46 protein-coding genes (1 of these 46 running past the window's edge) are annotated in these 57,671 nt (G+C 39.7%); 7 read left to right on the plus strand and 39 right to left on the minus strand.

Features of this window, described 5'->3' with window-relative positions; translation table 11 throughout:
* On the minus strand, positions 1 to 3,181 hold a 3,181-nt coding region (locus tag ESY88_RS13325), incomplete at its 3' end, for a choice-of-anchor L domain-containing protein (RefSeq protein ID WP_147089866.1).
* A gap of 268 nt (positions 3,182 to 3,449) precedes the next feature.
* On the opposite strand from ESY88_RS13325, the gene ESY88_RS13330 reads away from it, so the two are divergent.
* The 3 genes from ESY88_RS13330 (at position 3,450) to ESY88_RS13340 (ending at position 6,075) form a co-directional block, all read left to right on the plus strand.
* Positions 3,450 to 4,358 (plus strand): NifU family protein, encoded by a 909-nt coding sequence (locus tag ESY88_RS13330; protein ID WP_147087330.1) that lies wholly within the window; start codon positions 3,450 to 3,452, stop codon positions 4,356 to 4,358.
* A gap of 86 nt (positions 4,359 to 4,444) precedes the next feature.
* Positions 4,445 to 5,146 carry a hypothetical protein gene (locus ESY88_RS13335; protein WP_147087329.1) on the plus strand — a complete coding sequence of 234 codons (702 nt, stop codon included), beginning with the start codon at positions 4,445 to 4,447 and terminating at the stop codon, positions 5,144 to 5,146.
* A gap of 104 nt (positions 5,147 to 5,250) precedes the next feature.
* A complete protein-coding gene (locus tag ESY88_RS13340) occupies positions 5,251 to 6,075 on the plus strand; it encodes a mechanosensitive ion channel family protein (RefSeq protein ID WP_147087328.1) in 825 nt (274 codons plus the stop codon).
* Here ESY88_RS13340 and tsaB read toward each other — a convergent pair.
* The 10 genes from tsaB to ESY88_RS13390 form a co-directional block, all read right to left on the minus strand.
* The gene (tsaB, locus tag ESY88_RS13345; RefSeq protein ID WP_147087327.1) at positions 6,072 to 6,740 is read right to left on the minus strand and encodes a tRNA (adenosine(37)-N6)-threonylcarbamoyltransferase complex dimerization subunit type 1 TsaB; all 669 of its coding nucleotides are present in this window, start codon (positions 6,738 to 6,740) and stop codon (positions 6,072 to 6,074) included. The two genes, ESY88_RS13340 and tsaB, sit on opposite strands and share 4 nt — an antisense overlap.
* Positions 6,741 to 6,743: 3 nt before the next feature.
* Positions 6,744 to 7,259, minus strand: a complete 516-nt coding sequence (locus tag ESY88_RS13350) for a TlpA family protein disulfide reductase (RefSeq protein ID WP_223270827.1) — start codon at positions 7,257 to 7,259, stop codon at positions 6,744 to 6,746.
* A gap of 1 nt (position 7,260) precedes the next feature.
* The gene (locus tag ESY88_RS13355) at positions 7,261 to 8,538 is read right to left on the minus strand and encodes an efflux RND transporter periplasmic adaptor subunit (protein ID WP_147087326.1); all 1,278 of its coding nucleotides are present in this window, start codon (positions 8,536 to 8,538) and stop codon (positions 7,261 to 7,263) included.
* Between the two features lie 4 nt (positions 8,539 to 8,542).
* Positions 8,543 to 9,985: a TolC family protein gene (locus ESY88_RS13360; RefSeq protein WP_147087325.1), complete on the minus strand. Its 1,443-nt coding sequence runs from the start codon at positions 9,983 to 9,985 to the stop codon at positions 8,543 to 8,545.
* Positions 9,986 to 10,038: 53 nt separating this feature from the next.
* Positions 10,039 to 11,199: an efflux RND transporter periplasmic adaptor subunit gene (locus ESY88_RS13365; protein WP_147087324.1), complete on the minus strand. Its 1,161-nt coding sequence runs from the start codon at positions 11,197 to 11,199 to the stop codon at positions 10,039 to 10,041.
* A gap of 106 nt (positions 11,200 to 11,305) precedes the next feature.
* Entirely contained in the window at positions 11,306 to 12,562 is a 1,257-nt protein-coding gene (locus tag ESY88_RS13370; protein WP_147087323.1) for an ABC transporter permease, read from the minus strand.
* Position 12,563: 1 nt separating this feature from the next.
* Positions 12,564 to 13,808, minus strand: a complete 1,245-nt coding sequence (locus ESY88_RS13375; protein WP_147087322.1) for an ABC transporter permease — start codon at positions 13,806 to 13,808, stop codon at positions 12,564 to 12,566.
* Positions 13,801 to 14,502, minus strand: coding sequence for an ABC transporter ATP-binding protein (locus tag ESY88_RS13380; RefSeq protein ID WP_147087321.1), 702 nt, complete (start codon positions 14,500 to 14,502; stop codon positions 13,801 to 13,803). The genes ESY88_RS13375 and ESY88_RS13380 overlap by 8 nt, the downstream gene beginning before the upstream one ends.
* Positions 14,503 to 14,634: 132 nt before the next feature.
* Complete coding sequence (locus tag ESY88_RS13385; RefSeq protein ID WP_147087320.1) at positions 14,635 to 14,859, minus strand: hypothetical protein; 225 nt, start codon at positions 14,857 to 14,859, stop codon at positions 14,635 to 14,637.
* Positions 14,860 to 15,176: 317 nt separating this feature from the next.
* Complete coding sequence (locus ESY88_RS13390) at positions 15,177 to 15,905, minus strand: alpha/beta fold hydrolase (RefSeq protein ID WP_147087319.1); 729 nt, start codon at positions 15,903 to 15,905, stop codon at positions 15,177 to 15,179.
* A gap of 228 nt (positions 15,906 to 16,133) precedes the next feature.
* On the opposite strand from ESY88_RS13390, the gene ESY88_RS13395 reads away from it, so the two are divergent.
* The 3 genes from ESY88_RS13395 to ESY88_RS13405 all read left to right on the plus strand — a co-directional run bounded on the left by ESY88_RS13395 (position 16,134) and on the right by ESY88_RS13405 (position 19,569).
* On the plus strand, positions 16,134 to 16,952 hold the full coding sequence (locus ESY88_RS13395) for an SDR family oxidoreductase (RefSeq protein ID WP_147087318.1): 819 nt from the start codon (positions 16,134 to 16,136) through the stop codon (positions 16,950 to 16,952).
* A 218-nt stretch (positions 16,953 to 17,170) separates the two neighbouring features.
* Entirely contained in the window at positions 17,171 to 17,986 is an 816-nt protein-coding gene (locus ESY88_RS13400) for an SDR family NAD(P)-dependent oxidoreductase (RefSeq protein WP_147087317.1), read from the plus strand.
* Positions 17,987 to 18,165: 179 nt separating this feature from the next.
* A complete protein-coding gene (locus tag ESY88_RS13405) occupies positions 18,166 to 19,569 on the plus strand; it encodes a DASH family cryptochrome (protein WP_147087316.1) in 1,404 nt (467 codons plus the stop codon).
* A 57-nt stretch (positions 19,570 to 19,626) separates the two neighbouring features.
* On the opposite strand, the gene ESY88_RS13410 is transcribed toward ESY88_RS13405, so the two are convergent.
* The 25 genes from ESY88_RS13410 to ESY88_RS13530 form a co-directional block, all read right to left on the minus strand.
* Positions 19,627 to 21,417, minus strand: coding sequence for an alpha-amylase family glycosyl hydrolase (locus ESY88_RS13410; protein ID WP_147087315.1), 1,791 nt, complete (start codon positions 21,415 to 21,417; stop codon positions 19,627 to 19,629).
* 354 nt (positions 21,418 to 21,771) lie between these two features.
* Complete coding sequence (locus tag ESY88_RS13415; RefSeq protein ID WP_147087314.1) at positions 21,772 to 22,308, minus strand: DUF420 domain-containing protein; 537 nt, start codon at positions 22,306 to 22,308, stop codon at positions 21,772 to 21,774.
* Positions 22,308 to 23,060 (minus strand): SCO family protein, encoded by a 753-nt coding sequence (locus ESY88_RS13420; protein WP_147087313.1) that lies wholly within the window; start codon positions 23,058 to 23,060, stop codon positions 22,308 to 22,310. Before ESY88_RS13420 ends, ESY88_RS13415 begins: the two co-directional genes overlap by 1 nt.
* Before the next feature lie 53 nt (positions 23,061 to 23,113).
* Positions 23,114 to 23,818, minus strand: a complete 705-nt coding sequence (locus ESY88_RS13425) for a hypothetical protein (protein ID WP_223270828.1) — start codon at positions 23,816 to 23,818, stop codon at positions 23,114 to 23,116.
* A gap of 116 nt (positions 23,819 to 23,934) precedes the next feature.
* Positions 23,935 to 24,315: a cytochrome C oxidase subunit IV family protein gene (locus tag ESY88_RS13430; RefSeq protein WP_147087311.1), complete on the minus strand. Its 381-nt coding sequence runs from the start codon at positions 24,313 to 24,315 to the stop codon at positions 23,935 to 23,937.
* A 20-nt stretch (positions 24,316 to 24,335) separates the two neighbouring features.
* Positions 24,336 to 25,334 carry a cytochrome c oxidase subunit 3 gene (locus ESY88_RS13435; RefSeq protein WP_147087310.1) on the minus strand — a complete coding sequence of 333 codons (999 nt, stop codon included), beginning with the start codon at positions 25,332 to 25,334 and terminating at the stop codon, positions 24,336 to 24,338.
* 138 nt (positions 25,335 to 25,472) lie between these two features.
* Complete coding sequence (locus tag ESY88_RS13440; RefSeq protein WP_147087309.1) at positions 25,473 to 26,054, minus strand: cytochrome c oxidase subunit 3; 582 nt, start codon at positions 26,052 to 26,054, stop codon at positions 25,473 to 25,475.
* Complete coding sequence (gene cyoE, locus ESY88_RS13445; RefSeq protein ID WP_147087335.1) at positions 26,055 to 26,921, minus strand: heme o synthase; 867 nt, start codon at positions 26,919 to 26,921, stop codon at positions 26,055 to 26,057.
* A 300-nt stretch (positions 26,922 to 27,221) separates the two neighbouring features.
* Entirely contained in the window at positions 27,222 to 29,339 is a 2,118-nt protein-coding gene (locus tag ESY88_RS13450) for a gliding motility protein RemB (protein ID WP_147087308.1), read from the minus strand.
* Between the two features lie 201 nt (positions 29,340 to 29,540).
* Positions 29,541 to 30,344 carry an energy transducer TonB gene (locus ESY88_RS13455; protein ID WP_147087307.1) on the minus strand — a complete coding sequence of 268 codons (804 nt, stop codon included), beginning with the start codon at positions 30,342 to 30,344 and terminating at the stop codon, positions 29,541 to 29,543.
* 118 nt (positions 30,345 to 30,462) lie between these two features.
* Positions 30,463 to 31,188, minus strand: a complete 726-nt coding sequence (locus tag ESY88_RS13460) for an energy transducer TonB (RefSeq protein WP_147087306.1) — start codon at positions 31,186 to 31,188, stop codon at positions 30,463 to 30,465.
* Positions 31,189 to 31,244: 56 nt separating this feature from the next.
* The gene (locus ESY88_RS13465; RefSeq protein WP_147087305.1) at positions 31,245 to 31,637 is read right to left on the minus strand and encodes a VanZ family protein; all 393 of its coding nucleotides are present in this window, start codon (positions 31,635 to 31,637) and stop codon (positions 31,245 to 31,247) included.
* The gene (gcvH, locus tag ESY88_RS13470) at positions 31,609 to 31,989 is read right to left on the minus strand and encodes a glycine cleavage system protein GcvH (RefSeq protein ID WP_147087304.1); all 381 of its coding nucleotides are present in this window, start codon (positions 31,987 to 31,989) and stop codon (positions 31,609 to 31,611) included. Before gcvH ends, ESY88_RS13465 begins: the two co-directional genes overlap by 29 nt.
* A 71-nt stretch (positions 31,990 to 32,060) precedes the next feature.
* The gene (gene sov / locus ESY88_RS13475; RefSeq protein ID WP_394343961.1) at positions 32,061 to 39,557 is read right to left on the minus strand and encodes a T9SS outer membrane translocon Sov/SprA; all 7,497 of its coding nucleotides are present in this window, start codon (positions 39,555 to 39,557) and stop codon (positions 32,061 to 32,063) included.
* A gap of 4 nt (positions 39,558 to 39,561) precedes the next feature.
* The gene (ruvA, locus tag ESY88_RS13480) at positions 39,562 to 40,143 is read right to left on the minus strand and encodes a Holliday junction branch migration protein RuvA (RefSeq protein WP_147087303.1); all 582 of its coding nucleotides are present in this window, start codon (positions 40,141 to 40,143) and stop codon (positions 39,562 to 39,564) included.
* Positions 40,144 to 40,200: 57 nt separating this feature from the next.
* A complete protein-coding gene (locus ESY88_RS13485) occupies positions 40,201 to 42,504 on the minus strand; it encodes an NADP-dependent malic enzyme (RefSeq protein WP_147087333.1) in 2,304 nt (767 codons plus the stop codon).
* Positions 42,505 to 43,171: 667 nt separating this feature from the next.
* Positions 43,172 to 43,756, minus strand: coding sequence for a DUF4136 domain-containing protein (locus ESY88_RS13490; protein ID WP_147087302.1), 585 nt, complete (start codon positions 43,754 to 43,756; stop codon positions 43,172 to 43,174).
* 450 nt (positions 43,757 to 44,206) lie between these two features.
* Positions 44,207 to 45,571 carry an HlyD family secretion protein gene (locus ESY88_RS13495; protein ID WP_147087301.1) on the minus strand — a complete coding sequence of 455 codons (1,365 nt, stop codon included), beginning with the start codon at positions 45,569 to 45,571 and terminating at the stop codon, positions 44,207 to 44,209.
* A gap of 101 nt (positions 45,572 to 45,672) precedes the next feature.
* Complete coding sequence (locus ESY88_RS13500) at positions 45,673 to 47,865, minus strand: peptidase domain-containing ABC transporter (protein WP_147087300.1); 2,193 nt, start codon at positions 47,863 to 47,865, stop codon at positions 45,673 to 45,675.
* Between the two features lie 22 nt (positions 47,866 to 47,887).
* Positions 47,888 to 49,360, minus strand: a complete 1,473-nt coding sequence (locus ESY88_RS13505; RefSeq protein WP_147087299.1) for a TlpA family protein disulfide reductase — start codon at positions 49,358 to 49,360, stop codon at positions 47,888 to 47,890.
* A 71-nt stretch (positions 49,361 to 49,431) separates the two neighbouring features.
* On the minus strand, positions 49,432 to 49,641 hold the full coding sequence (locus ESY88_RS13510) for a hypothetical protein (protein ID WP_147087298.1): 210 nt from the start codon (positions 49,639 to 49,641) through the stop codon (positions 49,432 to 49,434).
* Between the two features lie 498 nt (positions 49,642 to 50,139).
* The gene (locus ESY88_RS13515) at positions 50,140 to 51,279 is read right to left on the minus strand and encodes a TlpA family protein disulfide reductase (RefSeq protein WP_147087297.1); all 1,140 of its coding nucleotides are present in this window, start codon (positions 51,277 to 51,279) and stop codon (positions 50,140 to 50,142) included.
* Between the two features lie 52 nt (positions 51,280 to 51,331).
* Positions 51,332 to 51,547, minus strand: coding sequence for a hypothetical protein (locus ESY88_RS13520; RefSeq protein ID WP_147129042.1), 216 nt, complete (start codon positions 51,545 to 51,547; stop codon positions 51,332 to 51,334).
* A 670-nt stretch (positions 51,548 to 52,217) separates the two neighbouring features.
* Positions 52,218 to 53,825: a thioredoxin domain-containing protein gene (locus ESY88_RS13525; RefSeq protein ID WP_147087295.1), complete on the minus strand. Its 1,608-nt coding sequence runs from the start codon at positions 53,823 to 53,825 to the stop codon at positions 52,218 to 52,220.
* A gap of 107 nt (positions 53,826 to 53,932) precedes the next feature.
* Positions 53,933 to 54,619: a response regulator gene (locus ESY88_RS13530; RefSeq protein WP_147087294.1), complete on the minus strand. Its 687-nt coding sequence runs from the start codon at positions 54,617 to 54,619 to the stop codon at positions 53,933 to 53,935.
* Positions 54,620 to 54,793: 174 nt separating this feature from the next.
* Between ESY88_RS13530 and ESY88_RS21095 the strand changes: the two genes are divergently transcribed.
* Positions 54,794 to 54,949, plus strand: coding sequence for a hypothetical protein (locus ESY88_RS21095; protein WP_189702605.1), 156 nt, complete (start codon positions 54,794 to 54,796; stop codon positions 54,947 to 54,949).
* Positions 54,950 to 54,954: 5 nt separating this feature from the next.
* Here the strand turns inward: ESY88_RS21095 and queG are convergent, their stop codons facing one another.
* From queG to ruvB, 3 genes are all read right to left on the minus strand, one after another.
* On the minus strand, positions 54,955 to 55,881 hold the full coding sequence (queG, locus tag ESY88_RS13535; RefSeq protein WP_147087293.1) for a tRNA epoxyqueuosine(34) reductase QueG: 927 nt from the start codon (positions 55,879 to 55,881) through the stop codon (positions 54,955 to 54,957).
* Positions 55,878 to 57,212, minus strand: coding sequence for a cytochrome P450 (locus ESY88_RS13540; RefSeq protein WP_147087292.1), 1,335 nt, complete (start codon positions 57,210 to 57,212; stop codon positions 55,878 to 55,880). Before ESY88_RS13540 ends, queG begins: the two co-directional genes overlap by 4 nt.
* 103 nt (positions 57,213 to 57,315) lie before the next feature.
* Positions 57,316 to 57,671, minus strand: the 3' portion of a protein-coding gene (gene ruvB, locus ESY88_RS13545; protein WP_147087291.1) for a Holliday junction branch migration DNA helicase RuvB. 667 nt of this gene lie beyond the right edge of the window; only the last 356 of its 1,023 coding nucleotides appear in the window; its start codon lies off the right edge, out of view; it ends in the stop codon at positions 57,316 to 57,318.

Here is a 57,671-nt window from a genome sequence, read left to right on the forward strand (position 1 = left end):
TGAGGTCGAAGACCCCGAAGCCGTCGCTGTCGGGATCGCAGTACTCAAGAGGGGCAGGGTCGTTCGCGACCGGAGCCTGCTGCACCGTGAGCACCAGGCTCGTGGTCGCATGGCAACTTGTGGTGTTATCCTCTACCCTGACCAAGACGACCTGGCCGTTGGCTTCGTTTGTGTAGGGGATCGGCAATGCGTCTGTATCGCTGTCGGCATCGGCTTGGTCCTTATGGTAACTTACCGTGTAGCCGGGATTGTTGCCCGTGACCTCGCTGTTCTTCATGCTAAGGTCGATCGAGGTGATACCGTCTGGCACGCCGTCGTCGCAGACTTCCAAGGGGGTGGGATCAAAAATGATGGGCAAAGGCTTGACCACTAAATCCAGACTCCCTGTATTGGTACAAAAAGTCGAAGTATTCGTTAAACTATAAAATATGGTTTGTGGCGTTGCAATATTGCTGTAATCATTTGGCAAGGGATTATTGCCAGTTTCAGCATCTTCAAGACTGAGATAATAGTTTACGCTAAGATTGGCTTGACCATTGATCACTTCATCCGTTTTTGAAGACAAGTCAAATGTTTCCGTTTCATCGCCTGATGTGTTATCATCACACAACTCATAATCTGAAATTTGAGCAATCTCAGGGATTTCCTCGACAATTAGAGTCAATTCCGCAATAGCGAAACAACCTGTGGCATCTGTTTCCAACCGCGCATACATTGTTTGGACGCTTGGGTTTATATTCGTGTAAGGACTTGCTTTTGGATTATCGCCGGTATTGGCATCCTCTTGCGACTCGTGATAGGTAAGTGTAAGGTTGGTTTGACCTCCAACAATTTCCGCAGTTTTTAAAGTCAAATCGAAACTTGCAAAACCATCAAAGTCATCATCACACACTTTTAAGGGAGCAGGTGTAGTTGCTATAGGCAGGGGATTAACTACCAATTCCAGAGAGCTAGTATTAAAACAACCCGGATCGCCAACGGATGCAACGCTCACAAAAATGGTTTGATTGTTTGCGTCCACATTAACATAAGGACTTGTCAATGCATTCGTGCCACTATCAGCATCGGCTTGGGATACATGATAAGCAACAGACGCGGTTGTAGGCTCCAAATCGCCGATGACCTCAACATCTTTATCGGTTAAGGTGAACATTGCAAAACCATCTGCATTATCATCACAAACCTCGAAAGGTGTAACCGCATTGTTGATTTCTAAACTGGTGTACCCAATTTCAAAAGGAGTGGTATCAAAACATTCTTGCGAAGTATCTGCAATTCGGGCGTAAATAACTTGAGGATTGGACACATTGGTATAAGGACTGGTTAACTCCGCCACATTATCTATAGCGTCTTGTTCAGTCAAATGATAGCTGGTAATGTAATCGTCGGGATTTTGATCGCCTAAAATGTTTTCATCATTATCAGTGAGATCAAATTCACCAGCAGTTTCATTGATACAGATCGATAAATCTTCGGGCGTATTGGCGACAGGACTTGGTTTAAATTCGACCAAAATAGAAGATGAGAACTGGCAATCTTCAGAAAAATAAACATCCACAGCATAAGTGCCAGGCTCAGTTACTGTTAGTGTTGAATTGGTTTCCCCCGCGATCTCCACACCATCCCTAAACCAAATATGGGCAGCTGTTGGCACGTTGGTATCCAGAAGCACATCTGCACCACCACAACCGGCTGTTCCAGCTGCTATGGTAATATCCTCCCCTAAGTTGCCACCAAGGTTGAAACTACCCGCTTTTAAGAAAACCCCAGAATCGTAGGCAGTATCCCTAGCATCTGAGATGACCAATTTGATGTGATAGGTTTCACCGGGTGTGACCGCTGACTGTGCGGTAAAAACTTCGGTACGTCCATCAAAACTCATTGGTGGTTGGTTTGAGGGCGTATAGCCTCCAAAATATTGCTCATTAATAGCCGCACAATTGCTGTTGGCTTCATGAATATTAGTCACCAAGATCGGGGTGGTTGTACCTGGCAAAACCGCCAGATTGGTTGTTGTGCCGTTAGAGTCTGTTAGCAAGAATGCAAAAGCATCGGAGAAATCACATTCAAATGAACCTCCATTGTACTCTTCTGAAGCCATTAAAAAATCAAAGCTGATGCTATCCGCCAAAGGCACAAAATCAAATTCAATGATAGAGGCATTATTTGAAACAATGCCCACGATTGAAGCCAATTGAGCATCTCCAGGCCAACTACTACCGCCGGCACTCAAGGCATTATTATTAGGACCCCTTACTGCAGTAGCATCTCCGGAAGTTAAAAGCACCCCGTCTGTAAAAGGAAACATAGAACCATCACTCACAAAATACCCAATGCCATTGACGCTGCTGAAATTTGTGCCGGTTGAAGACGTAATGTTACTAACCGCGGCGCATGGGCTATCAATTAACACATCCTGCACCAATTGCTCTATCGTAAATGCAGATGTATTGACCACAATGTTGGCTCCCACCACAAAGACTTGAATGGTAGTGGTTTCTGAGCATCCCAAGGGGTTATTATCGGTAACCGTCAAAATGACGTTATACTGGCCAGCGTTGGCGAAGGTTCTGGTCACTGTTTGACCTGTAATCGCCGGTCCGAAGCCAAAATTCCATTTATAGGTCGCTCCCGTGCCATCCGTCGCAAAATTGGCATTGCCCGTAAAGGTGACACTGTCATTTGCTGCAATTTGCACGACACCTGTTGCATTGGCTTCAGGAATGGTACTTTCAACAAATGGATCGATGTCTTGACAAGGCACAGCACAAATGATATCGGCAGCCCATCCTGTGGTTGTTCCACTTCCATTAGAAACGAATTGCACCGTAAGGCAGCCACTGGTATTCGTCTCTGATGCAATTACCTTGCCTGGGCCCGCCGCGCCTGAATAACTTCCAACAAGCGGTGCTGTAACATCGTCACCATCATAAATGGTAAGGACATCTGTGTTAAGTTGGGTGCTAAACGCTGTAAAATCAAGTATAATGAATGCATCGTCATCTGAGGGGCAAATGGTAATTATAAAGTTTTCGTTGTCGCCGTAAAAACCAGAGGCCCCGCCTGAATCATAGAATTTATCTGGCGCACATCGCGTAAACGCCCCATTTTGCATCACTAGATCCTGAGCCAGCGCATTTAATGAAAATAGAAAAAGAATGACGTAGTAGAGGTATTTCATGTGCAATTACAAATTTAGGGTTTTTTAGGTAACTGGACTTCAGGAGCCTTTAGGCTATTAAAGGCGGAATTTAAGAAATTTTAACTAAAAAGGTCTTTTTAGTGCTTACAAAAGTGATAGTTTAACAATTAATCCGTTCTATTAAATGCTAAACACGTGTAGGGCCAAATCACTATTGTTGATTTTTCAAAAAACCATGCGTGTTATCAAATGCTAAATATAGGCACACAATGGATTATCTTTGTTATTTTTGCAAAAAGACTTAGACATGACCACACATAAAATTTCAATCAAACCGACCACGAACCCGGCTATCTTAAAATTTGAAGCCGAGACGTTTTTGACACAGCAGGAAAGCTTTGAATTCAATAATATTGATGAAGCAAGTGCCTCGCCGTTGGCACAAGAACTATTCTACCTGCCTTTTGTGAAAAAAATCTACATTTCAGGAAATTTTATAGCGATAGAACGATTCAATATTGTGGAGTGGGTAGACGTACAAAATGAAGTCTCCCAACAAATTGAAGACTATCTAAACAAAGGGGGAGCCGCAGTGAATAGCGAAGCTACTAGCAACAAAACCAAAGTGCCGGTAAGTATTTATGCGGAAAGCACTCCAAATCCTTCCGTATTAAAATTTGTTGCCAACAAGAAATTGGTCACAAATTCGCACGAGTTCACATCCATTGACGAGGCCAAATATGCGCCTATGGCCACAGAATTATTTCATTTCCCCTTTGTGAAAAGTGTATTTATTGATGAGAATTACGTGTCGATAACCAAATTTGACATGGCAGAATGGAACGACATTACCATTGAACTGCGCGACTTTATAAGAAACTATATTGCAGACGCCAAAACCATCATCAATGAAGATGCACCTCAAGTGCAGCAGAAAAAAACGGAAGCGCTTGACAAAACCTACGAACAACTGGACGATACCTCCAAAGAGATCATCAATATTCTAGAGGAGTATGTTAAACCAGCGGTCGCCAGTGATGGTGGCAATATTGAATTTCAATCTTACGATCCCGTGAGCAAAACTGTGAAAGTAGTGTTACAAGGTGCTTGTAGTGGTTGCCCATCTTCAACATATACCCTAAAAAGCGGGATTGAGAATATGTTGCGTGAAATGATGAAAGGCCGTGTTGAGACCGTTGAGGCGATTAATGGATAGTTGCATCACTGCGCAGTATAAAATAATTTCCTATCTTTATTTTTATATGACGTAATACTTCTTTTACGTCTTTTTAAATCTGTTCTATGAAAAATCAAGTATTTCAAGCCATTCTATTTATTTTATTTTCATTTGTAGGTTATTCTCAAAACGATGATACTGACTCTTTCCAGCAAATTATGGATGGGAGTCCATATTCGGTTATGACTAAATCTATCAACTCAAAAGAAGTTAAAGGGTCACCTTATTTGTACGATATCTTTTTTCCTGCTAAAATCGCAGGGCTTCAAGAAAAGATTTTCAATGTTAGGTACAATGCCTATTTTGATGAATTTGAAATCAAGGATGCTGAAGACCAAATCAACTTAGTGAATAAAGATCTGCAACAACTAACAATTACCTTCTCCAATGATCAAACTGTTTTCATATCCTCCAGTTACCTAGACCAAAACAACCAAATCACGAGAGGTTATTTTGTTGTGGCTTCTCCAGAAAACCAGAAGAATCAATTATTGATAAAGAAAAGTAAGCGTTATAGCGAAAGCAAGCCGGCCAGATCAAGTTATGAGAAATCTAAGCCCGCAGAATTCGAGGAAAATAAAGACACCTATTATTTGAGATTGAGCGATGGTGTTGCGAAAGAAATCCCTCGCAACAAAAAAGACCTTGCCAACATGTATCCAAAACATTCCAAGGCCATTTTAGACTTCATCAAGAAAAACAGAATCAACACCACTGAGCGAGAAGACCTGGTTAAACTCGTTAAATACCTTAATAGTCTTCAATAATCACCGAAGCGCTTGTATTCAAAACGCCCGAATGTTGCTCTGAAAAATTTAGCATTCGGCGTTTTTTTGATATTTTTGCCAATCATTAAAAAACACATAGTTACATGGAATTAGAACGTTGGATAAACAAAGGTTATGAACTCTTGATTGAATATGGCCCAAAAGTCATCGCAGCGATTCTCATCTGGATCATCGGGTCATGGATTGCCAGGATGTTGATTAAAGGCATCAGAAAAACCATGGAAAGTCGGGACTTTGACATTAGCCTGCGCAAATTTCTTCTCAACTTACTCAGTGCTGCATTCAAGATTGTTTTGATCGTTGTTGTGTTGGGAACCGTCGGTGTAGAAACCACTTCCTTTGTGGCCATCCTTGCCGCTGGTGGTTTAGCCTTAGGTCTTGCCTTGCAAGGCACACTTGCCAATTTTGCGGGAGGCGTGCTCATCATGCTCATCAAACCGTTCCAAATTGGAGATTGGATAAAAGCCCAAGGCATAGAAGGCACCGTTAAAGAAATCTCGATTTTCAATACAAGATTGACCACCTTTGGAAACCAATCGGCGATAATGCCAAACGGTAAATTATCAAATGACAACATCATCAATTATACTAGGGAAGGCATTAGAAAAGAGTCATTGACCTTTGGGATTAGTTATGATAGTGATATCAAATTAACCAAGGATATTCTTTTAAAATTGGTGAATGAACAACCCACTGTAATGCATGAAGAAGGCAAGGAACCAATGATCGTGGTTGCCGAGTTGGCCGATAGTTCTGTAAACCTTTCATTGCGCTATTGGGCAAAAAATGAAGATTTTTGGGCTTTACGCTGGACGGTTCTTGAAGATGGTAAAATGCGTTTGGAAGCTGAAGGAATCGTTATCCCATTCCCACAAACCGATGTGCATTTGTTCAAGGAAGAAAACTAAGCTTTTTTCTTGACCATAAAATCCTTTAAATAAAAAGGCTCAAAATAGGCGACATCCACGATGTCGCTTTTTTTATACTTCACATAAGCCATAGCGCCCATTTGTGCTGCGGAAGGCAACTTATTTTCAATAAAAATAGCGTTTTCATGGCTTATGATGCGTTTCGTTTTCTCAACCCCGCTTCCCACGAAATAGACCTTTGAGCCATTTAATTCTGCTTGAAAAGACGTTTCATCCAGAATCTGAGCTTCAATTTCCCTGAGCAATTCATAATTGGTCTTAAATATGGCTGAGTAAACCTCCATACGTCTGGCATCCAACATTGGGATGATGAGACCATCTTCAGCTTGCACCTGATGCGCCAATGCTTCTAAAGTGGAGATAGCGATCAACGGTAGCTCCAAAGCGTAACACAAGCCTTTCGCAGCAGAAACGCCAATACGAAGCCCTGTGTAAGACCCAGGGCCTTTACTTACCGCAATGGCATCTAATTGGGATTTGGACACCTCGGCTTCCGTTAAAACTGCATCAATGATACTGTGCAGGGATTCGGCATGGGAATAATTGGGATCATTATCCTCCTTTAAAACCAAAGTCTCCCCTTTATTTGAAAGCGCAACCGAGCAATTGGTGGTAGCAGTCTCGATACTCAATATATAGGCCATAGCTTATTGCTTCGTCTTGTAATCTTTAATGATTTTGGAAATAACACCAGCAGTGAGTTTGTGGTTTGCCAAAGTTGGGAAACCCTCCCACCTCACAAAACCCTCTGGATCTATGAGGACTACATGTGGGATTCCTTGAATACCATACACAGTGTTCATGATCTTACTGGTATCCAAAGCGCTGTAATAGTTTATTTTTGGAGTGGTCATGCGCTTTACCTTTTCTTCAGTTTCGGCACTTATGCCTATGACGACCAGGCTCTCCTTGAACTTTTCACTATAGGCATTCATTTGAGGAATCTCCCGTTTGCAAGGCCCGCACCAGGTTGCCCAGAAATCTAGCATAATGAATTTGCCTTCTGTATCTGGTTTTTCGGTAAGCCACTTATCCAATTTCAATGCAGGTGCTTTCTTATTGATGTAGGACCTTGCCCAAAGCTGTTTGTCTTGCGCAAAGCCTTCCGAAGAAAACATGAGCAATAAAAAAAGTGTTGAAATGCAGGCCTGCTTTAAGTTCACGTTAATCCTTTTTATCTGAGATGACCTCAACCTTATCTCCAGCATTCAAGGTCTTTGAAACCACATTGTATGGGCCAGTGATGATTTGGTCACCTTCTGCCAAGCCAGAAACGATCTCGATATTGGTATCATCTTGAATTCCTGTTTTGACTACCTTAAGTTTTGCGGTACCATTGTCATTTATAAAAACGCATTCAAAGCGCTCTTCGTTTTCAGGTTCTACCGTATCGGCAGCCATTTTTTCGAAGCTTTTCTTGACGGAAGAGGTATCGGTCTTGATCACAATCGAGCTAATTGGCACTGCGACTGCATTTTTGCGTTGTGCGGTCATGATATCTACCGTTGCGGTCATCCCAGGACGAAACGGCGAATAATGTTCTGGTTTGCCTTCAGTTAAATCTTTATAAGACTCTTTTAGGATTTTAACCTTCACCCTGAAGTTTGTGACTTGATCGGCAGTCAATGCTTGGCCTGCAGAGTTGGCAATTTGGGTCACAATACCCTTGAATTCCTTTTTTAAATACGCATCAACCTCCACTAGGGTTGTATCGCCAATTTGCACCTTGACGATATCATTTTCATTAACATCAACCTCCACTTCCATATCCTTGAGATTGGCAACCCTCAAAATTTCGGTACCAGCCATTTGTTGGGTACCCACCACACGTTCGCCCAACTCTACGCTAAGCAAAGAAATGGTGCCGCTCATGGGTGCATAAATTGTGGTCCTGCTCAAATTATCTTGGGCTTCATTGACAGTTGCAGCTGCGCTTCTCACACCATAGTAGGCCGAGTTTTTTGCTGCTTCCGCAGTCTCGTATGCTGCAATGGATCTATCCCAATCTGCTTTTGAAATAACTCCTTTTTCAAACAAGATCTTATTGCGATCATAATTGGATTTTGCCTCCTTGAGCGACGCTTCAGCCTGCGCAAGACCTGATTTGACATTTTGGTAAGAGGCTTGCGATCTGTTTACGGCAGATTGTATAAGGTCTGGATTGACCTTAACCAAGAGTTCGTCCTTATTGACCTGCTGACCTTCCTTAAAAGGAAGTTCGATGATTTCACCAGAAACCTCACTGGATATCTTAACCTCAACTTCGGGTTGTATCTTTCCTGTGGCAGAAACGGTTTCGGTAATATCAATAAGCGTGACTTTTTTGACATCTACTTCCTTGAAGTTTCCCTTCTTACCAAACAAGTCCATTTTAGCTGCAATCACCAAGACCAATAGTAAAACAACAATAACTCCAATAATAATCTTAGTTTTTTTGGACATGGTATTAAAATTTCAATTCGTTAGCTGGCACTCCAAAGTAGAGTTCCAAAACCTTCAGTTTAAAAATATAGTCGTATTTGGCGTTATTCATATCTATTTTAGAATTGTCATACCGCAATTTAGATTGACTAAAATCGAAGGCATTGGTCAAGCCCACATCATAGCGCTCCTTAGCATAGTCATAAGCCAATTCTTGAGATTCCACAGCAGATTTTGCTGCTTCGTAAGATTTCAGTGATCCTTTGGCATCAACGTAAGCCTGATAAACGTTAGACTCCAAATCTAACTCTGCCTGTTCCAATTGAAAATTAGAACGTCTTAGATTAATTTCGCTTCGTTTAACATTAGATCGCGTTGAGAAACCATTAAAAATAGGAATATTAAGGCTCAGCCCATAACCAATACCATCATTTTGGTACAATTGATTGAAAAAAGGCTCAGCCCCTGCTTGACGTGTAATCGTATTGGGAAACTGCCCAACTACCGGTTGGCCAGTAGCCTCAACCACTCCAATTTGTTGGGTGACCAAAGGCTCATCTGGATCAAGATCCTGTATAAATGATTGCGCATTGGTAAACCTGGTGTCATACCCAAAAAACGCACTCAATGTTGGCAAATAGTTGCCTTTCGCAAGTTGGACGTCTTTTTTCGCCAGTTCCACATCTTGCTCAGCTATCTTAATTTCTGAACGGTTGTCCCTTGCACCAGACATGATTTCGGAAACACTCTTATCGGCTATTCCGCCATCCACAATATTATAACCGGCATCTTGCACGTCGAAAGTCTCATAATCCTTGATTAGGAGCAATTGGGCAAGACTAATGAGCGAGATTTGAATCTGGTTCTCAGCATTGACGATGTTTTGAAGCTCGCTTGCATTGATGGCCCGTATCTCCAGCAAATCCCCTTGCGGCAAAGAACCGGCGTCAACGAGTTGCTGTGTTCTTTCCATTTGTTCTATGGTCACTTCGTTTTGCGATTGTAAAACTTCAAGATTGGCTTTGTTCAAAATGACCTGTAAAAATGAATTGGCCACCAATAAGGAGATATCGTCCTTCATTTTTAACAAACGGTATTGACTAGCCAATTTTGCAATCTTTGCGCGCTGTACTTCACGAATGTTTCTAAGACCATCAAAAAGCGTGTAGCCAATATTACCTCTACCTGTAAACGAGAGAAAAGTGGTGGTTTGCGCATTGTTGGTAACCGGGTTAAAACTAAGTCCCGTATTTTCTGAAACGCTACTGCTTAAATTTAAGCTTGGCATAAAGTTACCCAAGGCAAGCAACCTATCGATATCGGTCGCCTCGAGATTCAGTTCGCTTTGTTTTACTGAAATATTGTTCTCTAAGGCATGCTCAACACATTCTGTAAGCGTCCACTTTTTGTTTTGGGCGTTTACTCCTAAAGTAATGAGCACTATTATTAAACTGACTATTTTTTTCATAATTACTGTATATGTATCTATTTACGCTTTCGTGTTACACAATTGTCAATGATTTATTGCTGGGCATAAGTAGGAATGCCTTGTACTTGGTTCCACACCTTTATTTTATCGTCTTTGGAAATGCCGCTTTTTACCTCAACAAAAATACCATCTGAAATACCCAATTCCACATCACGTCTTTCAAATTCCTGATCGCCCACTGCAATTTCCACAAAAGGTTTTTTAGTCTCTTGATCATACTGTACCAAGGCTTCTTTGATGGCCAATACATTTTCAGCCTTATCCAAAATAATGGACGCATTGGCACTTAAGCCTGCTCTTATAAAAGTAGAATCGATATTTTTTATACTGCCCTTAATCTCAAATTGAATGGCACCATTCTCGGCAACCCCTTTGGGAGCGATATAATCTAAAACCGCCTCAAATTTTTGATTCTCTATGGCACCCACTGTGATTTCCAAAGGCAATCCCTCTTTGATTTTCCCTACTTCACTCTCGTCTACCTTACCCTCAAAGATCATTTGTTTCACATCTGCCAAGGAGGCTATAGAGGTGCCTTCATTAAAATTGTTGGCCTCAATGACTTGGTTACCTGCTTTCACGGGCACATCTAAAACCATCCCCGAAACGGTTGCTCTAACCTGGGTTTGGGCACTGTTGCCCACACCGCTTGTAGTCCCTGTTTTGATGATGTCGTAATTTTGGGTAGCGCTATTCACGTTTATTTTGGCTTGCTCAACGGCTTGCTTGGTTTGTAAATAGGTGTTTCTTACACCCTCAAAATCATTTGCTGAAATCACGCCTTTATCAAATAAGGCTTTCTGTCTATCATAATTGGCTTGTTGGGTTTGCAAGTTGATTTTAGCAGTTTCCAACGAGGTTCTATTGCTGGCAATATTGTTTTTTGCACTCGTCAAAGAAGACACATTGGGAATAACTTGAATTTGGGCAATCAAGTCTCCAGACTTCACATACTGCCCAGCATCTATAAACACTTTTTCAATCACTCCAGAAATATTCGGCTTTATCAAGATTTCCTCTTTAGGCACTATGTTACCGGTGGCTACTGTTTTTACAGTAATGGTTTCCATGGTTGGTGATTCCGTGGTATAAGTCACAGGGTCTTCCTGGTTTTTTTTCCACAAATAAATTAGTGCTGCTGCAAAAACAACAACAATTGAGATAAGTAAGATGGCGGTTTTAGTTCTTTTCATGTGTTTGTAATATTAACTTATTTTCAGGTCGCATCTCGCTTCAAAAAAGAGATTTGAACTATTATTTTAAAATAATTTGAGGGTTTGATTGTTTGAGTTTTTTGGGTTATTCGATTCTTAAAGCGTCAACGGGTTTCATTTTTGTAGCGCTATTTGCAGGAATCAAGCCAGCCAACACTCCAGAAACCACTAGAATGATTAATGCCGTAAAAACCACATTCATGCTAACGCTTGGATTTGCAAAATTCTCTACCGGACCTACGCGGTCTAAAATAGTGTTCATGACGTAAATTACTATGGCGGCAAATGAGATGCCGGTCATACCAGAAAGAATGGTCAATATTAAACTTTCCTGTAAGACCTGGGATTTGATGCTCCATGGTGATGCCCCCAAAGCGCGTCTCACCCCAATTTCTTTGGTGCGCTCCTTGACGACAATGAGCATGATGTTACTTATTCCAATAATACCAGACATAAGCACCAAAGCGCCAACGAAATAGCCTACAAAGCTCAATATTGAAAAAAGACCGTTGATGCGCCCAAATTGCTCAGACAAATCATAATGCCCAATGGCCCGATCGGTAGGATCGATTTTATGTCGCGATTTCATCAAATCGAAAATCTGCTGCTTCATATCTGTTATTGAAGTTCCGTCGACAGCAGTAATTGCCATCCAACCCACATCTTCGCCTTGATTGAAGGCTTGCCCAAAGGTTGTGAACGGAATGTAAATGGTGTTGGCGTCTTCCTCCTTATCCCCTTGACTGTTGCTCATTTTAAAAGTACCAACCACCATAAAATTCACGCCATTAACCTTGATGTAAGTTCCCAAAGCGTCTTCGTTTTTTTCGTAAAGACTTTTAACAACCCCTGTACCAATAACACAGATCTTGCGTTTCGCTTCAATGTCTGAATAACTCAAAAATCGCCCCTGCAATAGGTCCATGGGCTGTTGGTAGATGTATTCAGGGTAATCGCCATAGATTTGAAATGCTCCTGTTTTAGTGCCTCTGGTTACATTATTCGCACCTTGATAGCCTCCAAGGGAATTTCTAGGTGATACGTATTTTAGATTGGGAATTTCAGATTTTATCGCTGCAACATCATTGATGTCATAGTTAAATCGCCTGCCCTTAGGCAGTCCTTTATAAGGTTTGGAAGTACTTTGGGTCCACATAAACATGGAATTGGTGGCGAAATCCCCAAAGCCTGCGGTCACACCATTGCTCAAGCCATTGGTCATCGCCAATAACAAGACCAAAATGGTAATGCCCCAGAACACTCCAAATGCGGTCAATAAAGTTCTAAATTTATTGGCGTTTAAAGCTTCTAGTATTTCGTCCCAACGGTCTCTACTAAACATATTATTCGTCTCTAAGTGCTACTATAGGTTTAATTTTGGCGGCTCTATACGCGGGAATGAATCCTGCAATTGCGCCTGCCAAAACCAACAAGAACACCGTGGTTAGCGCTATGTTGAAATCTACTTGCGGATATTTTATAAAATCATTTTCTATTTGAGGGCCTACAAGTTCCAAAAGTCCAAGTCCGAAAACAAGTCCGAACAAACCAGAAAACATGGTCACAAAAACCGCCTCCTGTAAAATCATCCCAACAATAGACATGGGCATTGCTCCTAGCGCCTTGCGAATACCAATTTCCTTAGTACGCTCCTTAACAATAATGAGCATAATATTACCAACACCTACCACACCGGCGATAATGGTACCTATGCCCACAAACCAAAATACGGCTTGAATGGTGGCAACGAGTGAGTAGATTTTTTGTGCCTCTTCTAAGGTGTTGTTAACGCGAACTGCACTTACATCATCAGGCGCCACGATATGGATTTCCTTTAATTGGCTCTCAATGCCTTGCGAGATGGCTTCAGATTTCTTTACGGCTTTATCAAAATTGTCTTCCATTTTCATGGTAAAAGACATATTTCTAATGTCTTGGCCAGCATTGAACACTCTTTGAGCCGTGGTGATTGGAATGTACAGCTGACTTTCCTCTCGCTCCCCACCGGGATCAAAAAACACGCCAACGACCTTAAAGTTTACCCCATAAACTGAAATATTCTTGTCAATGGGACTCTCATCCTTGAACAAGTCCTGTTTCATTTTATTGCCGATCACTGCGATCTTTCTGCTCTCTACAACATCTGAATGATTGACGAAGCGACCAGTTCCTATATCGGCATTTTCGATGAATTGATTGTCGGGTAGAACACCGCTAATTCTGTAATTTCCTGATTCGTTTCCGTATGAGACCGTGCCGCCCCAAACCATGAAGGTTTTAGAACGATATTCCAGATAAGGATCAAATTTTCGCTCAACAGCATCGTAGCTTTCATTGGTGAGCTGAACGTAACGCCCAGGATTTAAACCTTTATAACTTTTAGTGGTTCGGCTCGTCCTAACCGATATTTCATTGGTGGCATCCTGTTCAAACTGTGATTTCACTCCGTTTTCAATGCCTTTACTGAAACCTAGAAGAATGACCAAAATGAAAATTCCAGAAGCTACTGAAAGTCCGGTTAAAAAAGTACGCAACTTGTTTTTGCTTAGGGTTTCGAATATTTCCTGCCAGCGCTCGAGATCAAACATGGGCTGAAGCTCTTACTTGTTCAACAACAGAATCGTCTATGATGACGCCATCCTTAAGGTTCACAATGCGCTTGGTCATTTGAGCGATGTCATGCTCATGGGTTACCACCAAAATGGTTTTTCCCGCGTCATTAATCCCTTGGATCAACTCCATGACCTCATAAGAAGTTTGGGTATCCAATGCACCAGTAGGCTCATCGGCCAAAAGTACTTTTGGGTCACTTACCAATGCTCTCGCTATGGCAACACGCTGTTTTTGACCGCCAGAAAGTTCGCTGGGCAAATGATGCGACCATTGGGCCAGACCCACTTTTTCGAGGTAATGCATGGAGCGCTCGGTGCGTTCCTTTCTATTCATACCTTTATAATAAAGCGGCAGAGCCACATTGTCTAAAGCGCTTTTGTAATTTATAAGATTGAAGGATTGAAAAATAAAGCCTAGAAATTCATTTCTGTATTTGGCTGCTATTTTTTCATTAAGATTTTTGATGGGCACATTATCAAGAGTATAACTACCTTCATCTGCTTCATCAAGCATGCCTAAAATATTGAGAAGTGTGGATTTACCAGAGCCCGAAGAGCCCATTATAGAGACCATCTCGCCCTCTTTCACATCAAAATTGATGCCTTTTAGGACATGTACGGAGTTTTTCCCCATGTGATAGGATTTATGTAAATCTTTAATGCTGATCATAGTATAGGTAGTTAAGCGCTACAATATTACACAAAACACAGTCCCAATTATGCTAAGTATTTGTTAAGAGTAAAGATTAATGGGTATTTATAAGACGTCTAAACAGGAAAAGTGTTACAGGATCTTGAAGATTTATATGGTTTTTTTACCACGAATGAATTGCCAATAAATAGCAAAAGCAATACCAGCAACCAAAATATAGGGAACGGCCATGAGATACATAATGCCATCATTCACACCCACTGCAGTAACTTGACCTTCTTCGCTTTCCAATACCGCTCGGCACATGGCGCATTGGGCATTTGTTTGCAAAAAGAATACGAAGGAAAAGAGTAAAAAGAGAAGATTGCGTTTCATCACTAGAATGTGTTTATTTTTTGTTTTGCAAAGATAAGATACTTTGGTTTGATTCTGAAATTTTTGTAATAGGCGAAGCTGGGTCTGATTTTTTAGAGGGTAGAGGTTGGTAGGTGGTAGGTGGTAGGTTGTAGGTTGTAGGTTGTAGGTTGTAGGTTGTAGGTTGTAGGTAAAAAAAGTTGACCAAATAGTCTCTCTCTCAAAGCATATTTCTATAATTAAAATTGCTCCAGCTTCATTAAGACAAAACACGTTCATTTTCTCGAAACTAGAAACAAATGCCAAATTCCTGATACGCTATCCCTCTAAATTCAAGCCTACCATTTCCTCATAATCCTATTGATGCGCTTGGCCAATTTGCGTGAAGACTCCATTGGGATGAGATGACCGGATTTGCCGAAGGTGCTGAGTCTGGCATTTTGTATATGTGGCAGCACTTCCTCATGAATGTCATCCATACCAATCACAGGATCGCTTGTGCTACAAATCACGAAGGTTGGGATATCCAGGTTTTTTGTGGCCCAAGACACATCGGTACCCATGCCTTCTTTAATCCACCACCCCCAGGTTTTATATTCGATACGCAATTGACTCTGTACCGCATAATCGAATTTTTTCGGCTTCATACTTTTACATGTGGCGTTTTCAACCGTAATAATGGCTTCATCTTCGTCGGGATGGTGCAGCATGCGTTTTTTCTCATGGGCGGGCATGTTTTCTACAGTTGGTGGTGATGGCGCGATGAGTATTATTTTTTCTGGCGGATTCGTTTTCATCAAAAACGCAGTGAATAAGGCGAGTTTAGCTCCCATGGAATGCCCGCAAAGCACATATCGCTTCAAATCTCTGCCTTCAATTTGGGCTTTGATCCATTCAGCAAATTTTCGGATTGATAGCTCCTCCAAAGCTTCAGTGCCATTGAATCCTGGGAGATCCAGATAAACAGAATCGTAATTGTGGTCTAAATGTTTGTCGAGCCATTTCCAGCTTCCGCTATCACCTCCAAAATAATGGATGAATACAATCGTGCGCTTTTCCGAAGTCATATCAGTTTATTTTTCTTCAACTTTTTGATAAAAATAATGATAAACTTAAAACGGTCAAGACTTTGACTTGATATCCTTATAGAAATTTGTGTTTGGGTTAGCATTGAATGTTTTTCAGTTTAACCCCATCTGTTTGAATGAAGCAAGATTAGTCGTGTTTCAGTTAGACTATTTTTTCAATTGGTTGTTTCTTTAAAGGAGGAAGAAAAACACTAAATCATTGTTCAAATGCAAAAACCCAATCAAAGATTGATTAACCAGACCTGTATTGTCACTGGTGGAAGCTCTGGCATAGGCAGCGCTGTGGCAAAAGCCATTGCTTCGGAAGGTGCAAATGTGGTCATCAACTATAATAGCAGTAAAGCCTCTGCGGAAGAATTGGCGCATGAGATCAGTAAAGACAAGCGTGCTGGCGATGTCATTACCTGCCAGGCCGATGTAAGCCAAGAACAGGATGTGCAGCGCTTGTTCAAGACCAGCAAGGATCAATTCAAGCACATTGATATTTGCGTGTCTAACGCTGGTATACAAAAGGATTCGCCGCTTCATGCAATGCGTCTGGCAGATTGGAACAAGGTTATAGGCGTGAATCTCACTGGGCAATTTTTATGTGCTCGTGCCGCACTCAATGAATTTATGAATACCGGAATAAGAAAAGATGTTTCGCGCTCTGCAGGCAAAATCATCCACATGAGCTCGGTACACGAAGTGATTCCATGGGCTGGCCATGCTAATTACGCGGCTTCCAAAGGAGGTATTGCCATGTTGATGCAGAGCATTTGCCAAGGGTACGCCCAATACAAGATTCGCTGCAACAGCATTGCACCGGGCGCTATCAAAACCCCTATCAATAAGGAGGTTTGGCAAGATGAGGCAAAAATGAAAAAACTACTGAAACTCATCCCTTATGACGAAATTGGTGAGCCCAGCGAAATTGGAAGTGTCGCAAGTTGGTTGGCTTCAGATGAATCGGAGTATATCAATGGCACCACTATTTATGTAGATGGCGGGATGACCTGCTATCCTGGATTTACAACCAACGGATAATTTTCCGAAGCAATTTGTAAAAGATAGCTGTCAAGTTTTAAATTCCGAGGCACTGGGACTCACAGCTCTTAAATATTCAACTTTTGACCAGTATCATAATTGAAAATTTGTACCTCCGCTCTAATCATAAGAATTGAAAATGTTGTCAAGCCATCCGAATTTTGTTTGCCGCTGCCCTGAATCGAGCAAAAATTAAATAAACACTTAAAAAAAATATTATGGATTTAAAAATCAAAGGAAAAACTGCATTAGTAACAGGAGGCGATTCTGGATTGGGTATAGAAACCGCAAAATTTCTGGCCAGAGCTGGCGTAAACGTCATCATATCTGATAAAACTGCCGGAAAAGATTTAGATAAAGCGAAGGCGCAAGTTGAGAAGGAATGTGAAATGGGAGCTAAAGTCATGGCCATTGCTGCCGATATTTCCAACAACGACGAAGTCTTGGCACTCGCTAAAAGAATTGAAGACGAATTTGGTGGCGCACACATCATCTTTCATGCAGCTGGAGCCAGAGGTGCTGCAGGCGACTTTTTAGAGTTGACCGATGCTGATTGGATGAAGACCATTGAAATCGATTTGATGGGTGCGGTTCGGGTTGCACGTGCTTTTGTGCCACAAATGCAAAAATTGAAATGGGGACGTATGATTTTGGTGGCTTCGGAAAACGCCTTCCAGCCTTATATTGAGGAAAGCCCTTACAACGCTTGTAAAGCTGCGATCATCAATTTGGCAAAATGCCTGTCTCGGGCGTATTCCAAAGAAAATATTCTCATCAACTCCATTTCGCCAGCTTATATTGAAACACCTATGACGAACGCGATGATGGATGAGTTAGCGGAAAAAAGGGATACCACCGTAGAGAAAGCCGTGGAATGGTTTGTGAAAAATAAACGCCCGCATATTGCCATGCAACGCCGCGGTAGACCTGAGGAAGTAGCATCTGTAGTTGCTTTTTTGTGTTCCGAACACGCAAGTTTTGTGAATGGAGCAAATATTAGAATTGATGGTGGTGCTGTGGAATCGGCGTTTTGAAACCTATCCACTCTAAAATTGATAAACCGATGATTCCTGTATTTCCGGATGATCGGTTTTTTTTAAAAATCAATAAGCTCGGGGCAAGCCCACGAGGTATGAATTGAAGATGTTATTTATAATTCGAAGCAAGCCTCGGGGAATAAACCCCTCTGGAGGGATTAAAATCAAATAGCAGCATGAAAACAGGTTTGGTCTGGTTTAAAAATGACCTTAGACTCCACGATAATGAAGCGCTTTGCCAAGCCATCGCTCAATGCGAACGCGTGGTGTGTTGTTTTTGCGTGGAAGCTTCAATTTTTGAGGAACTCCCATTAGGCTTCAGAAAATCAGGAAGCAATCGGTTTCGATTTTTGGAGCAATCGGTGTTGGATCTTCAGCAGCAATTAAAAAAAATTGGCGGACAACTTATAATTAGCTCGAATGGGGCAGAACAAGACATTCCGGAACTTATTGAAATTTATGCCATCGATAGCATTTTTGCTGAAAAAGAATATGCTTCCGAAGAATTAAAACGCATCAAACATCTGAAAATGAGCTTACCAGAAGTTGAGTTCAATTTTTACTGGGGCAAAACCTTGTACCATCTTAATGATATTCCTTTCAGTATTGAAAAAATCCCGTTGACCAGCAAGGCGTATCGCATTCCCACTTCTAAGGAAAGCACACCAAGAGCTAGTTTTAAAGCACCAGAGGCCATCAGGCCACACCCCAAAGCAAAAAGCAACGCCTTTCCTTCGATTAAAAACTACGGGTTTGATAAAGTAGCCTATAAGAAGAGTGCTCCTTTTTTAGCTGGCGGAGAAACCGAAGCGTTGGCACGTTTAAAGTACTACAGCTTCGAAAGCGAAAGCTTGACAGGCTATCGCTGGACCCGCAATAAATCTCAAGGCTTGGATTACAGTTCCAAATTCTCGCCCTATTTGGCACTTGGTTGTTTATCACCGAGAACTATTTATGAAACTGTCAAGGCTTACGAAACTCAAATCAAGCGCAACCAAAGCACATGGTGGTTGATTTTTGAATTGGTATGGCGTGATTATTTCACCTTCAAGGGCATGAAATTTGGCGATCTTATTTTTAAGACGGAAGGCTTTAAGAACAAGCAGGTAAATTTTGAGAACAACCAGATTCATTTCAAACGCTGGCAAGATGGGCAAACCGGTATTCCGTTTATCGATGCGCACATGCGGCAGCTCAACCAAACGGGCTACATGAGCAATCGCGGCCGTGTGAACTGCGCGAGTTACCTCGTTCAGGATTTAAAAATCGATTGGAACTGGGGTGCTGCCTATTTTGAGTGCCAGCTTATTGATTACGACGTGAGTTCCAATTGGATGAATTGGCACATGCAAGCCTACGAAATTTATTACACCAATCCCGTACATCAAAGTTTGAAATATAAAGCGGAGGCCTATATAGCCCAATGGATTCCAGAACTTGCAACACTCGAAAGTGCCAAAATCCACGCACCTTGGCTTTATCCAGAGGCATTGAAAGCTGTGGATTATCCAGAGCCCATCGCCGTGTATCCCAAATGGTCAAGAGCAATTGCCAGAATTGAGAAAGCGGTTTCAAATTAAATCTTCGTTTGGTTCGGGATTTAATTTGAGTTTTAACTGAAAACTGATTCGTGATATTTAAAAAATCAAAGCCGCATAAGCTGGGATATTGAGTATCGCTTTGTGGGATTGATCGTCAAATGCCTCATTGACAATCTTTAGATTTTCTACAGGAAGCTCTGAAAATTGCGGACTGTATTCCTTAGAGACCGAGTTGAAGAGCAACTCACTTTTATCGGCATTTGAGAGACCCATTTCATAATCGGTATACTCTGTATTGCTAAAATTCATGACCACTAAGGTCGCGTTCTTGAAATCTTCATGCTGCGATCGTCTATAAGCCAAAACTTTAGTGTCTTGGTTCATATGGAGAACGCTCATGTACTGCCCTGTCAAGCCTTCCGAGTTAAAATTGCCCAGACGCAACGCACACAATTGCCTAAAAAGCTGTGTTATGGTATCATGTTCTTTTTCCTGTCTCCAATCGAGACCTTCATCATCCTTGAAAAATTTGTCCACCATAAATTCCTGGCCTTGAAAAATCATTGGAATCCCAGGAGCGGTCATTACCAGTACAATGCCTAAAATGGCACGTTTTAATGCAAATTCACTGTTGGCATCTCCAGGCTGTATTTCTTCTGGCACGCGCGCTTTACCGTTGGCGACCTCGTCATGGGACTCGGTATAAACCACCCGTTGGAAAGCACTTTCATTGTAACTGTAACACAGTGCATCGACAATTTTTTGAAGGTCTCGGTCTTGATCATTGGGCTGCTCCAAAACCTCTCTTACTGGATGCACAAATTTAGAATCCCACTGTGAACCATAGCCTAAACCGCCGTCGGCAAAAAGCTTGGTCACATTTTCATCACCTTTCAAATCTTCTGCAATCGTGATTGCTTTTGGATGGTTTGCCATAATTTCTCGGTTGATTTCCTTAATCATCAGGTTGCCCTCATCAATGGCATTACCCATTCCCAAACCACCTTCTTCATAACGTATGTAAGCCGTAGCGTCGAATCGGAGGCCGTCCAAATGAAATTTATCCAGCCACATAAGCGCATTATCGATGAAGTATTGTCGCACTTCGGGTCTGCCATAATCTGGCCTGGTATCGCCCCAAGGTGTTTTTGAGCGGTGGTCATTGTAGAAATAAATGCCACCCTTATCATTATTGGACCAGCCATCAAATTGCCACAGGTCAACATCAGATGGTCCCAAATGGTTATAAACCACGTCAAGGATGACCGCAATCCCGGCTTTGTGGGCTTCGTTCACTAAGTTTGCCAAACCTTCAGAGCCCCCATAATCATTTTCGACGGAAAAAGGTGCCGCAGGATTGTATCCCCAAGAAATACCCCCTGCAAATTCGGCTACTGGCAACAATTCAATGACGTTGATACCCAATTTCTTGAGATAGGGTAACTTTTTTATCACATTACCAAAGGTTCCCACTTTATCTTTCGCGCTTCGGTGGAAGGTGCCTACGTGAAGTTCATAGATGATGAGCTTGTTCCAATCTTCTATTTCAAAACCCTCGTCCTCCCAATCAAAATGAAAATCCTCAATCACGGAGTTCCCGTTGCTATTGGTCATTTGATAGGCGTAAGGGTCATTCCGCAGCAACTCATTACCACTTTCTGCATTGATGATTACAAACTTGTACTCGTCCCCTACCCTGGCTTTATGGGTTGCAATTGCCCAATAACCATTGGCCTCGTGTTTAAGTTTTAAGGCTTTATAATCCCAGTCATTAAAAGAACCTGTTACAAACACCTGTTTGGCATTTGGTGCCCAAACCCTAAAGGTTATGGTCTTATCAGAAACTGTGGCACCCATGCCTTGCGCAGTACTTAATTTTTTAGCCATTTGAAAAGTGGTTTTTATGTTAGTGGTTTACAAGCCATTTAAGCTTGAGATTGCCCAGTGTTTCATGCCATCCTGTAGGGCATCTTTGTCAATCTGCCTCGCTGATAGGTAGGGCTCCTAGCCATTTCTTTAGAGGCATGCATTACAGAAGATAAAACCTTGAGAAGGCTTTAATCGCAGCACTCCTACTTAAAAATTGGAGCGACAAATAAAAGCTTAAATTTTGCGCTTATGAGATCCTAACCATTTAAATTTTAGCGCATTTGACATGCGTTAAAAACAACTGAGAAGCGATTGAAAGTGACCGTAGCCAAAACAAAAATCAATAAAAAGCTGAATTCAAGTGCTTATAAATCAAACATAATAGGGTGAGATCATCACATACACCACAACACCGGTTACGGCCACATACAACCACAGCGGAAACGTGATACGGGCAATTTTTTTGTGACGTTCAAAATTCTTGGTAATCGCTCTCACGTAAGTTATCAATACGAAAGGAATGACGACAATAGAAAGTAGAATGTGTGTAATAAGAATGAAGAAATACACATAGCGCAACAGACCTTCGCCCCCAAACTTTGTGGATTCACTGGTCATGTGATAGGCCACATACATAGCCAAAAAAGCTACAGATAAGCCAATTGCGAACTTCATCAAATTTTCATGGAGTTTTAGCTTTCGGTTTTTTACGGCCACAAATGCAGCTATCAAAACTAAAGCAGTAAGACCATTGATACTGGCGTAAATTGGAGGTAAAAACGACAAAGGCTCCACATTGGGAATCTTTACCGTAAACAACACGGCCACCACAATTGGAATCGCTACAGAAAGTAACACGATCCATTTATTGTATTTTTTTTCTGCGGAAGGGGTTTCAACTTTGCTCATTATTCTTTCAATAATTTGGCAATGTCTTCCTTCAACATGCTTATTTCTTCTGTCTCACCATCTTCATCTTGTTGTTCTTCTTCGCTGATGATGCCTTTGTAGAAAATTTTTGGATTTCCGAAGTCGTCTTGTCGCGAACGCATAAATCCGTTTTTATCAATAAGTGCAAAGCTCCCGGAGTGTTCAAAGCCACCTTCCACCTCAGGATTTTCAGCAGCATAAATATTGAACCCTATGTTTGCCAAGGCGTAGATTTCTTCTTTGTTACCAGTCATTAAGTTCCAATTGGGGTTGGTAATGCCATAATTTTTTGCATACGCTTTCAATACTTCAGGAGTATCATACTCTGGGTTGATGGTAAATGCGGCTATCCCAAAATTTTCAAAACCCGTAAAGGTGTTTTGAATCTGCACCAAATTACGGTTCATTTTCGGACAAATACTCGGGCAGGTAGTAAAAAAGAATTCCACCAAATAAACCATGCCTTCATAATCTTTGTTGGTAATGGTATCCCCATCTTGGTTGACAAATTCAAAAGGAGGCACCTTTTTTGGACTGCCATTGATTTCAAGAAACATGAGGTCTGAAAGTTCATCCTTCGCATTGACGCTTATGGCACTGCTTCGGCTTTCATCCCTACTGATGTCACCGTTCTTTATCCTATCGACAATTTTTGGGATGAAAATTATCCCAAAAACCAATAGAACAAATGCAATACCAATGTACGAGTAATTTGTTTTTTTGGAGCTCATATTTTTATCTTAATACCCACGTGAAAATCGATACTTTGAATTTTAAAGCTTTGTTAGTCTTTTGCTTTGATATTATTCCCTCTTCTTGTGGAAGAATCAAAATCTCCTTTTCGTTTCTGGCGGTATTCTGTAAACAGTATTCGAATATCATCATTCATCTTGTTCTTGATTTCTGCCACTTCAATACAATCGTAAGAGTAAAGTGGGACAATAGGTGCATTCTTCTCCATTTCGCGCTCAGTTCTATCGTCTAACCTTCCGCGTTGCGCCAAGTCTTTGTCAATGATAAACACTTCGGGCGAAGACAAATCACTATCAAGATCCAATTTATTGTCCAAGCTATTAAAAACCGCTTGGATATCATTGGGTGTTCCGTAGGTATAATACCAAAAGCGCATGTCTTCATAATTGTTGATTTCATCATGCAAGGCCTTTGCTTGAGCTTCAGTCCCATTTGGAAGTAGAATTACAATTTGAAATCCCTTAAAGCCCTTGAATTTATCGTACACCAACTCTTTCAAATTGGAAGCAGCTGTCGCATAATTTAAAGGATTGTTTCCGAAGAATCCCAATATGGTGATCTGATCCTCCAGCTTTACTTGGTCTTGTGTGCCAGTATTAAAAAATTGCAGTTCTGCCACTTCATTGTCCACAATTTGCAACGGATCGTAATTATGCTTCGCAGGATACAAAAACAGTAAAAACACCACTGGCAAGAAGAATAAAATAATTAGTACGGCGACTGTTTTTTTTGGCATTTTCCCCATCTCTATTGCTTCAGTATTAAGTTGTGCAAAAATAAAAAAAGACGGTTTAAAAAAACCGTCTTTTGTGATACTTTATGTTAAAAATAACAGGTTAAAGGAACTAAGTCTTAAAAATCGGTTTTCAAGTATCCTCTTTTAAAAACGCTTTCCACATAACCGCCCTCTTGAAGCAGAATAAAAACGAGATAGCATACCAAAAACAAAGCCGTCCAAACAACCATTCGCCTCAAGGCTGATGTTTCATCTCTCATGTGCATAAAATCCCATGTAATATAATATGCTTTGACCAAGGTAAGCACGATAAAAATCCAGTTCAACACTTTCATGCCTATAAAACTCCCTTCGAGCACATCTGGCTTATAAATACCCAACACCACTTCAATTGCCGTGATTATGGTTAAAAGTATTAAAACACCCCAAATTTTTTGGGTGTTGGACTTAAATTTAAGTCGACCTTGAAATATTGCTAATTTATGTGCGTGTGCCATTATATTTGAGTGTCTAATTATTAAACGAGGTAGAAAAACGTGAATACAAATACCCAAACCAAATCTACAAAGTGCCAGTACAATCCAACTTTCTCAACCATTTCATAATTTCCTCTACGCTCATAGGTGCCTAAGATCACGTTGAAGAAAATAATGATATTGATCACGACTCCTGAAAAAACGTGAAACCCGTGAAAGCCTGTTATAAAGAAAAAGAAATCTGCAAACAAGGGAGAGCCATATTCATTGACGTGGAGATTTGCACCCTCAACAACAGTTCTACCATTGGCCTGAAGTTGTTTTAAGGATTCGTCTCTAGATAAGATGGTCTTAGCCCCATTTTCATCGAGGATCTCTGTTCTTACCAAGATGTTTTCATTGGCTTTTATACCATTTATAACTTCATCCATTGATAATGAAGGAATCGTTCCTTCACTGAGGAACCATACACCATCATTACTTTGCTGTTGTACGCGCTCACTATTGCCAACGATTGCGAAATCGTGAACCGAGACTCTTTTAAAGGTTTGCTCACCATCTTTGGTAACGTATTGCCCAAACTGGAGTAAATTACCTCCTTGTGTTTGCACGGCGCCGTAATCTCCCTTTATGAATGTTTTCCATTCCCAAGCTTGGCTACCAACGAAGATCATACCACCAATGATGGTTAAGAACATATACCAAGTGACCTTGGTTTTATTCATGTGGTGACCCGCATCCACTGCCAATACCATTGTAACAGAAGACATGATCAAAATGAAGGTCATAAAGGCCACATAGATCATAGGATAGTTACCGTGAAAAAACGGTACGTGGGTAAACACCTCATCTGCGATTGGCCAGGAGCCTGAGAACTTATATCTTGAAAATCCGTAAGCTGCCAAAAATCCAGAAAACGTCAAGGCATCAGACACGATAAAAAACCACATCATCATTTTGCCATAACTTGATTTTAGCGGATCGTTACCACCATCCCAAGTTTGGCCTTCTGCCCCAGTATTTACTACTGTACTATCCATATATAGCGTTTAAGTGTTAAAAGTTGCACAAAAATAATCAAATTATTTATCTAAAGAAAAATGATTATTCAAATTTTAAAAACATAAGCCCTCATTAGCTTCGTTAATTATAATGCCAGATTGAAATTGAACTGACATTTAAGCCAAATAGTACAAAAACAAAAACAGAAATAACCACAGTATATCTACGAAATGCCAAAAGGTTGCAGAGAGATCCACCCCCAACATATCTGTTGCGGTATATTTTTGTTTAAAATGATTATAAATTACAACCATTATTGAAAGGAGTCCTGCCATGACGTGCAAGATGTGAACTGCTGCGATCACGTAAATAAAGCTAATGGTCACATTACTGGTGGGGCCGGTAAAATTATACCCTTGTACAATAAACTCATTGAACCCTTGCAGCTGACTCAATATAAAGCCAATACCCAAACCAAAAGTCAATAACAACATGGTTGTTGCCAAACTTCTATTGTTTGCTTTTAGGGCACGTTTTGCCATAATAAAAGTAAAGCTACTAATCACAATCAACACACAGCTTATCAAAAAGGCATTTGGCATGGTATAATCCTGTAACCAATCCTCTCTTTGCCTACTTACCAGCACTGCACTGGTTAATCCTGCAAAAGACATGACCAATGAAATGATCCCAAACCAAAGCATCATGCGCTTGGCCCTGTCTTTTTTCTCTTCAAAAGTTCCTACGGTTAAATCCATCTATCTTATAAATTTATCAATTACATACACAATCTGTACTAAGGTAATATAACCCACACTAGCCAGCATGAGTTGCTTCGCTGCTTTTGCAGAGCGCTCCTTAAACAATTGAAGCGCGTAATACAACATAAAAACTCCCAATGCAAAGACTATGATAGCCGATACAATTGAAAGCTTTAAATCTCCTGTGACACCAAAAACGGGCACAATAGACACCAAGATGGTCCATATGGTGTAAATGATGATTTGCACTGCGGTCCCTTTATCGCGTTTACCTGTAGGCAACATATAAAAACCTCCCTTTTTATAGTCCTCAAACAAAAACCAGCCAATGGCCCAAAAATGTGGAAACTGCCAAAAAAACTGCAAGGCAAATAAGGTGCCTGATTCTATGCCAAATTGACCACGAGCCGCAACCCAACCCAACATAAACGGAATAGCACCTGGAATAGCGCCCACAAAAACCGCTAAAGGGGTCTTGGTCTTCAACGGCGTATACACACAGGTGTATAAAAAAATGGAAATGGCACCATACATCGCTGTGCGCTCATTGATCACGTACAAGGTGGCGATTCCTAAAATAGTAAAAAAGGTAGCGATTATAAATGCGGTGGACACAGACATGCGACCTGCAGGAATTGGCCTATTCTTGGTGCGATCCATCAAGACGTCAAGGTCTTTCTCGATGATTTGGTTGAAGGCGTTAGAGGCCCCAACCATAAAATAACCCCCAAAAGCCAAGAGAACCAAACTAAGAGCATCTACTTCAACAGCCCCCAGCATATAGCCCGCAATCGCTGAGAAAACAACGCTCACAGACAACCTAATCTTAGTAATTTCCTTAAAATCGGAAATCAAAGAACTCATGGAAACAGATAGATTTACAGTACTCAATTCCAGTTAATTTATTGCGTTTGCAAAGATAGTCTGAAAAATGCTTTTGAGCAATGCAAATTGTGTTTTATTCAACATATCCAAATGGCCTTTTAATTCGTAAGAAATTTTAGCAAAAAACCCCAAATTTATCAGTATCAAATCAGCACTTTTGATTTGGATTTCTTCGGAAATTGAAACGTATAAAATCGTGTTGGAAGCCGCTTCAGAAACAAAGCAGATTAGAACGATAATACTTAAAGTATAACTCCCACCGAATCATACATAAGGCTCTCAAAAATCGTTGTACCAGTTAAACACATCGGTACGAAGCCCAATATTAAACCAGGTGGTACTGCTTTTTGCAAGTGTTTCGGTCACGGCGTCAGGTTTAAAACTGCGAATGGTAATGTTGGTAAACAGGCGTAAATTGGTTGTTGGATTTATAATATAACCCGCTTGAAGATCGGCTTGAAACACATTTACTTGATTGCCCTGTGCCACCTCAATGCCAGAATTGGCGTTTCTATCGCGTTCGTCACTGTAAACGTTTCCGCCGTAATTGAAATCATCTGTAGCTGTGTTGAAGTCAAAACCTCTTTTTCCGAAGATCACTTTCGCATCGCCATACCACCGTTCATAATTGTAGCGGCCAATAAGGATGGCTTCACTAAAATTGGCACCCCAAAGATGCGCCATGGGCTGGTTGTTGTGCGCATAATTGAGTACGATGGAATTATGTGAGTAGGTGTAAGGTCTCACGCGATTGTATTCCATTTGAAGCAAAAGATTATCCACCTTAAAGGCATCAAAATATTTGACGCCCAATTGATAGCCGTACTTATTTTTCCAACTCTTCTTACCGCCTGTGATATCATTCAGAGAAAATTCATCCAGGATGAACTGGCCATAAAGATTGATTTTATTGTTCCATTTGTATTTTGCCGAAGCGCCTAAAAGGGCGTTACCAGCATCCTGCCCCGTTTGAAACTCGATGGCTCTATAAAAAATCACAGGGTTTAAATAATTTAGATCAACACCTCTGTTGTTTGAATCGGTCCATAGAACAGATTCAAACAGTCCAACATTCAAGCGTTTGGACACATTCCAACTCAAGTAATGGTTCGCCATGTATTTTGTCAAAAACGCTCCATCTTCTTTCACTTCTGGCCGCACATCACGCAGTGACATCCAGGTGTTAGTGTATTTTATTTTCCAAAAGCTGGTGTTGATCTTCACAAAAGGATAAGGACTCGTGGCATCACTCTGCAATAATGAGCGATACCCATCACCTATAAAGTTTTTTCCATGGCCAAATTGGATGTTTAAAAAATCAACTGGCGAATAAGTGATATAGGCTTCTGCCACGGGATAATCATAAGCATCCTCCTTGAAGCGTTTTGAAACACCTCGCCCGGGAACCACAGGCTCTCCATTGGATGCCTTGAGACTTTCGATATATTGGTTGAAATAATCTGCAAATCGACCCTGGCTCTCGTAAATAGAAGTTGAAAAATTAAATTTTTTGCCCAATCCTGCCTGTACCCAAATACCTCTGGTGTTGTTGAAGGTGCTACCAAATTCTGCCTCAGTATCCTTCCCAACCTGCAAATCCAAAATAGGATCTACGGTAAACCAATAATTCTCGCCTTGAACTTGGACCAGATGCTCGTTCCAAAGTTTTTTTCCCCACCAGCTATCTGTGGCTTTTTTCATGGTCTTTTTTTCGGCCTCAAAATCGTAATACTTCGCGACATCTTTATAAATATAGGGTTTGGATGCGGTATGGCTGTTAGTGCCCAAACCATTCATTTCCTGATCAAAGCGGGCATAATAATTATGTGTAAAAGGAATATTCAATTGGCTATCATACTCAAGGCCTTCGTAGGGTTTGATGCTGGCTTTGAGATCCTCATACTCTTGGCTCAGGTCTTCATTAAGTGTGGCATCTGTAATGGACGTCTTTTCTGTCTCAAGTTTTTTGAGGCTATCTGGTCTTATTTCTGAAGGATCTACCAGTGGGATTTTTATATCCAAGCCATATTGAAAAAAGGTTGGGTTACCATTATAGGTGCCAGGAACCAGCTTTGGAAGACTCTCAAAAACACGTTTGGTCTCTTCTTTTAATGTTTCATAAACGGCATCGGTATAAATTAACTTGATTTTACCCTTGGCGTCTACCTCAAATAGCACACTTACTTCGCCTTGATACCCATCGGCACCCACCTCTTGCGGCAGCTTGAAATTTTCAAAAATAAATTGATTGATCTTATTATTTAAACAGAGTTTTAGGTTCTCTATGGATTGAGATTCACATCCCGGGTAAATTGGAGCTTTTTCAAAATCTGAAGTATTTTGTGCCGATAGCACATTATAAGATAGAATAACACACAGTATAAGCAAATATCTCATGAAGCAAGCGCAACTTTATTTTGGTCGAAAGATACTGTTTTTTTCAAAACATGTCGCGAAAAGCTGCAGCCTATTAAAAGCCAAAAACTGCCATTTTAAAAGCCATTTTGCCGATTTGATTTTATCTATCAAAAGGTTTAAATGCATTTAAAATGACAGTTAAAAAACAATAGTTTACCAGCCATTAAGCTATGACGAAACTTAGTTTTGTACCCTAAAGACTATTGGTAGATTATAAAGCACCGAAACAGGTTTGTGTCTCTGCAAACCAGGCTCCATGGTTGGGATTTTGGCGGTAAGTCGCTTTGCTTCCTTTTCCAACTCTGGGTGTGGCGCCCTGGTAAGCACATCGGTAATACGGCCTTGTTTGTCAATTTTAAACTGGACGTTGATGCGCTGAGTACCCGTGAGACCTAATTCTAAAGCCAATCCCGTATCAAACTTATTTTGGATTAAGCGTGTGAGTTTTTCACTCATGCATTTTACCCTAGTCTCATTAGTCATCATTTTTTCACAGCCAGGATATATGGGCACGATTTCCACATCGTGCATATCAAATAATTCATCAGAATTTATGTCGTTAGGCTTTTCAATTTTACCCAAACTGTTTGGATCTACGGGATCTGAATTTGGCTGTGACTCATACAGGAACTCATTCTCATCTATAATTGGTGTAGCATTATCCACGATTTTCAAATTAGGGTCTTCGACGATTGGCTCGCTAATAATGTCCTTCTTCTTAGTGGCAATGGACTCCTCAGGTATGATATTAACAGCGTCAACCATGGTATCATTAGGCAATGCACTCAGCACATAATCTGGGTTATATGTTGACTTCTCAAATTTGAGCTCAAACAAGCCATAAGTGGCAAGCAGGCATAAAATAAGACCGACTTGAAAATACAGCGCGGAGTTTTTTTGTAAATTCGCATCATGCTTTTGTGATTTTCGCACTTTATCATTGCTCTGGTCAGCAATGTTGTGCGTTTCTTTGGGATTTCTCATAATATCTTATTTTAGATTGTTAATATTATGATAAAATCTCAAGAAGCATACCAAAGTAAAAATCCCATCTAAATTAATAGATGGGATTTTGAATTTATTAGGATATGTATAAGTTACACTAGTCTTGCACTTGAAATAAAATTGGCAATGAGTAAGGAACAGTCACTGCTTTACCCCTTTGCTTACCCGGTTTCATTTTAGGCAATAAACCAATAACGCGTTGTGCTTCTTTTTCCAATCCTGGATGTGGCGCTCTTGCGCGAATACCTATTATGTTTCCAGTTTTATCAATCTTAAAGATCACGTTGATACGTAAACGGCCTGAAAGTCCAAGGTCACTTGCCAACTCTGTATTAAATTTCTTATTTACGAAACTGGCAATTTTATCAGACATGCACTGCCTTTTAGCATTGTTATCCTTCTCGTTTTCACAACCTGGAAATACGGGAACGTTTTCAATGACCGAGAACGGCACCTCTATATCCTCTTCGATTTCTGCGACTTCCACTTCCTCAACCTCTACAATCTCTTCTTCTTGTGTAGATTCGGTAGATTCAATAACCGTTTCCTCAATTTCCTTTTCATCCTCTACGATTTCGATCTCCTCTGGCACAACTGGCGGCGGCGGCGGCGGTGGCGGTGGTATTATCTGTTGTTGAGTGATTGGGATTTCTTCTTCATCAAGATCACCAAGATCCACTAGGCCAATATCGATCACTTCCTTCTCAAAGGTTTTGTAGTTGATCGTCAAATAGGTCAAGCCCATCATGAGTGTCAACCCAACAGCGAAATAAAGTGAACTGTTTCTGCCAACGTCTGCCTTTGTACTTTTTTTAGATTCCATGTTTGTAAACGATTTAACGAATGCTAAATTAACTAATTTTTTATTAAATAAACAAGCTAAGCATTCTTTTTTAACTTCACTTCCTTTCGCATCCACAACAGCAGCATGCCTAATATTGCTCCAATGGAATTGGCTAAAATATCGTAACCATCCAATGTTCTGTAAGTTGTTAAAAGGTATTGTAATACCTCAATAATAATGCCATAGACCAACACCGCAACCACTGCGATAAAGATTCTCGACTCAAAGTTTTTCAACTTGAGCACATTATAAATCAGTATGGTAAAAATACTATAGGCTACAGCATGATAGATCTTGTCATCAAAGGAAGATCCCAGATCTGGCATGCCACCAGTATTGACCAAACTCCCGGCGGTAAGTGCAAACGCATAAAGCACAAGAAGCGGCAAAGCCCATTTTTTAAGCGCTAATAAGATCTTTGTAAGCATCTGCTGATAGTAACTGATCTATTTGTGAAGCATCAGAAAACCTGAGCTTAATCATCCATCCAGCACCGTAGGGATCACTATTTACTTTTTCAGGTTCATCTCCAAGATTTTCGTTGAACTCAATGATTTCGCCAGAAAGTGGCAAAAACAAGTCAGAAACAGTCTTCACTGCTTCCACAGTGCCAAAGATTTCCTCAACTTCTAATGTTTCATCCAAGGTTTCCACTTCTACATAAACGATATCGCCTAATTCGCCCTGAGCAAAATCGGTAATACCAATGGTGGCAATATCACCATCTATTTTTATCCATTCGTGGTCTTTTGTGTATTTTAGGTTCGCTGGTATATTCATTTTTCGTTCATTTAATTGGTCTTTGACAAAAATATAGGTTTTAGTGTATAATTACGATTAATTTTCAAGATTTAGTTGCCAAAATTATATCGCAAGGTAAACCCAGATCTAATTGTGGTTTGAGGAAACGCTGTTGAGATTTCATATTCTGAAAAAGTGTAATCAAAGTAGAAGATCGCGGTAAGGTTTTGTGTGAAGGCATAATCGGCAGAATACTTAATCCCCCAAATGGTTTGGCCTTGTGTGATTTGATTGTTCTCTACATCCAAATAGCGTATGATGGTCTTATTATTTCTAACTGAAATATCTGCCTTCATATTAAGATCGCTTTTAATGATTTGTTTAGGCCCGGCCAATTTAGAACGTATGCGAAGATCTTTGACGCGATAGCCTAAACCGAGAATGTATTCGTTTCCGCGTATTTCTGTCATTAAATTATTATCAAAACTTAAGGAAATAATTCTGTCTTTTCTCATTTCCGCAAGCACCTTGACTGAGTTATTCATCTCAAAATCCAATCTAAACAAAGGGTTAAACTGTTCTTCAAGATTGATATTACTAAAAATAATACGGTTCTTAAAATCACCCGATTGATCTAAAGCTGCTTCATTTAGTGGGCTATCATAACCCAATGCCGGATCTCCAGCGGTATAATCCAAATTGGTTCTAAATTGGTTTATGGTATAGCTAGAACGATAGCCATGCGTCAAGGAAAAACGTTTGAACTTGTCTTTAAACCACTTTATTTTCATGAAACCGGTATATTTTAACTGCCAGTTAGGGATAGGAATATCCCTAAATGCTGAAAGGCTAACTTTGTCTGGGCTACTGCCTTGATAAGCAGATAAAAATGAAGGCAACAATACGGCTTGACTGGTTTTTCCAAAACCTAAAGGATACCCTTCGGTATCTACTGGGATGTTACCATTGCCATAAAAAGTTCTAGCCAAACGCTGGGCCACTACCAAACGATTACCTCTAAAATCGTCAAAGGCTGTAGACTCGTTTTCGTCGCTTTTGCCAAAAGCAGTTTTAATCAATGCTGTGGAAATGCTGAAGTTTCCGAAGGCATTGGTAATCAAATTTTCATAAGCATCACTCAATCCATCGTCATCTGTATCTAATCCTACAAAGTTTTCAGTAATGTTGTGGGCATAGGTTCTATTTCCAAATAAATCGATCTTCAAATCCTCGATGACTTCAATATCGGCAGCAATATCCAAAATGCGGTTGGAGGTTTCAGCGTATTGTTGGTTAAAGTCTGGATAAACGGTCAACCATCCATTTCTAGCTACACGATCCCTAATATCTGCTTGGCTCCCAAAGGTATACCCAAATGTTGGCTTAAGTGTGCCAATAAATCCTGGTGTATTCAAATAACCTGGCAAAAAGGTACCGTTGTTTTCAGAGTAATTGATTTGAATACGCTTAACCATGGTCAATAAGCCCACAGCACTGTTTAGCGCTTTTTGACCGGCACTTTCTGTGTTTTGCGCTTCTGGGTCTGGGTTTTGAGCTGTCCTCGCAGATGCTGCAGTGTCATCCAATGATTTTGGGGCTGCGCTTCTTCGAGTTGCTCTAGTAGGTGTTTTCCTTTTCTTGACCAGCCCAATATGTTTATAAAGCGTCTCCATATTTAAAGTGGAGTTGATGTTATGGGTGTTTGCGTTTTGGATGGCATTACCAAGATTGTAAGTTGAAAACTCGCTATTTGGATCATTAAGATCATCTGGCACCCTTAAACTATTAAATAGATCAGATCCTTTTTGCCATTGAAAATCGCCGGTATAGGAGTATGTGGCTCTCAAAAAACTCAAGGTTGGGATTTTATAAAGTGGGATTTCATAATTGACTTGCAATTGCTGACTTTGGATGTTCGGGTCCCCAAAGTCAAAGAAGCCATCCCAAACGGTCAAATTGGGATCTTGTCTCCCATTGAGCACATCATTCACAAAATAATTTCTAACAATATTGGAGTTGGAAGCATTGAAATTTAAATTCAAGGCTTTCGTTAAATTGTAATTTATGGTGTACTGGGAGTTAAAATCATAATTTCTCCGGAAGAGTTCGGCCAAACCAATATTGTTACCGGTTAAATCTACTTCACGAAATTTCTGGCTGCTAAACTGTCTAATGATATCACTATTTACTGTGAAATTTGTGGGAATAGGATTGAAGTTGAAATCCTTCAAGATTTTCCAATATTTGCCCGTAAACAGTGAATCGTTCTTTTTGAACGGTTCTATACTCAAAGGTGCAAAGCTATAGTTGTAGTTGGCACCTGCCCTTAAATTTTGATCCAAGGAACGTTCAATTTCAAAATCGCGATGCTCCACCCTATTGTAGGAGTAGTTTATAGTAAAGTTCTCCACATCATAAAATCGTGGTATGGCATCTCCTGTACGCTGCTTTCTTACGCCAATAAAATTGATGCTTTTTCGCTTGGTATAATCTTCAGACCGTGTTCTAATGGTCTCACGTTCTGCTTCAGAATCCGCAGCATCCAAACGTGAATCCAAGGTAAGATCCCTATAGAACTGGTCATATTCTGGAGTGATCATTTCCTCGCCCACCCCAAAGTTGAATGGTATTTGAATGCCCCATTTTTTTGGCAATAATTGGCCAACATTGATATTTGTGACCAGGTCATATTGCTCAACATCTTCCCTACTGCGCTCATTAGGTCGCTGCTCTACCGAGCCAAAACCTATAGTGCTCTTTCTACCGGTAGCGCTTAAGGTCGCAAAATCGGCAATATTGGTATCCATTGCAGCAACTGCTGCCCAACCGCCCTCATTCTCTAAATCGGACAGGCGCAGCTCATTGAACCAGATTTCGCCACAGGCATTCATCCCGTTACCTCCCGGATTCTTAAGACCAAGCATCAAAACTCGCACATCACCAAAGTTAGGATTACCCTTAACAGTCACACGCTGTTGACCAAAGGTATGTTGATCAAACTCACCCACCTCAACCAAAGCATCGCCAATCACATCGTAGAAGGTTGGTATGGGGTCGGCAAGTGAACCATTAGAGATGCCCAGGGATTTTATTTTTTCCAAAACACTCAAATCCAAGTTGATTTCATTTTCCTCGGGCCAAACAGACTCTGAAGAAACAAATCCTGAAGACACACGAAGTGGCACTTCTATTTGATAATAGTTTTGCGTGAAATCGTTTCCCATTCTAATAAAAGCAACCAAGTCGCCATCGCTGAGGCTTCCGGTTTCTCCATCTTCAGCATGGATGAACATACGCAGTTTGTTGTATTGCCGCATGTCTATATTGATGTTCTTGAACACGCCACGAGAATCCCTTGGCTCCAACTCACAAACCTCTATTTGAAGCGATTGTTCATTTTGTCTTTGAATATTGTTATTGTTATTCAACCGTTCCAACACCACCCCTGGCGGCAACACATAATTACCTTCATTGTCTTGTAAACCAACAACTCCCACATTCAAAGCGGTGTTATCGGTATCATTATTTGGATCATCATCAAGAGCCAAGCGGTAACGTCTCCAATCACTTCTCACTAAATCAAGTGTCGCAAAACGCAAGGTGGTTTTTTGAGTGAAATTGGTCATGTACATTCTTGCAAATCGTATCGATCTAATGTCAGAAATGCCACCAACAGCTAGGGTAGGTTCAGAAATAGGAATTCTAAATTGGTAATAGGTCACATCGGCGGTTTGGCCATTTTGCAAAGTAATCTGGCGACTCTTAATGTCATTGATTTGAGGGTTATTGACGTTTAAGGAAGTAGGCGTAATGTCTATCTCATATTGATAATAACTATCAATGGTGTTCATGGTATTGTCGCGATTGATGTCTTCCACATCGGGCTGCGCGGTTGAGCCTCTATTGGTATTGGTAAACGTGTCTGGCGAGTTACCCTCCAACCCATTGTAAAAACGATACCGATCAAAAATATCACCATCGGTATTTAAGTAATACAAGTAATTATCATTAGATGGATCTGGACCAAATTCAGGGCCAAATTGCGCAATCTCGTCAGCATCTGCATAACCGTCATAACCAACATCTTGGTTTACGCGCTCTTGACCTGTGGTGTCAAACGTATAGATCAAGGATTGGTTTAAAGGCACCACCCCTCCAAATGAGGTTGGGTTAAGGCCTGAAATATCCCCATTTGCCGGTAAGCCATTTTCGTATTGTTTTTTACCGTCCTTAATGACATCTTCAGAAATGTTACCTAGGTTCACAAAAAGTTTTCCGCCGGTTGGCTGCGTAGTGTCATCTAAAAAGGGATCCATCAACCAGAATTCAATGTACTCCACATTGGCTTGTTCAAAATCGGTAGAGGTAATTGCTCTTGTGATTCCTGCCCAACTATCGGCTGGATCTAAATCGGCAACTGCTGCGGAAGGATCAAAATTATAAGGTCCTCTTTCGGTAGGATAATAGGTTAAATCCAATGAGTTGATCACCGTAGTCTGTCCTTGGACAATATCCAGTTGAGGAAAGATCTCGTCTATAAATATACGTCTGGTATATAGGTTAGACACATCATCATCATTGATTTCGTTAGGCCTCTGGTTGCTATAAAATATTGGGTCAATCGTGTACCAGTTCAATAAGGCACGGTCAAAACCGTTTTGCAGCCCCACATTATCCTCTTCGCCAAGACCGGGATATGACCTCCCTAAGCCTCTTGGTCGACTGGACAAAAACCAGGACTGCGGGGAAAGCAAACTGATTTCACCTTGAGTGCCTTCAAAATCATCGACATAAGCGGTTGCTTCATTATTAAAATCGGTACCCTTTGGAGCACCTGGCAACAAATAGGCAAATTCACCTCGTAAGGAGAGGTTGGATGGCACATCGGTATCTATGTTTGGCAATTTGTTGACCAATCTGGTTAAGAAAGGCACCTCAGAAGAATAATTGCCGTTAAAGCCGTATATGGTGTTGTTGATGGGCTCGGTATTATAATTCGCTTTTTGAGTGATTGGGCGTTCATTCAAATTTAACAGCGTGGCTCCCAATACAAAATTTTCATTGATCTGGTGCTCTATATTAATCCCAGTAAATCGTCTGGTTTGCTGCCCGAAGACGGCATTGTTTTCTACGGAAACATTAATTGGTGTGTTAGACGCCTTTAGGGCTTCATCGAGGATGTTGACACGACCTATTTGATAGTTCACGGTATAATCGACACCTTCTACCAAGGTTCTTCCGCCTGCGGTAACCACAACCGAACCTCGAGGCACATTAAACGCTCCCAAAGGAATACCATCGCTGCCAGAAGATTTATAACGCCCTTTGATTTGGAACTTGTTTTTTTCAGCCTGGTCTAACGCCGCGGTTTTGGTTTGTTTATAAAGAACGTCATAAACATATTTTTGCTGGTTCAAGTTATAGGGACTGTTAGCCGTATCACCGTTGTATTGATAATCAGATCCATTATCCATTTGGCTACCATCGTCATCCAAGACATCAAAGAGGTAACGACCAAATGGTTCTACTTTGGTAAAGATGATTTTTCCGTTCTGGGTCAAAACGGTAAGTCCTGGCACAAAATCGAAAAAACCATCACCTCCCAACTGCGGGTCGTTGTTGAAGTTGAGTCGGTCTAAATGAAAGAGCCTGATCAAGGGCGTGTCTTGGATCTCGACATCATCATTTGGATCAAAGGGAGAGTTGTTCTCAAAAATCGGGAATGTCGTACCTTCCACTGGAGTGATGTAATTGAGTGGTGAGGTTTCCGTATAAAAGATATTGAGTTTAAAGTCTTCACGCTGTAATTGGTAGGCACCCGTATCATAGATATTTTTCATCATCAAGTCCCAAATGGGTTGATTCACATCTGTAATAGGGCTCTTTAGCATTTTAACCACCAAACTCTGCGTGGAGCCTACTTGAATGGTCACATAATTATCATTGATGCCATCGCCATTTTGATCTGGACCATTATCTATAGTACCATCGCCATTCACATCAGAATCGCCTACATCATTTATGCCATCACCATCGGAGTCTGGGCCGTTATCCACAATACCATCCCCATCCACATCGGCATCGATATCGTTGGGAATACCATCATTATCGGTATCGTTTCCAGTGGAAGTGGCATTAACGCCATCATTGGCAAACTCACCCACTTGATACACGACGCCACCAACGGTGTATTGAAAAGCGACGGCTACAATCTCATCATTCAACAAGCGTTGGTTCAAGGAAATATAACCCAATTGTTGGTTGAGCACATAATCTCTATTTTGCTCCAATTTTTTGGCGTTTTCCAGTTTTCCAAAATCAAAACCTTCATTCGCTGGCACCAAAATACCTTGTTCAACGGTTGAAACATCACGCACTGCAGATGACAATAAGGAGCCTGCATTGCCAATATTGGTAGGATCAAATGTGTTGTTTTTATTATCTGGGTACGAACCTATTGGTACGTTTACGAAGTTTGTAGGCGGATTGACCAAACCAATATTGTCATTATCGGGGTTATTAGGATCCAACCCAGATTCTCCCAAATCCTGAAAAGCCACGAGATTACGAACGTTTTCGGTTTCGTTGCTTCGATTGGTTACCCAAACTTCAATCCTTGTGATTTGGATGTTATTTTCAATGTACGGATAACGCAAAAGCGAGCGATCATAAGTATCTCGAAAATAATGCGCTAAAAAGTAGTGTCTGTTTTCATCATAATCCAGTGCAAAAAAATCAAATTCATCCAAGGTGCCACCTCCTTGGGCAGTTACCGATTGGGATTGGGATTGTTGCTCAGAAAAAACAGCCGTTACTCTGGTTTTGCCAAATTGCAGCTCGGTCCTGACACCAAACAGACTTTGGGCACCGGTGATCAAAGAGCTATTGAGTGGCATGCTCACATTACCAACCTCGATCTTCCTTACGATATCGTCTTCAGTTGGTGTGTATTCCAATTTGACCAAGTTCTGAAAATCAAAAGTAGACTCGGTATCGTAATTGGCTGTGACTTGCAAACGCGTCCCCACTTTACCCAAAAGACTCAAGCTGATACGTTGGTCAAAATCGAACGTAAAGTTGCTTCGGTTTCTAGGAGAGAATGTTGGATTGTCTTGTCTTGTGAACAAAATACCCAAATCCATTTCTACAGTTCCCTGCGGAATAACCTCAATGGTATTGCCTCCAAAAATAGTTTCAAAAAGCCCGGAGTTCACATAGAATTCTGGCAAAAGATTTTTTTGCTGTTCTTCCGTGCCCTCCTTTTTGCCGTCCTTGGCATCAATTTTTTGTTGGTAGTAATTGCGTTGTTGCTCTTCAAGCACCAGTTTTTGATACTCGGCCGGTGTTAAAATGATGGGATAATTGATATTGAATTTACCTACCGTTTCCGTATAGATATAGCGATCCAACTCTGGATCATAAGTGTATTTTGAGATAATACTTTGTGGATTTGGCATTTGCAACCTGCCAAAAGAGAACCCTGTTTTGGTGGAGTCTTGATCTGCTGGATTGTCTTGGGCAAAACCAAAACCATTCCAAAACACCACAAAAGAAAGAACGAGCAACTGGCGTAGGGGCCTTGACAGCGTATTGTAAGTTAAAATCAAATCGTTATAGGTTTTTTAAAGCTTCTTTAATAAGGGTCTCTACACTAGCTTCTGGCTGCTGCGTAACGATTTTATCTATAACACGCTCGGCTTGTTTTTTAGCAAATCCCAACACCTCTAAAGCAGATAACGCTTCATCTTTGCTTGTATTGTTTTTATTAACAGAAACTTCATCAATATCATAAACTTTGAGTACTTTATCCTTGAGATCCAAAATAACCCGAGCTGCGGTTTTAGCACCAATGCCTTTTACAGATTGAATCAAAGCCACATCGCCAAGAGCAATCCCTTCTTTTACTTGTTGTGGAGACAGGGAAGACAACATCATTCTGGCTGTATTGGCGCCAATGCCGCTTACCGAAATCAACAATTTAAAGATCTCACGTTCTACAAGGGAAGAAAACCCATAAAGCGTATGTGAATCTTCGCGTACCAATAAATACGTAAACAATTTAAGCTGTTCCCGATCTGGAATCTGTGAGAAGGTGTGTAGTGAAATATTAAGCAAGTAACCCACACCATTGCAGTCTATAACTACATCGGTGGGGTTCTTTTCTACCAATTTTCCTTGTATGTGGTTGATCATTTGGTGGCTAAATTTGGAAACCCAAATGTAATAAAATTATTTACATTACAAAGTTGCTTATTCTGCGGAAGTCTCTAGCTTTTTTTGCTCCAATTGTTCTTTCTGCTGCGCATCGATCACTGCAATGGCAGTCATGTTCACAATTTCATCAACACTTGCTCCCAATTGAAGAATGTGCACAGGTTTGCGCATGCCCATCATTATGGGCCCAATGCTATCGGCCTTGTTGAGTTCCTTCAACAATTTATAGGTAATGTTTGCCGATTCCAAATTGGGGAAAATAAGCGTATTGACCTTTTTACCTGCCAACCTAGAAAACGGAAACGTGGCCTGAAGCATATCCTTATTCAAGGCAAAATCGGTTTGCAACTCTCCATCAACCACTAAATCTGGATGTCTTTTGTGCAAATACGCCACAGCTTCGCGCACCTTATCGGCGGTTTGGCTTTTTGAAGACCCAAAGTTGGAAAAGGAAATCATGGCCATCACAGGCTCCATCCCAAACATTTTTACCACACTGGCGGTCATTTGTGCAATCTTGGTCAAATCTGAAGCCGAAGGGTTTATATTTATAGAAGTATCACTTAAAAACATAGGGCCTCTTTGAGTCATCATCACGTTGGTGGTGGCCACTCGAGTCGCTCCCGGCGCCAAGCCAATCAACTCCAACATGGGTTTCACTACAGAGGGATAACTACGTGCATAGCCAGAAATCAAAGCATCGGCATCGCCCTCATTCACCATAGTGGCAGCGAAATAATTGCGTTCTCGCATTAATTTTTCTGCGGAATAAAGGGTGACTCCCTTTCGTTTGCGTTGATGCCAATACACTTTGGCATATTTTTTTTTGCGTTCCTCTTCCTCGTCAGATTTTGGATCGATGATCTCCAAATCAGCCTCAAATTCAATTTCCTCCATCAATTTTAGAATCACATCCTTACGGCCCAGTAAAACAGGAATGGCAATGCCTTCATCATGGGCTATTTGAGCCGCCTTCAGCACGTCCAAATGGTCAGCTTCCGCAAAGACCACGCGTTTCGGATTCATTTTGGCTCGGTTGATCAAGAGACGAATCATCTTATTGTCTGATCCCAAGCGCTCCATGAGTTCATTTCTATATTTTTCCCAATCCTCAATAGGTTCTTTGGCAACGCCACTTTCCATAGCTGCTTTAGCCACTGCAGGCGGCACCTCAACAATCAATCTAGGATCGAAAGGTTTTGGAATAATGTAATCCCTTCCGAAGGTCAAACGAGTCTCACCGTAGGCAATATTCACTTGTTCTGGCACAGCCTCCTTAGCTAAATTGGCAAGTGCAAACACCGCGGCCATCTTCATTTCCTCATTGATTTTAGTAGCTCTAACGTCAAGCGCGCCCCTAAAAATAAATGGAAATCCCAATACATTATTGACCTGATTTGGAGTGTCACTGCGTCCCGTCGCCATGATGATATCTTTCCTAGTTGCGACGGCAAGCTCGTAAGGAATTTCAGGATTGGGATTCGCCATAGCGAACACAATTGGGTCATCGGCCATGGAAAGCAACATGTCTGGATTCACGATATCTGCCATGGAAAGCCCTATAAACACATCGGCATTTTTCATGGCTTCGTCCAGCGTGTCTATTTTTCTGTGGGTGGCAAATTCTGCTTTTTCAGCGGTAAGATTATCCCTATCGTCCCTAATTACGCCCTTACTGTCGAGCATGACCATATTTTTGCGAGTCGCGCCGCAAGCTTGGTACAATCGTGAACAGGAAATCGCTGCTGCCCCTGCGCCACTAATTACAATTTGAACCTCTTCAATCTTTTTATCGGCAAGTTCCAAGGCATTCAAAAGGGCTGCTGCGGAAATGATTGCAGTACCATGTTGGTCATCATGCATTACCGGAATATCCAGTTCTTCCTTGAGGCGGCGCTCGATTTCAAAAGCTTCCGGTGCTTTGATATCCTCAAGATTGATGCCTCCAAAGGTTGGCGCGATCATTTTGACGGTTTGGATGAATTCCTCAACGTTTTCAGTACCCACTTCAATATCGAACACATCTATATCGGCAAAAATCTTAAACAGCAACCCTTTGCCTTCCATCACAGGTTTAGACGCTTCGGGACCAATGTTACCCAAACCTAAAACTGCGGTGCCATTGGAAATTACCGCTACCAAATTCCCTTTGGCAGTATATTTATAAACGTTATTCTTGTCTTTTTCGATTTCAAGACATGGTTCTGCCACACCTGGCGAATAGGCCAAGGACAAGTCCCTTTGGGTGGCATATTTTTTGGTTGGCACCACTTGGATTTTTCCGGGTGTTGGTTTGGCGTGATATACTAAGGCCTCACGGCGTCTGCTCTGTTTGCTCATAATGAATTGCGGATTATAATTCTGAAGAATTTGCTCTATTACAAATGTAAGGGTTTTGTTGTAAAGAATCATTAAGGGCCCATAAAGAACAAAGACCTTCTCGATTGCCATTGGGACTGTTAGAACCAGGAATCAATCTGCCTGCTGGCAGGTAGGGACTGCATTACAACTAGTTGGCAAACTGTTGTTTTTTTGGTTGTGCTTGGCAATAAGTTTCAGGCCCAATTAGTAATGAGAAAATTGCAGGTCAAGAAATGATGTGGGTTTTGAGTCGTTCTGGGATTTCACATTGAACGCGAATAATTATGTTGTGAAGAAGTGATGATTTTACTGCTAATAATTTGGAATCGCTCTCTAATGAAGAGCAAATCTCCTGTTGACGTTTTAAATATCCAAAACAACAGAAAACTTTAGACTTTAGAATGAAGCCCAAAACAAGAAAATCGGGTGCACAACACATTTGTTTCGATACACCCGATTAGATTAAAACCAACTCGATCGTTTGGTCGCTCATGGTCGCCTTAATGCCACTAAATACTTGGTTGTTCGCATTTTGCTGAATACCAAAGCACTAAAAAACGGTAATGCTATTGCCATGGTAAGCGTTCTAAAGCTTTTCAGTGCTCAAGTTGTGTTTTGTTCGTTCATAATTGGTTTTGGATTTTATTTATTTTTTCGGAAAGTCATCGAACATGTCATCTACAAATTTGGCAATTGCCGTGGTTTCATTTTGCTTAAATATTGCATCTGAAGCACTCCCTCTCCAAACGACTTCTTTACTATCGCTATCTACCAATCTAATTAGTAATGTCCCTTCTTTGTAGCGATCAATATCCCTCTCATAGCCAATAATACGGCTGTAGCTAGAGTAGTTATAATAATATTGATTTTGATAGTAGGGGCTCACGCCATAAGACCTCCCATAATTATTTGGATAGGTGGCATAAACCGGTTCTTGATCTACTGTTCGCTCTTTATCGGTCATTGTACTTAAAAGCACTAGTAAATCTGGATTATTACGATCCAGCTCGTAGCCTTTCTGTTTCATGTTTCGATTGACGCTCTCAATAATGGCTGTACCCACAGTAGGGTCGGTTTCAAATTTTTTCAAATCGTCAAAATTACTGTTAGGTAAATACGCAAAGCTGTTGTAGTTGCTTAAGTCTTTATCCACCAATTTTGCAGTGTTTACTTTGGGGCCACAGGATATCATTACTATGGCTAGAATGCTGTAAATAAGTCTAAGTTTCATGTGATTCTTTTAATTAGTGAACTTTAATATTCAAAAAATCAACCAACTTTGTGTGCGTAAAAAATTAAATTTTTGACGGAAAGAGGAGATGATCAGCAAAACTTATGGGGAAAAACTATTGAGTATACCATATTGCGTTTTCTATATCAGCCCACTGAATTCTTTTAAGCCTCTAAATTTCAAAGCGCGTCACTTAATTAATGGCACGTTTTTTAGAAGGCTTTTACTAAGAAGAATCAGGCAAGTTTCTCATTCAATAAAATAAAAACGCAATTGGCAGAAAATTTGTAGCTGAACATCTAATTTTCATGCTTTTGGGCACATTGGATTTTAGTTATGTTAGCGTGTTTGAGTATCGCTAAATAGCTACAATACTGAAAATTATTTGCTGAAATAGGTCGATTGAATAAGCACTGGATTCAACATTGAGGGTAGGTAACTCATCAACAACTAACGTTTCAAAATCTCCCTAAATTGATAAAAGAACCGCTCAATCAATCGTAAATCTTCAGTAATGATTTCTGCGGAACCGATCATCTCTTGCTTAAATTCTATTTTTTTGTTGTAAGAAGTCATCAATGTTTCGGGAAGTAGAACATCAATAAGATAAAATCCATCTTTATTGGGTAAGGCCGAAATATGCTGAACCGTTCCCTTGAGCGTCCCAAACTCGGTATCGGGATAATTATCGATACTGATATTAACCGTTTGGCCTACTTTGATCTTGCCCGAATTTTGTGCAGGCGTTTTGAGTTTGGCAATGTAGGAGGAGTTTTCCGAAGGGATAATCGTAAACACCAAATCCCCTTGATTGACGGTTTGGTTGACGTTGTAATAGTTGAGGAAGGATACTTTGCCTACTATATTGGATTGCAACACGTACAATTGCTCCCAATCACGAATGGCACGTTTTAATTGATTGAATGTTTGAATCACATTTTTTAGCAGTAACATTTCTTCCTTGACCCGTTCAATTTCGGTACCCTTACCTGTTTTACGGGCATTGCTTATGCCTTCACGGATTTGGGAGATGGACGATTCGAAATTCTTATAATTGCGTTCGGCTTGGGCAAAAGTCAATTGCTTGTTTTCAAATTCCTGCGCCGAGATGACGCCTTTATCGAACAGCGATTGATTACGGTCTAAATTGCGTCTTTCAAACTCCAATTCGGTCGCGTTGATTTCCTTTTGAGATTTTAAACTTTGCAGGCGACGGTTTAATTCTGAAATCGAAAATCGGTTCGCCAGGCTTTCATTGGAAAACGGTTGCAACTGCTTGTTCAGGGAATATTGGATATAGCTGTTCTCAAATAGAGCGTATTGGGCATCTATGTCGCCCAGAAAAAGAATGGGGAGGCTATCGATGGGAAACTCAAAGTTCGTCCTGTTGATTCTAATCGTATCGATGAGTGTTTTTAATCTATAAACATCTTCATAGTTGGCGGTATTCTCAATAATGGCCAAAGCTTTACCGGATTCTACCCTCTCATTATCTACAACCAAAATTGCTTCCAATTTCCCTGAAGTTTTTGCATACTCCTTTTGTGGCGGAATCGATGTGGTAATCAAGGCTTCCGCAGCAATCACATCGGGGTATTTTACAAACCAAGACACGAATAAGAGCAGTAAGATCAAGGCCAAGAACAGCACATTGCCCCAACGGATCATCCAATGCGGGACTTTGGTCAGGATTTCCTGGACTTCTTCGCTTCTTAATTCTATACCAAGCTCCCTAGCCCCCGAAGGGGTAACACTGTTCTGTGCTGACTCAGACCCTAATGTATTTTCGTTTTTTATTTCTTTATTATTATTCATTACTGTAATGTTCTTTCTTTCATGAAGCAGTTTCCTTCTTTTTTAAGGGTATGGGACAGGCTACGGTTCCCTTCCCTTTGGGAAGGGCTAGGAATAGGATTTTATTTTCCGAGTTCCAACTGATTTTTAACCAAATGGTAATATTCCCCTTTCTGTTTTACCAATTCGTTATGATTGCCGACCTCCACGATTTTCCCCTTATCCAACACCACGATTTGATGGGCGTGTTTTACGGTACTTAAACGATGGGCGATGACCACTACGGTTTTATTTTCAAAAAAGGTGTCCAGTTTTTCCATGATGGTTTTCTCATTATTGGCATCCAAAGCCGAGGTGGCCTCATCAAAAAATAGAAAATTTGGATTCTTATACACCGCTCTGGCAATCAATAAGCGTTGTTTCTGCCCTGTGCTCACGCCAACACCCTCCATGCCTATTTTGGTATTGTAAGATAAGGGCAGCGTTTCAATAAACTCACTTATATTTGCCACATCCTCAGCATGCGCCAATTTCTTTTTATCGACATAATCTTCACCCACTGCAATGTTCTGGGCAATGGTATCGTTAAAAATATAGCCTTCCTGCATGACCACGCCGCACTCATGTCGCCAAGTTTTTTGGGACACTTGTTGCAAATTATGATTGCCAATTTTAATCGTGCCACTATTGGGCTCGTAAAACTTCAATAACAATTTCATCAAGGTGGTCTTGCCACTTCCGCTCACACCCACGATGGCAGTCACTTTTTTAGGCGGAATCACCAAGTCCAAATCTTTTAACACCAATTTATCGGACCCAATATATCGAAAGGACACTTTAGATAATTGAATGTCAACATCTAAAGGAATCGTTGTAATCTTTTCAATATCCTGTTGCTCCTCATCGTCTTTGTTGTGAATTTCCGAAAGCCGATCTAACGAGATCTTGGCATCTTGTACCTCTCTAATAAAATTAATGAGTTGCGCAATGGGAGAGTTGAGCTGCCCAACAATATAACTGATGGCAAGCATCATACCCAGGGTAATCTCGCCATCGATGACCAGTTTTGCTGAAAGCACCGTAATAAAAATATTCTTGACCTCATTGATAAAGCTAGAGCCTACGCTTTGGTATTGCTCCAAGGCAAGACCTTCTATTGACACTTTAAACAAGCGTGCCTGTAAAAACTCCCAGCTCCATCGTTTTTGTTTTTCTGCGTTGTGCAATTTTATTTCCTGCATGCCATTGATCAACTCAATAACCTTACTCTGCTCTTGACTCACTACGGAAAAGCGTTTATAGTCTAAATCCTTGCGCTTTTTAAGAAAAATGATGATCCATAAAAAATAGAGAAAGCTGCCCAATAAAAAGATGCCAAAAAGTATCATACTGTAATAAGCTAAAACGAAACTGAACACCACCAAATTGACCATAGAGAACAGCACATTCAATGACGAGGTGGTCAAAATACGTTCAATGCGTTTGTGGTCGTTGATACGCTGTAGAATATCGCCTGTCATACGGGTATCAAAAAAGGCGATGGGCAGGTTCATAAGTTTGATAAAGAAATCGGATACCAAGGAAATATTGATACGTGTACTCAAATGCAGCAAGATCCAACTGCGGATGATCTCAATCGCGGTGCGCCCAATAAATAATGCCAATTGGGCAAAAAGAATCAGATAGATAAAATGGATGTCCTGGTTTTTGATGCCGACATCCACTATACTTTGGGTCAAAAACGGGAAGATCAACTGCAATATGCTGGCTGCGATTAAGCCAATGACCAGTTGCCAGAGGAAGCGTTTGTACTTAAAAAGGTATTTGGATAGAAATGAAAAGCCAAATTTTTGGTCTTTTGTTTCAAATTCTGAAGTGTAGAATTTTGCGGTGGGTTCAACAAGAAGGACTATCCCTTCTCTTGTTTTTTCGTCTGCATTATTACCAACCCATCTTTTAAGAAATTCATCTTTTGTATAATCTAAAAGACCATGGGCAGGATCGGAGACGTGAAATTTGTTTCTTGCTATCTTATACAGGACTACAAAATGATTTTTATTCCAATGTAAAATACAAGGAAGTGGAACATCTTGCAATTTTTCTAAAGCGATATTGACTCCAATCGCTCTCAAACCGATGCTTTCCGCAGCATCGCTTAAACCTAGAAGCGTACTTCCTGTTCTTGTGGTTTCTGCTAATACACGCAGATTTTGTATAATTATGATTTTACCGTAGTGCTTAGCTACAATTTTAATACAGGTTGGACCGCAATCTTTGCTCTCGGTTTGTTTGTAAAATGGAAAGGCTTTTTTCAATATGCTTTTTCTTAAAAATTCTCTATTCTAATAAGAATTTTTCTATCAATTTGATATTTTCCTTTGTATTTGGGCCTGGGGCATTTTCACTTACTAAATTACCACTTTTGTCGTACAGCAAATATCTTGGGATTGTTTTCATATTAAGCTCCTTATAAAAATTAGCATTTGGATAATTTACGGTCAATAGGTTATTTTCATTAAAAGAAAGGTTTTCCGTCATTGCTGCTTTTTCCCATTCTTCAAAATCTTTATCAATCGAAGCATATATAAATACTATATCCTTATCAATATATTTTTCTCGTAATTCCCTTGATGCTGGCATAGCAGCAAGACATGGTGCACACCAACTAGCCCAGAAATCAATATAAATCAACTTACCTTGATTATGATTTACTATTTCCGCTAAAGTTTTTTTGTTGTTATGCTTTGTTATAAAGTAAACCACTTTAACCTCTTCTTTTGACTCTGACATATTGGTTAAAAATTTATTTTTTATTGATGACAGAAGGATTGAGTCATTTACTTGTTTTCTAAATTTAACAAAATAGTTGTTAAAATCTGTTTGAGAGAAGTTAGAACCTATCTCAACTAAATTACTATACAGCAAAAAGGATTTGATCTGTTTTGAAAATAAGCTTGACTTTTCTATAGAGTCAAAATTTGACTTATGATCTCGCACAAGACGATTAGACTGCCTTAAATTTTTAATATCAAACGTATAGGCTGAATAATTATCAAGAAACTTTTTGTAGAAAGGATATTTAATTAAATCTTTCCTATTTAAGTCATCTATTAAAGAATCTTTGATTAAAAAATTCTTATAATCATTGAAGGGTAAATCATTATAAAAATTATACTTTAATTTATCTTTTTGTAAACGGTATTTAGATGCTGTGATTTGATTTAAGCTATACAAAGAATCTAAAAAAAAATCCTCTTTTTCATTTGAAGTCACTAGCTCTCGAACATAATTCTTACGTAACGTATCGTTATTTTTCATTAAGTTCTTATGGGATAAATAGTAAGAGAAAAAATCATAAGGTGGCATCTTATTTAGGTATTTAATTCTTTTATAGTCATAAAGATTACTTTGGTTTAGCATTTCTTCTGTACCAGTATAAAATGGAAACCCATCTCGCTCATAATATCTTATTGAATCTCCTTTTTTTAATTCAAAATAAAGATCATAATTACGATAATTATGAGTTAAAATAAATGTGTCCTTAATGGTTGCATATTCAAATTCATTTTCGTCGTCATTTAAAATAATCTCTTTTTGAAAACCATTTTCATTCAAAATATTTATTACTGACGTGAGACGAGATATTCTGTTTTCAAAATGAAATGTATCTGTAGGTTTTTCAATAAAATATATCGATGTGGTTTGGTAATCATTAGCTACAGGGTTTTTACGTTCTAGTGTTTTTCGGTCTTCTGTTTCATTTTTACAGCAGACGACTAAAATCAATAATATTAATAAACTCTTTTTCATAATTATTTAAACAAAAGCAGTGAAATTAGTCATCCTCACTGCCAATTAATTAAGGTTCGGTAACTTTACTATTAACAGCTTGCGCAACAATATCCGCAAGAAGAATATCCATTATCTACACAAAACTGATAATCCCCTTGAGCATCTGCAACTGATAAGCCAGTATATCGTGTTCCATTGACCACGGATTGACAACCGTCAGCAATTTTTCCACCATTGATGGTTTTCATCTCAACTCTCGAAAGTTGATCTTTCATTAAATTTGTATTAAAATTTTCCATAATAAAGATATTAAAATTTTGCCTACTCTGTTATAGCTTTTCGGCTTCCACTAAAAATACTTTTAAATTTCAAGACCAAAATTTTTTCCTTTTATAGCTAAAATAATGGGTCAATTTTATTAGTTGACCCATAACTTCAATCTAGTGCTCTGAATTGCAGTTTTGCCCAAAATTTTCTGGGCATGTCCCCCCTCCGGGACCCGAGCCTCCTCCACTTCCTTGAAGAATGCATTCCTGATGAGTAATCTCATAAACTTGAGCTTCTGGACATAGACCTACACCTATTCTTCTTCTGCCAGAACCGGTAACATTTTTCAATTCGTTTCTCGTTCAAGGTTTTCCAAATTCCAATAAATTTTTCATAATTAAGGTTGTTAAATTATTTACCTAACCTATTATAGCTTTTCGGCTTCCGCTATCTTAAATAATTGATTCCTTTTAGTTGATCAGTTGAGTTTACTCACATAAAACGCATTAGGAATTATCATCTTACCACATTTATATTTTCTTTAGAAAGTCTTCAATGTATTCCATCAAAGAATCGCCAAATTTATCGACTGCAATTATTTCTCCCTTAGAGTTTACAAGAATATTACGCGGTAATTGTTTGATTTGAAAGTCTGCCATAGCTGTCGATTTGACCCCTTTTAAATCAGAAATGTTTACCCAGGAAATATCATCTTCAATTGTAGCTTCCTTCCACTTATTTAAATCATTATCGAGAGAAAAACTAATAATCCTAAAATCCCCTTCATCAAAATAATCGTTCAAAACGGCTAATTTAAAATTCTCTAGTCTACAGGGTGCGCACCAACTAGCCCAAAAATCGATAAGTGTAAGTTTCGAATTTAAATTATTCGATTCAAAACTTTCAATTTTATTTTCCAATATACCTCTGCCCTGAATTGACTTAAATTGCGCTCCTAGGATTGAGGATTTTTGCTCATATTGATATCCCTGTGAATAGAATTTTTTAAAAGTGTCATTCAATTTCTTACCCCAGTAACTATTCTTGACATTCTCTTCAAGCTGCTCATAATATGGAAGATAAGCCAAGCTTAAATCCGGTGCACCATTCAAAATGTAAGCAACAGCATAGTTTCCCGGTTTTTGAACCGCTAAATCCCTAAATTTTTGATTTATCTCAAAACTTAAGTTTGAAAGTTTTTTATCAAGAATTTCTTTTGAGATAGTATTATTCTCAAAATCACTTTCAACTTGTTTTATTTTCAGAATCAAATCATGCTGAACTTGATAAAATTCGCTCCATGTGTTATGATAACTGGAACCTGTTTGTATTTGATACCAACTATTATCGACAAGACTATCTCCACTTCCTAAATCAACTTCAACTTGATAAGTACTTTCATTCTCCAATAAAATCTTGAAAGATTTACTTTCCCGACCATTTTCAAAGGATAACATACCGTTAATTGGTTCATCTAATTTCCCTGTTATGAAAAAAGTACTATCCTTTGCTATAGTTGCATTAAAATTTCTATTAATAGTCATACCAACATTTAAACTAATGTTCAAATTTTCAATATCTCTTAGATTAAGAATTTTACCTTTAATTTCAAATTGCGCAAAACTGAAGATTGGTAGAATAGTAACGACAAAAATTATGTACCTTATCATATCATTTAAGTTTAAAACCCCCTTTGCCTGCAAGAAAAGAGGGTATGGATATTTACTCTACAGACGCGCAACCTGGTGCATTATCGCAAAGACGTTTGCAATATCCTGAATCGCCTTCTCTATCTGGTACTACAACTTTTAGACCATTTGTAGCTGTAAGAGTGCATGTCCCCCCACCCACTATAATTTGTAGTTCTTTTCTGGTTAAAGGTTTAAACTCTTTTTTGTTTAAGATTGAATCTAACATATCTTTAATTTTAAATAACATATACTCTGAACATTTTAGAACTAGCAGAGTTTTAGTTCACTTGCAAGATGACTTTTTATGGGTATTAAATTAAATGCCCATATCATGAATTGAATTATCATATTTCAGGATTTTGTTTCATTATAATATCTTCAATCATTTAGTCGAAAAGCGACTGCTTATTTTGTCAATAAGACAAAGGATTTAGTGAAATGCCATACTCTATAAAGCTTATACATTTTGAACATTTTCGTTTATCACATCTACTATGCCTTTTTTACTTATGACATAACTTTAATGTTTTCATCCTTTGCTTCTAAAATTTGATTATCCCCAATCGATTCATCCATAAAAAATGGTAAATCAGCAATCCCATATTCGTTTATTAGCTTTTCAGCTTCCGCTATATTACTTTATCTAACATCTTTTCATGTGTTTGTAAAATGAAGCTTTCCATTCTTAACAGCTATATTACTCTGCGACACATTTACCACAATGACAGTAATAATTATTTCCATAGTCTAGTTTACAATACTCATCTACGCATGTTTCTATGTATGGCGGACAACCAGGTTTCGGCAGCCGCCCGCCACCAACAATAGATTTAAGTTCATTTCTGTTAAGCTTTTTCCCAATCAATTTTGAATTCAATGTTTTCATAATCATGATATTAAATTATTTGCCTACTCTGTTATAGCTTTTCGGCTTCCGCTATTTTATTTTCTTTAATCAATATGGATTTATCCTCTATCAATTCATCCATAAAAAATAGTAAATCAGCAATCCCATATTCATTTGGATAACGATAGCCATTTATAAACATACATGGCGTAAAATTGATATCATGTTCCGATAACCAAACTTGATTTTTTGCTAACAATGTTTCAAACCCACTATTTTCTTCATCTTGATACTTCCCTAACCATTTTTCATCATCTTTTGTTTCATACCAATAGTCCATGGCTTCATTAAATGCGTTATCTCCTTTATCTAATTTTAATTGAGTGATAATCCTTGCGAATTGCAGCAAGCGTTGATTTTTGGGATTCACGTTATATAAAACCGAAACATTTATGGCGTCGTCATATTTTTCTAAAAGCGTTTTTAGCATATATTGCGGGTCTTTACAATGCCCGCAAAATGGACTGGTCACTATACTTATACTGATATTGGCATTTGGGTTACCCAAAATAAGCTCATTGTCAGGAAGCTTGAGTCTTGAAGGTGCAGTCAACATCTTTTTAAAAATGGTATAGTTTCTCTTAAAGCGGTTGGCTTTTAATTCGTTTTCTTTTAAATGATTAAGTCTAGAAAGTAGATTTTTGAGCGTGTACCAGAACACAGTTGATACGCTTCCGACCAGTAAAAATTGAAGAGCTCCTTGGGTAGTTATTTCAAAATCGAGGTAATTAAAACTTTTTAAAAATACAACATAAGCCAGCTCTGCCAGAACCAAACCACTAATGGATAAGCAGATGGGACACCATTTTTTCTCTATGTATTTCTGGTAATAAATGGATAATGAAATAATAGGTACACTTAACGCTAAAAGCACAATTTGAATAGAAAAATAATCCATGGAAAGCCCTGAAATACCCATTACAAATAAGGAAACAATTTGAACCGAAAAGAAGACCACGCTTAAATCACTAAAACCAACAGTTTCCAATAGCTTCCATTTAGAAGAGTTTACCACGGTTTTACAATCATTGGCAGATGAAACCTGACAGAACTTATCCAACAATTTGCTTCTTGTTTTAAAAAGATCTTTTAATGCCGTTACCGAAAGAAAGAGACCAATTATCGGAAATACATAAAACAGGCCATACCATTTCATGGGAAGGTATTCAATTGATATTACTAAAAAGAGTATCGCAGATAAACCAAGTAGTATATTTAGGTAGTTGTTTTTGGGTTTTGGTTTTGAAATATTGTATTTATCACTTTCCGCAAGAAGTACTAAATCATCCCAAATATTTATAAAGTCCGATTTTGGGATATTGTGTTTTTTCTCTGTACCGTTGGTGTACCAAATGACATTTTCTTTTTTCTCTACAAAAGATAAAAATTCAGTCTTATCGTCTTTCAGTCTGGCAATAAATGTATTTGGCAACAGCTCAATCTGGGCACTATCCACATTAAAAGCACCATTGTGGACATTGAAGAACTTTAAGGTATCACTTATGGCCAAAAGGGAAGGATAGTCGGGATGTGAATTGAACTGGAATTCAAATTCATCGTTATCCAGAGCTATATTCTCTGCGTCTAAATATTGGAAAAGGGGTCTCAATAATTCCATAAAGCGATATATTTAATCACCTTATAAAGTTATCATTTACAATTAATTATAATAGTTGCAAAAGTGGAAAATAAGTAAGCAAAAGTGGAAAATCCTGTTTTTGAAGGCTATATTAGTCCTCTTTTTTTTGCATTCAGCACCAAATCCCTATCACTATCACCCTGTACTTCTAAGTTCCGTTTTAGACGACATCTCCTTTTGTCAATGGCAGACTTTGTAAAAGGTAAGAGTTCAACCAATTCCTTCATTTTCGCGCCATTGGACAGTTCTTTCAAAATAAGAAAATCATATTTATCCAACTCAATATCAATAAATGCCGTTTGTTTTAGGACATCAACAATGCTTCGACTATAATAGATACCTTTTAACAACACGTTGGTAATTGCTGTGGAGAAATCTTTAGTATCCATATCCTGTTTACAAATAAATCCTTCTGGATGAAAACGCTTAATGATCTTCTGTAATCTAAATCTATCTGAGTGAAATGTACAGACCATAATTTTGGTTTCTGGAAGTTGTAGCCTTATCAATTCACCTATATCCTCTCCCGAATCGATTTTTAGTTTTTCACATGGCGGCAAACTAATGTCCAGTATGACCAAGTCTAACCGTTTGGTCGGAAATTTTTCTAAGGCCTGATAAGCCATCTCGCTAGTTGACGCAGAAAAAACTTCAAACTGCTTTGAATAATCCTCAGCGCTTATAAAATTGAGCGCATTTTTAAAACCATCGACGATGGCAGGATGGTCATCAATAATTAAGACGTTGTAGGTTGTTTTCAAGAGTTGTGACATCTGTATAATCTGTTATTGAATCCATACTACTGATTCAAATAGGGTATTTTGAATATATTGGTATAAATTTACTGCTTTTTATGACAAATCGTAGAATTTACTTAAAAAAGTCTATCAAGTTCTAAATATTGATGCTTTGATAAGGCCCTATGCTTGAATCATTGAATATTGAACATGGTTATTCTAGAACAGATTACTTCTCCCGATAATTATCGGGATCGCAAAGGCCCTGGGAGAAATGGGATTCGTTTTGAAAAGTATGAGTTGTTTTTTATTATGGAAATGCAAAAATTCTCAACAAGCGATGGTGATTTGGAAATGGAAGTCTAAGATTCCTACTTTCGCAAGAATTCTACGTTACGCTTCAAGCCCTCAAACTTAGTCCGCTTTACAGCCGATTTCTGAAACACCTTATTAAAAGTGTCCTTCGTAATCTCTTCCCAATCTTTTTTGGTCATTGACAATAAATCGGGATGTGGGTTGAACAACGGTTCGCTGTGTGCTTTTGAGAATCGGTTCCAAGGGCAAACGTCTTGGCAGATGTCGCAACCAAACATCCAATCTTCAAACTGTCCTTTGAATTCTGTAGGAATGTTTTCCTTTAATTCAATGGTGAAATAAGAGATACACTTGCTGCCATCTACCACATAAGGCTCGGTGATGGCTTGGGTTGGGCAGGCATCGATGCATTTGGTGCAGGTGCCACAATGGTCGGTCACTGCATGGTCATACTCGAGTTCGAGATCGATGATCAATTCGGCAATAAAATAAAAGGAACCCACTTGCTGGGTCAATAAATTGGAGTGCTTGCCAATCCAGCCCAAGCCCGATTTTGCTGCCCAGGCTTTATCTAACACGGGTGCGGAATCTACAAACGCGCGTCCGCCAACCTCACCAATTTCGGTTTGAATGGATTGCAACAAGGTCTTCAGCTTATCCTTGATTACAAAATGGTAATCGGTGCCATAAGCATATTTGGACACCTTGAAGGTGTTTTCAGTTTGAGTGTCTTCCGGAAAATAATTCAATAGCAATGAAACGACACTTTTGGAGCCTTCCACCAATTTGGTGGGATCCAAGCGCTTATCGAAGTGGTTTTCCATATACTGCATCTCGCCGTGGGCGTTGTTCTTTAGCCAACGTTCCAAGCGAGGTGCTTCCTCCTCTAAAAATTCTGCCTTACTGATGCCACAGGACAAAAAGCCGAGGCGTTTGGCTTCGGCTTTGATGAATTGGCTGTATTTGGATTTTGAGTCTTTCATGAACGTTTTTCAAATTTCAATAAGGCATTTTTCGGTTTTAACGTAATCAAAGGAGTAATTTCAATAGTTTCGAATTCTGGAAATACTTTATAATTTTGAATTAACTCAGTAACTGCAATAATCATTTCAAACATCGCAAAATTATTACCAATACACTTTCTTGGGCCTGCTCCAAACGGAAAATAATGGGATGAGAATTTCCGGCTGCCTTCTTCAAAACGCTCTGGACGAAACTCTAGAGGGCGATCCCATAACTCTGGGTGACGATGAATTTCATAAACCGAAAACAGTAGATTTGATCCCTTTTCAAATATTTTTCCTTCAAAAGTATCTTCCTCAACATTCACACGATCTATAAAATAGGCTGGTGGATACAAACGCATGCCTTCTTCAATAACCTGCTGGCACACTTTAGATTTCATCACAAAAGCCATAAGGTCGTGACGCTCATTTTCATTTGACTTGATTTCTTCAAAGATTTTTTCTTGCCATTCTGGATGCAATGCCAACAATTGGAAAATAAAAGTAAGCGCATTAGAAGTTGTCTCATGACCAGCCGTAAAAAGAATTAGGATTTCATCAATCAGCTGCTCTTCATCCATATAGTTACCATCCTCATATCGGGCTTCCAATAGCATGTCCAATAAATCATCCTGCGGTTCTCCGGAAGCTCTTCGTGCATAGACAATATTTTTAAGGATCTGTCGCGCTTCTTGGACTAAATCTAAGTGTTTTTTTAAAATGCCACTCGCTTTAAACCACCACACCAAATAAGATTGTCGCAATTCTTTGACGAGCATCTGCTGTCCTGATTCGGTGATATGTTGTAGATGTTTGATGTCATCGGGATTTGCAGCAGCACTAAATAATGATTTCACCACAGTCTGAAACGCCAAGTCGTTAAAAATTGGAAAGACATCCATTTTTTTTCCAGTTGGGATACGCTTATACTCCGTCTGGATGGCTTCAAGCACTGTGTCCAATAAATTGGCCAATTGCTTTTTATGAAAAGCAGGCTGTATGAGTTGGCGTTGCTTTTTCCATAACTCGCCTTCAGAAGTCAAAAGACCTCTGCCAACATATTTGACCAAATCCACAGTTTGTATCTTGGACTTGGTATAATTGCGATGATTCTTTTGAAGCACGTACTCTGCAAATGCTGCATCACGCGAAAAAATCACATAATTTTTTAAACCAATCTTTAACTTGAAAGTATCGCCTTTTTCTTGAAAATTCTTCAAATGAAATGGCAATGGATTTTTGAGGATATTGATTGAATCTCTTATAAAACGGAATATTGAAACTTCTGGTATTTTTTGTGATTCGGTCATGGATGTCTTTCCTGCTATAATAGTTTAAAATATCTTATACAAAGTGAATCCTATTCCGATCAACCGTCCTTAACGCATGTTTGGGTTGAGAAAGCCAAAAGCATTAGAACAATCCACTTTGAACATTTCCCTTTATTTTCCCCAAATGTTTGTACGCCAACTCTGTCACTTCACGACCTCGCGGCGTACGCATGATAAACCCTTGTTGTATGAGAAAAGGCTCGTATACTTCTTCAATGGTTTCGGCACTTTCGCTAACCGAGGTGGCCAAGGTGGTAATCCCTACAGGACCGCCCTTGAATTTATCTATTATGGTGGCCAAAATCTTATTGTCCATTTCATCCAAGCCGTAAGCGTCCACATTAAGCGCTTCCAGAGCAAATCTAGCGATTTTAATGTCAATGGTGCCGTCGCCCTTAATTTGGGCAAAATCCCGAACCCGCCGCAGTAAAGCATTGG

This window comes from Subsaximicrobium wynnwilliamsii, assembly GCF_007997225.1.
In the GTDB taxonomy this organism is placed as follows: domain Bacteria; phylum Bacteroidota; class Bacteroidia; order Flavobacteriales; family Flavobacteriaceae; genus Psychroserpens; species Psychroserpens wynnwilliamsii.

Coding starts and splice junctions, on each gene's coding strand:
- ESY88_RS13330 (WP_147087330.1), top strand. CDS start 3,450: ATGACCACACATAAAATTTCAATCAAACCGACCACGAACCCGGCTATC.
- ESY88_RS13335 (WP_147087329.1), top strand. CDS start 4,445: ATGAAAAATCAAGTATTTCAAGCCATTCTATTTATTTTATTTTCATTT.
- ESY88_RS13340 (WP_147087328.1), top strand. CDS start 5,251: ATGGAATTAGAACGTTGGATAAACAAAGGTTATGAACTCTTGATTGAA.
- tsaB (WP_147087327.1), bottom strand. CDS start 6,740: ATGGCCTATATATTGAGTATCGAGACTGCTACCACCAATTGCTCGGTT.
- ESY88_RS13355 (WP_147087326.1), bottom strand. CDS start 8,538: ATGTCCAAAAAAACTAAGATTATTATTGGAGTTATTGTTGTTTTACTA.
- ESY88_RS13360 (WP_147087325.1), bottom strand. CDS start 9,985: ATGAAAAAAATAGTCAGTTTAATAATAGTGCTCATTACTTTAGGAGTA.
- ESY88_RS13365 (WP_147087324.1), bottom strand. CDS start 11,199: ATGAAAAGAACTAAAACCGCCATCTTACTTATCTCAATTGTTGTTGTT.
- ESY88_RS13370 (WP_147087323.1), bottom strand. CDS start 12,562: ATGTTTAGTAGAGACCGTTGGGACGAAATACTAGAAGCTTTAAACGCC.
- ESY88_RS13375 (WP_147087322.1), bottom strand. CDS start 13,808: ATGTTTGATCTCGAGCGCTGGCAGGAAATATTCGAAACCCTAAGCAAA.
- ESY88_RS13380 (WP_147087321.1), bottom strand. CDS start 14,502: ATGATCAGCATTAAAGATTTACATAAATCCTATCACATGGGGAAAAAC.
- ESY88_RS13385 (WP_147087320.1), bottom strand. CDS start 14,859: ATGAAACGCAATCTTCTCTTTTTACTCTTTTCCTTCGTATTCTTTTTG.
- ESY88_RS13390 (WP_147087319.1), bottom strand. CDS start 15,905: ATGACTTCGGAAAAGCGCACGATTGTATTCATCCATTATTTTGGAGGT.
- ESY88_RS13395 (WP_147087318.1), top strand. CDS start 16,134: ATGCAAAAACCCAATCAAAGATTGATTAACCAGACCTGTATTGTCACT.
- ESY88_RS13400 (WP_147087317.1), top strand. CDS start 17,171: ATGGATTTAAAAATCAAAGGAAAAACTGCATTAGTAACAGGAGGCGAT.
- ESY88_RS13405 (WP_147087316.1), top strand. CDS start 18,166: ATGAAAACAGGTTTGGTCTGGTTTAAAAATGACCTTAGACTCCACGAT.
- ESY88_RS13410 (WP_147087315.1), bottom strand. CDS start 21,417: ATGGCTAAAAAATTAAGTACTGCGCAAGGCATGGGTGCCACAGTTTCT.
- ESY88_RS13415 (WP_147087314.1), bottom strand. CDS start 22,308: ATGAGCAAAGTTGAAACCCCTTCCGCAGAAAAAAAATACAATAAATGG.
- ESY88_RS13420 (WP_147087313.1), bottom strand. CDS start 23,060: ATGAGCTCCAAAAAAACAAATTACTCGTACATTGGTATTGCATTTGTT.
- ESY88_RS13425 (WP_223270828.1), bottom strand. CDS start 23,818: ATGCCAAAAAAAACAGTCGCCGTACTAATTATTTTATTCTTCTTGCCA.
- ESY88_RS13430 (WP_147087311.1), bottom strand. CDS start 24,315: ATGGCACACGCACATAAATTAGCAATATTTCAAGGTCGACTTAAATTT.
- ESY88_RS13435 (WP_147087310.1), bottom strand. CDS start 25,334: ATGGATAGTACAGTAGTAAATACTGGGGCAGAAGGCCAAACTTGGGAT.
- ESY88_RS13440 (WP_147087309.1), bottom strand. CDS start 26,054: ATGGATTTAACCGTAGGAACTTTTGAAGAGAAAAAAGACAGGGCCAAG.
- cyoE (WP_147087335.1), bottom strand. CDS start 26,921: ATGAGTTCTTTGATTTCCGATTTTAAGGAAATTACTAAGATTAGGTTG.
- ESY88_RS13450 (WP_147087308.1), bottom strand. CDS start 29,339: ATGAGATATTTGCTTATACTGTGTGTTATTCTATCTTATAATGTGCTA.
- ESY88_RS13455 (WP_147087307.1), bottom strand. CDS start 30,344: ATGAGAAATCCCAAAGAAACGCACAACATTGCTGACCAGAGCAATGAT.
- ESY88_RS13460 (WP_147087306.1), bottom strand. CDS start 31,188: ATGGAATCTAAAAAAAGTACAAAGGCAGACGTTGGCAGAAACAGTTCA.
- ESY88_RS13465 (WP_147087305.1), bottom strand. CDS start 31,637: ATGCTTACAAAGATCTTATTAGCGCTTAAAAAATGGGCTTTGCCGCTT.
- gcvH (WP_147087304.1), bottom strand. CDS start 31,989: ATGAATATACCAGCGAACCTAAAATACACAAAAGACCACGAATGGATA.
- ruvA (WP_147087303.1), bottom strand. CDS start 40,143: ATGATCAACCACATACAAGGAAAATTGGTAGAAAAGAACCCCACCGAT.
- ESY88_RS13485 (WP_147087333.1), bottom strand. CDS start 42,504: ATGAGCAAACAGAGCAGACGCCGTGAGGCCTTAGTATATCACGCCAAA.
- ESY88_RS13490 (WP_147087302.1), bottom strand. CDS start 43,756: ATGAAACTTAGACTTATTTACAGCATTCTAGCCATAGTAATGATATCC.
- ESY88_RS13495 (WP_147087301.1), bottom strand. CDS start 45,571: ATGAATAATAATAAAGAAATAAAAAACGAAAATACATTAGGGTCTGAG.
- ESY88_RS13505 (WP_147087299.1), bottom strand. CDS start 49,360: ATGAAAAAGAGTTTATTAATATTATTGATTTTAGTCGTCTGCTGTAAA.
- ESY88_RS13510 (WP_147087298.1), bottom strand. CDS start 49,641: ATGGAAAATTTTAATACAAATTTAATGAAAGATCAACTTTCGAGAGTT.
- ESY88_RS13515 (WP_147087297.1), bottom strand. CDS start 51,279: ATGATAAGGTACATAATTTTTGTCGTTACTATTCTACCAATCTTCAGT.
- ESY88_RS13520 (WP_147129042.1), bottom strand. CDS start 51,547: ATGTTATTTAAAATTAAAGATATGTTAGATTCAATCTTAAACAAAAAA.
- ESY88_RS13525 (WP_147087295.1), bottom strand. CDS start 53,825: ATGGAATTATTGAGACCCCTTTTCCAATATTTAGACGCAGAGAATATA.
- ESY88_RS13530 (WP_147087294.1), bottom strand. CDS start 54,619: ATGTCACAACTCTTGAAAACAACCTACAACGTCTTAATTATTGATGAC.
- ESY88_RS21095 (WP_189702605.1), top strand. CDS start 54,794: ATGGTTATTCTAGAACAGATTACTTCTCCCGATAATTATCGGGATCGC.
- queG (WP_147087293.1), bottom strand. CDS start 55,881: ATGAAAGACTCAAAATCCAAATACAGCCAATTCATCAAAGCCGAAGCC.
- ESY88_RS13540 (WP_147087292.1), bottom strand. CDS start 57,212: ATGACCGAATCACAAAAAATACCAGAAGTTTCAATATTCCGTTTTATA.